We start from the raw sequence: 57,671 nt of genomic DNA, 5'->3' as shown, positions 1-57,671 counted from the left end.
GGCCATCCACCAAGACAACGGCGCTCTCGGAGAGAGAGCTGGCAAGCACGCCTGCCCAACGTTGATCGTCCGGGAGCCGCGTAACCTGCCGACCGGCGACGCGAGCCGTGGAGCCCCACGTATTGGAGTCGCCAAAGACCAAGATGCGCTTGCTCCTCGCTAACGCTTCCCCCGACGAAAATTGGACCACGATCAGAAGTGACGCCAAAATCGGGATAAACCGACGCATAACCATATACCCCCACGCTGTTGCGGCTGTTGTCGCAGCTCTCCCTAAGGAGATCTGTTATACGTATTACAGCTAGTCGGCAAGACGTAATTTTTGTTATATTTTGTGAAGCGAGCCAAAGTTTCTGAATATGTCCCAAGGGGATCGACAAGGAGCGACACTTTCCACTTCGCAGTTGTGTCGTGGGCTAACGATCTAGAGCTGCTCTTTGTAGATCGCTTCAATGGCGTCCTGGCTTTCCGGAACTCCAACCGAGGTCTGCTCGTGATTGATTTCGCCGATGCTCGGAAAACTAGAACGGTCAATGCGCGCTTCATTCGACCACAACCGGGATCGCATCGCGGCCTTGCCGCAATGGAAATAGACCTCGTTAACGTCGATGCACAAAACCGCCCGCGGCGGTCTGCCAAACTCCACCATGCTTGCCATCAATTCCGGTTCGGCGGTAACCGCGCCCTTGCCACCGACCCGCAACACCTCATCAATGCCGGGAACAAAGAAGAGTAGATGCACCAAGCCGTTTCCGCCGACGATATTCCTGAAACTGTCGAGGCGATTGTTACCCGCGCGGTCGGGCATCATCAGCCGGCTCGGCCGGTCGACACGCACGAAGCCGGGGTTGCCGCCGCGAGGCGACGCATCGACGCTGCCGTCCGCGCCCGAGGTCGCCAGCACGCAGAAAGGCGACATCGCGATGAACCGATGGGCGTGCCTGTCAATCGACGACCGCGATTTCGCGATCACGCGGGCGCTCGGCTTCGGGTAGATGGCCCCAAGATCGCTGGAGGTGAGATTACTCACGATGCTGCTCTGTTCAAACTCTGGGTTAAAGCGGTGATATTCTGGCTGTCCAGCGTCGGCACGACGCCGCAGTGCTGATCAATGGGCAAGACCCCGCAGAACATTCGATCGAAGTCGACCAGCGGACGCTTCCCGGACTCGAGCCTGGCCGACCGGACCTCACACAGGAACACCGAGTGCTGGCCGACCGAGAACTCGTTCACGATCTCGCAATCGAGCACAGCCAGTGCATCGATCAGAGCCGGGACGCCGCCCGCCGTAGTGGCCCACTGAGCCGAATCAAATCTTTGAGCGTCCTTGGTCTTGGCGGAAGAGAACTACTCGGCGAGTTGGACGTGATCGGCTGCCAGAAAATTGACGCTTACCCGCCTGGTTGCCCGCATCCCGTCGTGAGCGCCGGCCGCACGGTTGACGCAAACAATGAGCGTGGGCGGATCGATGCTGAGCGAGCAGACGGCCGTCACCGTGAGACCGAGCCGTTCGCCATCGACGGCGGTCGCCGCAATGCAAACGCCGCCGGCCAGGAGCCGCACGCTCTGATGGAAGGTGTCCAGAGAAATGGCCGCTTCTCTCGTCATCACATACCCTCATCTTGTGCCACCGGGCGACGGTGCCGGTCAGGCAAACGGGGCGGCGCGGGGATTTTCGTTGAGGCTTCCAAGCAAGATTGCGCGCCCCTGCATTTCGGACACAAGGTCAAAATCAACGACTGCATGATGACAGGCCGTGACGACGTCGCGGTAGGCGCGGAGCACCGGATTGCCTTCATAAAGTCCATGTGCTCCCGCCGAGGCGTATATACGTTCGATGGCCCGCCGGCTGAGTTCAGCGATATACGCCGCATCCCAGCGGAATTGGATTCGATCGCGATCCGACATCGGCGCCTGATCTGCCAGCATTGCCGCATCAAACCGCTGACAGACGTTCTCCAGCAACCTTCGCGCCTCGACCAACTCCGTACTTGATTCAGCAACGCGGCGTTGCATCGAAACGCTTTCGGCTTTCACCACCCCATAGGCGCTCTTGCGGACCATGGTCGTGTCGATGAAGGCCTTGAGCCCTCTTTCGGCGATGCCGAGCACCGATCCAGCCAACATGGACGCCAGCCCGGCATAGACCGGAAGGCGAAACGTCGGGCTTTGGGCGTGCGGGCTCAGGCCGAGGAACGTCGGAAAGGTAGGCATGATGCGGTGCTCGGGGATGAAGGCATCACGGACCACAAGATCCTTTGAGCCGGTGCCTGCATACCCAGCGTATGCCAGGTGTCGTCCAGTTCCACCTCGGCACGCGGAACCATGACGTGGTAGATCAAATAGTCGTCGGCCTTCGGATTGGTCGCCTTCGCGCCCAGGATGAACCAGGGCGAATGATCGCAACCGCTGCCAAATTGCCAGCGTCCGTCGAGGCGCCAACCCTGCGGTACGCTCTCCACCATGCCCTGCGGCTGCAAGCAACCGGCGAGCAAGTTGTTGGAATCGCCTTCGTAGACTTCCTTCTGGCATTGGTCGGGAAACCTGCCGACGATGTAGTCGTGGGCCACGCAAACCATCAGAACCCAGCTTGCGGAGGAACAAACCTGTCCAAGCTCCGCGCACGCCCAGATGTGACCGCTCGGCGAGAGCTCAAATCCGCCGAACTTCCGGGGCGTGAGAACGCGGGTCAACCCGGACTCGCGGAGTGCCGCAGCGGCATCGTCGTCGAGACGACGCATCTTTTCGCTGTTATCCGCGGTCGCAGCAAGTCTCGGCAGAATGGCGCGAGCCGCGCTCCTGTAATCGAATTCCGAAGTCTTTGAACCCAAGGGCAACATGTTCATCACACGCTCCTGCTTTGAGGGACGGACCTGTCCCGCTCTTTGCGCCCGGCAGGCCGTTCTGACCGACGACCAGGACAGTCAATCCGGGGGCGACAATCTGCCGGCGATTGAGCTCAGTCAAATTCATAGTTATGATCTGCTCCATGAATAGGATTAATGATTATCTCGACCTCAATCTCCTGCGTGTGTTCTTCGCGATCTGGGATCTGCGCAGCCTCACTGCCGCGGGCGAGCGTCTCGGCCTCACGCAACCGGCCATCAGCCATGCCCTGCGAAGATTGAGGGATCGGTTCGGCGATCCGCTGTTCGTGAGAGTGGCGAACCGCATGCTTCCGACGGATGCCGCCGTTCGCCTGCACGAGCCACTCGATCAGGCTTTCGAACTGCTCAATCGCACCTTGCAGAGCGGCATCGTATTTGATCCGCGGGTAACCGAACGAACCTTTCGGGTGGCGATGTCAGATATAGCGGAGGTCTACCTGATGCCGCGGCTGGTGACGGAGCTATCGCGTATCGCGCCGTTCATCCGCGTTCACATTGTCCCTCTGGTTCCTGACAGCGTGGCAAACTCGATGCGTTCCGGGGAGATCGATCTTGCGATCGGCGCCGTCAATGTGTCGGACAAGGACATTGCTAGTATAGATATCCTCAAGGACCGATACATCTGCATGGTCCGTGCAAACCACCCTGTCGCAAAGTCCAGACTTACCCGCTCGAGTTTTTCGAAGCTGCGCTTCTTCTTCACGCGCACGACGTCGACGGTCTACCAGTTGGCCGAGCAATGGCTCGCGAACGAAGCGATCCGGCCCCAGATCGCCGTTCGCGGACATTTCACCGCAGCACCGGAGATCGTTCGCCACTCGGATCTGGCCGCGATCTTCCCAAGGATGCTGGCTTTGGATTTGCACCGCGCCAGGGATTTCCAGCTGCTCGATCTTCCATTCGAACTGCCTCCGATGGAGGTCAAGGTGCATAGTCATACACGCTTTGCCAACGACACCGGGATCAGGTGGATGTGCCAGACAAGCGCAGCCATTTTAAGCAGGCCGGCGGATAGTCCGCGTGCGAAGACAGACGTTAGAAGGTGTTATTAAAATTCGGTCATCTTGCAAACAGGCCCAGATCTCGCTTTCAGGCTTGAGAAGCGCCGTCGAGTGCCTGTGCCGCTATGTTCGGGTAGCTGCACAACCGCGTCGGTTATCGAAGCCGCGACTTGGAAGACGTACGGCCGCACGCAGCGCGAGCAGTGTGACCGGGAGTCCCCCTGCAAAACCCGTCCTCCGAACCAACGGCCAAAGCCTACGGTTTGGGCAGCAATAGAAGACCGATCGCGGATTATCCGCAGCAGCCTTTATCGCTATCGCTCTACTCCTTTTCGCTGCCGATTCGAGCAATGGGACAGCGAGCAGAAGAGTGCAGCGGCGGAAGAACCGTCCTCCTAACCCACGGCGAAAAAACTACAGCTCTCGCGAAGAATTGGCGCAACATCGCGGAGTTCTTCGGTGATTTCGCGGTAGATTCGAACAATTGGATACTGGGGAGAGCTGTGGCGTAGAAATGGCGGAGAGAGTGTCAGTCAACCTCCATTGAAATATGTACCGTTTTTCAATTCAGCACAGAGCAACCTACGATCTTGGCTACGGTAGCGACGCCCCACTTCAAGCATCAGGGATAGATGACCCGTGAAGTCATCGACTACTTCTCTCAAGTCCCAGACGCCTCGCGAGAAAGTGTTCGACGGCGGCGCAAGCTGCCGACAATCGTAGTAATTCAGCATTGGTTTCTTCTGAATGACCCTCCAACGGCAGCCAATGCGGCACAAACGCGCAAAGATGGCCCGATGCCAATTGGGAGCTGAGCATGTCCCAGTCAGTACACGTTCGGGCCTTTCGCGACCTTGTCGGCGACGGAGGCGTCGTTGACGACCCGGAGCGGATGGCTACCTACACGACGGATCAACGCCAGCTCTCCACGGGCTCGACGTTTGCCGTGCTGAAGCCGGCGACGACGAAGCAAGTCGCCGACATCGTGCGGCTGGCGGCGCATCATGGTATCGGAATCGTTCCGCAGGGCGGCAATACCAGCTACTGCGGCGGTGCGACACCGGACGCTTCCGGACGCCAGATTATCGTGAGCCTCGAGCGGATGGACAGGATTCGCGAAGTCGATCCCGTCTCCATGAGCATCTCTGTGGACGCCGGCGCCATCCTGAAGAACGTACAGGACGCCGCGGCGGCCACCGGACTTCTGTTGCCGCTCAGCCTCGGCGCGGAAGGCAGTTGCCGGATCGGCGGTAACATCGGGACGAATGCCGGCGGGCTATCGGTCGTCAGGTACGGAATGACGCGTGATCTGCTGCTCGGAATTGAGGCGGTGCTGTCGGACGGCACGGTGGTCTCCGACATGCGCAAGCTGCGGAAGAACAATACCGGCTACGATGTCAAACAGTGCTTCGTCGGAAGCGAGGGGACTCTGGGCATCGTTACGGGCGCAGTGTTGCGTCTCGCGCCCCTGCCGACCCGCCGCGCGACTGCCTGGCTGAAGCTCGCGAGCGGCGCGCCGCTCGCCGAGCTTCTCGCTCTGGTCCGTCGCGAATCCGCGGACCTGCTGACCACTTTCGAATTCATGGCGGCCCGATCCATCGCGCTTGCGACCGACGCAATGACCGACCCGCGCTCCCTTGGAGCGGGCCCAGCTGGCGCCGTCCTCGTCGAGTTAGCCTCTTCCTCACGTCATCTCGATCTCGACGAACTGATGGAAGCCGTACTGGCCGAGGCGATCGAGTCCGGATGGATCGAGGACGCACTGCTGGCGCAGAGCGGATCGCAGCGGACCGCGATGTGGCGGCTCCGCGAGACCATCCCCGAGGGCGAGAAGCGCCGGAACGGGTCGGTCAAGCACGATATCTCGGTACCGCTTTCCTCCATTCAGCGCTTCCTAGATCTGGCCGGCTCACAGGTGCGAGCATATGACGCCGACCTTGAGCTCTCCGTGTACGGCCATGTCGGCGACGGCAATCTGCACTACAACGTGCTCGTTCCCGCCGGCGTCGACCGCATCGAGTTCACCAAGCGGATCGAAAGCAGCCTGTCTCTGCAACTCTACGATACAGCCGCAGCGCTCGGCGGCACGTTCAGCGCGGAGCATGGCGTCGGCCGATTCAAGAAGCATCTTCTGGAGCGGTACGGCGATCTCGGGCGCATCGCGGCGATGCGCCGGATCAAGACCGCCTTTGATCCGGCGGACATCATGAACGCTGGCGCGATCGTCTGCCCATTGGGAGAGAAGTCTGCCCGTTGAACCATCGGCCGGCGAGTTGGCGATCCTTTCCAAACGGTGGGTCTTCGGCCGATGCACCTCGATCAGCCAAATCGTCTTGTCCATAAAGAAAGAGCCACTCCGAAGGAGTGGCTCAAGTTGGGGAGGAAACGCCCCTTAGGGACTGCTAAATCGCGATCAGGTCCCGCACGCGGATAAGGATCTTCGAGCACAGCTCCGAGTCCTTTGCTCGCCACGGTACGTCGGGCCTGACGTCCGGCTCGATCTTCAGATGGCGGCGATGTCCAGCTTGGAACCATCGACCAGACGCGACAGCCGGAACGGCGTCGGATCGACGCAAGGCGTGTCGTTTACGACAAGCTCTGCGGCCAGATAGCCGAGCCCCGGGCCCAGACCGAAGCCGTGACCCGAGCAGCCCGCCGCGAGGACGAGGCCATCCACCCCGTCCACCTGCGATACCACGGGCACTGCGTCCGGCGTGCAATCGACGAAGCCGCCCCAGGCGCTATCGATCTCTATTTCGCCGAGTTGGGGGAAGGTTTTCCGGACACTCTCCACCACTTGGCTCTCCAGCCATTTCAAGGGCGGAGGGTCCAGCACGCGATTCTGTTCGAAGATCCGGTCGTCGTTGGTCAGCAGCGCCGGCAATGAATCCGGCCCCGAAACGAACGATTGGCCGATGCCGAGCCTGACGTTCTTCAGGCGACGCAAGAACTGCGGCATGAATTCCCGGCTATACCGGATGGCCTGGGGCGTGATTTCGAGGTTCGCCTTGCCGCTGATCGCAAGCGTGTAGCTGCCGTCCAGTCGGCGCGTAATCGTGCAATAGGGTGTCGAGACCGCCTCGCCTATGTTGATTGTCGGCGTGGAACGCAGCGCGGTCTGCCGGATGCTCGCTTGGGGGAAACTGATCCCGAGCGGCCGAAGGAAGCGCGAGGACCAGGCGCCGGCGGCGCACAGCACAGCACTGGTTCTGATGTAGCCCTTCTCCATGTGCACGCCCGCAATCCTGCCATTGGCCAAGTCGAGCGCCCGCGCGGCGCATCCCTGGTGGATCGTGGCGCCCAGAACTCTAGCCCCCTCAGCGATAGCCGGCGCGGCGAGCGCAGGTTCGGCCTTGCCGTCTCGCGCCGAATAGGTCCCGCCGACCCATTTGTCGCGCGCTTCGGGGACGCGCTCGGCCACCTCGGCCCGGCTCAGCACGCGGGTATCGACGCCGTACTCCCTGGCGACCTCGCGCCACTTTTCCCAGCCCGCGAGCACAGCCTCGTCATGGGTCGCATAGACGAGACCGCAGCGACGAAATCCAAGGTCCCGATTGATATCGCGCGTGAGCTCGTCCCACAGCCGCATGGAGAGCACCGATAGCGGCAGTTCGCGCCGGTCGCGGTTCTGCTGGCGGCACCAACCCCAGTTTCGGCTCGATTGTTCACAGGCGACGTGCCCCTTCTCGAGGAGCGCCACGGAGAGGCCACGCTTCGCCAGGTAATAGGCGGCCGTAGAGCCGAGGATGCCGCCGCCGACGATGACGACGTCGGCCTCGGCCGGGAGACGCTCATCGCTGTGAATGCGCTCGACGTGGGGCGACATGGTCCAACGAACCTCGGCTGCCAAGAATGCGGAAGCAACGTTTCCGATCAGCCCTTCATCGCATCGTGCGCTCGGTAGAATGTGCTGAAATCATCCAGGACTTCGCAAGATGTTCGGTTTTCTGGCCGTTTGAGCGATACGAGATGCTCAAGCGCGAGAGTGATAAAATCCGAGGACGGCCTTGGTCTCGAGATACTCCTCCATGCCCTCGATGCCGTATTCGCGACCGTTGCCGGAGCGCTTGTAGCCGCCGAAAGGTGCGTTGGGGTCCCAGTCAGGATAATTGAGATGGACTTGACCCGACTGGATCTGCCCGGCGACGGTTCGCGCCGTCTCCATATCAGTGCCCTGCACGTGGGCGCCGAGGCCGTAGACGGTGTCATTGGCGATCGCGATCGCTTCGTCCACGGTGTCGTAGGGAATGATCGACAGCACCGGGCCGAAGATCTCCTCCTGCGCGATCCTCATGTCGGGACGGACGTTCGAGAAGATGGTCGGCCGCGCATAGAAGCCAGTCCGGAGATCGTCGGGCCGCCCTCGCCCGCCGATGACGAGCTTGACGCCTTCTTCCAGTCCGACGCCGATCATGGTCTGGATGCGCTCGAACTGCGGCCGGTTGGCGATCGGACCATGGGTCGTGCTTTCCGCAAGGGGATCGCCGACCACCAGTTCAGAAGCGGCCGCCGCGGCCCAGGTCTCGACCTCCTCGATCCGTGAACGGGGCACGAGCATGCGCGTCGGCGCACTGCAGGATTGGCCGAGATTGCGGAAGGCGGCGGCGACGCCAAGCGGAACAGCACGGCTGAGATCGGCGTCCGGCAAGATGATATTTGGCGACTTGCCGCCGAGCTCCTGGGCAACGCGCTTGACGGTGGGCGCTGCCGCTTGCGCGACGAGAACGCCGGCGCGCGTCGAGCCGGTGATCGAGATCATGTCGACCAACGGATGCGACGCGAGAGCGGCGCCCACGATCGGACCTGTCCCATTGACGAGGTTGAAGACGCCGGGTGGGCAACCGGCATCGTCCATCAGTTCCGCGAATAGCAAAGCGCTCAGCGGCGATAATTCGCTCGGTTTCAACACCACCGTGCAACCGGCCGCAATCGCCGGGGCCACCTTCGCAGTAATCTGATAAAGTGGCCAGTTCCATGGCGTGATGAGGCCGCAGACGCCGATTGGCTCGCGCATGATCGCGGTGCTGCCGCGCACGGCGATGAACGGATAATTCGCGAGATTGTCGCGGGCGACGCGGATATGCTCGGCGGCCAACGGCACCTGAGCGCGGCGCGCATAGGTGATCGCAGCTCCCATCTCACACGTAAGCGCCTGCGCGAACAGCTCCAGCCGCTCAAGGAGCAAGGCGTGCATCCGGTCGAGCAGCGCCGCTCTCTGAGCAGGCGGTGTCATGGACCAGGCGGCGAAGGCTCCTCTGGCGGCTGCGATCGCGCAGTCCACATCATCGTCGTCGCCGAGCGCGACGTCGGCGATCGGCTGTTCCGTCGCCGGGTTGACGACAATTGCGGCTGCCGTGACTGATCCGATCGGCTTCCGCCAGTCTCCGTCGATGTAGAATTTTCCGAGAAAGCCGGCTTCCGTCAAATGTCGAAGGGGCGAGGTCATTGGAAGCGATCCTTGATCCGGGAATAGGCGCCGATCGGCGGCGGGAACCAGGGGCTGGGAATGGCCCGGCCAGTGCTACCAGCCGCGCATCCGGGGCCATCGGGCGTGAGTCGCGTCGCCGCCGGCGGAGACGACGTTGTACAACTCGTGTTGCGACGCCGTAGCACAGGCGTGATTGGGGAGAATCCTAACCTTCGCGCCGATCGGAAGATTGGGCAAAGCGTGCGCCGACCCGGGCCTGATGGCGAGGATCCCGTGCTCCTGGCTTGCTTGCGAAACGATCAGGTCCGGATAGACCTTGCCGGCCACGTCGCAGACCAGACCATATCCGTGGTCGACCCGCTGCGCCGCGGTGCCGCGGTCGCGCGACAGCGCCATCCATCCGGCATCGACCAAAATCCAGCCCTTCTCGGGCTTCGTGCCGATCACGGTGGCGAGCACCGAGATCGCGATGTCGTCCGTCGTGCAGACACCAACACCGTGCATGACCAAGTCGAAGAACATGTAGACGCCCGCCCGCATTTCCGTGACGCCGGTCAGGTCTTCGGCGAAATGCGCTGTCGGGGTCGAGCCGACGCTCACGATGGGGCATTGGTGCCCGGCCGCCCGCAAGGCCTCCGCCGCGGCAACCGCTACCGCTCTCTCATTCTCCGCAGCCGCGACGAGAGCCTCGGGCGTGAAGAGGCTGTAGGATTCGCCTGCATGGGTGAGAACGCCGGCAAGCTTGATGCCGGCCTCGCCCAGCGCGACCGCGACTGCAATGAGCTTTGGATCGTCCGCGGTCAGCCCGCCGCGGTGACCATCGCAGTCAATCTCGATGAACGCAGTGGGTGTCACACCAGCGGCACGACCGGCGGCGCCGAGCATCCTCGCCTGCTCCGGCGAATCGAGCAGTACCTTGAGGTCAACGCCTGCTTTGCGCAGACGCATCGCTCTTTCAGCTGTGTGGGGCGCCAGACCCACCGCATAAGTCATGTCGCGAAAACCGTGCCGCGCGAAATACTCGGCTTCCGCCAGGGTAGAAACAGTGATCGGCCCCGATCCGGACGGATAAGCCCGTCGCGCCACGTCGATGGATTTCGCGGTTTTCATGTGGGGACGCAGCACGACGCCCCGCTCCGCCATGCGCGAGGACAGGCGGGCGAGATTGCGATCGAGCCGATGCACGTCGAGCAGGAGAGCCGGCGTTGCCAGCGTGCCGAGCGTTGCGGCCGTCTCGGAGTTCTGGTGATCCGTTCCGCTCATCTCCTCGCGTCGCACGTCGATGTCTCCTAGCCGAACGACTGATTGGGAATCGCAAACACGCGCGCCGGCCCGCTTGATGGTGCCGGCGTGCCCAAGATCATTGTGGTGGCATCGCCGATCTGCTCCAGGCCGATGCCTTCAAGCCAATTCCCGAGCTGCGATGTGGCAGAGGTGTCGATGCGGACAAAACCACTGCCGAGCCGCGCGAGCGCAGCCTCGATCAGCGCCTGTGCATCGGTCTCGGTTTCGGCGACGACGGGACCGATGACATGCCCGCGGCCAAAAAGCCGGGAGATGGCGTAGCCGCGGGCCATGCCGTCACGCTGCAGGAGATAGCTATCACCGCTTTGGAGTAGCTTTTCGAGCATCTGTCGTCTCTCCAAGCCCGTAGCGTCGCGATCGAGTCGCATGATCACCTCGAAATCCGAGGCAGCCATTGGCCTGACGAGCCCCGGCGGCGACTCATGGCGTCCTCTGGGAATTCCCTGATGCTGGTGGATGACCCCGATGGGGACGAAACCGCGCCGCTGGTAAAGCGCTTGGCCTTCGGCGGTCGAATTCAGCGCAATGCTTCGTGGACGCGCGGACGTCAGCAACGCATCCATGAGCCGGGCCCCATAGCCACGGCCCTGAGCGGTCTTCGCGACGATGATCATACCAGCGGAAGCATGGGTTTCGCCATACGGCCACCATGCCGCGGTCCCGATCACCGTCCCAGCGTGTTCCAGAACAAAGCCTTTGCCCAGCTGCAGCGCGACATCCCAATCTTCGAGCCGATAGGGCCAGGACATCTCCTGCGAGAGCTTCAGGGCGCCTTCCAGGTGTGATCTGGCGAATGGAACCAGCACCGCGGCTCGATCGTCGCGATCTCCGGCCTGGTAAGCTGCGGGCTTCATCATTGGTCGACGTTTCTCTTGCTCGCGGTACTTGTCGCCAGTACCTGATTGACGGCGAGGTCCACCTGATCCTCGCATCGTCCGCACTGTACGTTTCACCAGACAGCATTACACAATTGGACTGGAGCAAAGTTCGGCATAGAATTTCATTGTTCGCGGCTCGACGCGGCCAATCTGCCGTCAGCGGCGGGCGCGCCAGGACGGCGCTCGAAAGCGGGCCGTCAGAGCTGACGCCTCACATGCGGCGGGAGCACCACTGCAAGCGCCAGACGGTGCGGATTGACGTCGGTTATCACGACGTGTCGCGCGCCGACGCGTCGGGCGCCGCGGCGCGGCCTTCGAGAGTCGGCGTCATAATTCCCTCCAATCTCCGCTAGGGCGCCATTTCGGCGATTATCATGGGGATCTCTCCACGCAGCACGCGCAACATGCGCTCGAAGTGACCCGGATCGTGTGGCTTTAGGAGCGTAGCTTTGCGGGGCAGATATACGTCCCACAGGCGCGACAGTAAAAACCGAAATGCCGCAGCGCGCTGCATCGCGGGAAGCAGCAAGCGCTCCGAAGGAGTCAACCTCCGGACGCTCTCATATGCGTCGAGGAAGGCGATGACTCGCTCCTCGTCGTAACGGCCGGCGGGACCATCGATGCACCAATCATTGACGCACACTGCAATGTCGAACAGAAGCGCGTCGCACCCGGCGAAATAGAAATCAAGAACGCCGGACAGTTGCCCCCGCTCAAACAAGGCGTTGTCGCGAAAGAGATCAGCGTGCACCGGTCCCCTGGGCAGTTGCCGGTAGGTCGAGGACAAAGCGACCTGGTTCTGAAACGCCAATTCACTCGCGAGCAGCGAGCGCTGTCCAGCAGATGCATAGCGGCTGACCACCGGCACAACCTCGTTCCACCACTGGAGGCCGCGCGGATTTATCTGTTGTCGCGGGTAATCGGCCCCAGCCAGGTGCACCTGCGCGAGGAATTTTCCGACGGCACCACAATGCGCGACCGTAGGCTCCATCTCGCTTGCACCGGGAAGCCTGGTAACGACGGCGGCAGGCCGCCCCTTCAGTGAGTGAAGGATTTCGCCGTCACGGTTGGCGACCGGATTGGGGACGGGCATGCCCCGCACCGCAAGATGCTTCATGAAGTGGAGGTAAAACGGCAACTGCTCGAAGGGGAGGCGCTCAAAAATGGTGAGCACGTACCCTTCCCGATCCGTATCGACGAAGTAGTTGGTATTCTCAATTCCGCTGGTGATCCCGCGAACGGAGCGAGGCGCGCCGAGACCCCGCGCTCGAAAGAACGCTGTGACTTGGTCGAATGACAGCTCCGTGAATACGGCCATGGGTTGACGCGACCTTCGTTCCGATATCTGCCGTTCAGCAGGCTTTATCGCGCACAATCTCGGTGATGTAGTTCTTGACAGCCTGGGCATTCGCGGGAAGGACTTTGACCCGCCTCGGCAACTTCTCAATGCCATCGTAGCTTTGCGGGCGATCGGGCTCACGGCCCAGAGCTTCCTTGATCGTCGCGGCGAATTTGATCGGCAGAGCAGTTTCGAGCACAATCATCGGCATCTCGGGACTCGCGTGCATGCGCCCGACCTTCACGCCATCTGCCGTATGTGGATCGATCACGGTGTTCCGACGCTTCCACGTGTCACGGATGGTCGCGAGCCGATCGGCATGTGTGCTCCTTCCGCTACGGAAGCCGAAACGGGCTGTAGCCTCTGCAAATCTGGATTCTCCACTCAGATCGAACGAGCCTCGCTCCCCGAGCTGATCAGCAAACAGCGATTTCGTTCGCTCTGCGTCCCGATCTAACAAGTCGAATACAAAGCGTTCGAGATTTGAAGCCTTGGAGATGTCCATGGACGGGCTTGAGGTTTCGAGCGTGTCTGCGCGACTTCGGACGCGATACACCCCGGTACGGAAAAACTCGTCGAGCACGTCGTTCTCGTTGGTCGCAAGGACCAGCCGGGATATTGGAAGCCCCATCATGCGCGCAACATGCCCCGCGCAGATGTTTCCGAAATTCCCCGAAGGCACTGCAAAGCTTACACTTGTCGCCCCCCGTTCGGACGCCTGCAGATAACCGGAGAAGTAATAGACGACCTGCGCAAGGAGCCTCGCCCAGTTGATCGAGTTCACCGCACCGATCTTGTATTTCTGCTTGAACTCCAGATCGCTCGCCACCCGCTTGACGATGTCCTGGCAATCGTCGAAGACGCCTTCTATCGCGATGTTGTGGATGTTGTGGTCCTGGAGGCTGAACATCTGAGCTTGTTGAAAGGCGCTCATTCGTCCGCGGGGCGAGAGCATGAACACCCGCACCCCTTTCTTGCCGCGCATGGCGTATTCTGCCGCGCTTCCGGTATCGCCACTGGTCGCACCAAGAATGTTCAAGTTCTCCTGCCGGCGCGCCAGCTCGTACTCGAGCAGATTGCCGAGCAACTGCATGGCCATGTCCTTGAACGCCAACGTGGGACCATTCGACAGTTCCTGGAGGTAAAGTCCCCTCTCCAGCTTTCGCAGCGGCGCGATGTCAGGCTTTCCGAATATCTCCGGCGTGTAGGTCTTTGCACAGATGGCTTTCAGGTCGGCGGAGGGAATATCGCCGACATAGAGCGACAGGATCTCGAAAGCCAGGTTGGCGTAGGACAGCGTACGCCACGCATCCAGCGTGGCGTGGTCCACACGAGGATAGGTTTCCGGGACGTACAGCCCGCCATCCGGGGCGAGGCCTTCAAGCAATGCCTCGCAGAATTGCTTGCGGCCTGAATGGCCGCGCGTGGACACGTACTGCATCGTCAATCTTCTTTAGAGAGGCGGAAGTGCCTCCGGAACTCAGACCTGGGTTGTAAGCTATGCTGCCGGCCATCAGCGGCTGGCGCGCCACATCGCGATCCGGTCACGCATCCGGTAGCCCTGAATGAAGGCAGGCATGAACCACGGATTGCCTCGATAGAACGGGATGAAGGCCGGAGGCCTGAAGTCGAACGCGGTGCGCGCCCTCTCCTCGTGTCCCATGAGCTTGTGGGCCGCATGCATACCGACCCATGGCGCCCAGACCACGCCCGATCCGCAGAAGCCGCTGGCATAGACGATACCTTCCTTCTCGAAAATGCGCGGAATCATGTCGCGGTTCATGGCCACATGGCCGAACCAGCTGTGTGAGAGGCGAACGGGCTCCAGCTCAGGGAACAGATTCACCAGGCCCTTGCGCAGAAGCAGCTTCGGGGCGACGGGGTCGCCGACACGAGAGCTGTCGCGGCCGCCCAGCAAGATGCGTTTGCCATCAGGCGAGGGCCGATAATAGAAGCCGACCTCCCGGCTCTCCGTGATCATCATGCGTTTCGGCATCAGCCGCGCCATGACTTCGGGCGCAAGCTCCTCCGTCGCAATGATCCGGCTGCGAACCGGGACCAGCCGACGGCGCAGGAAGGGCACGGCGCCATCGGTGTAACCGTTGGTACACACCAGCACCTGATGTGCCTGCACCGGACCGGCCGCGGTGACGACGCGGAAACCGGAGCCATCTCTGTCGATCGAGATCACGGGCGTCCGGGCGTGGACTGTCAAACCGGAAGCGAGCGCGACCCGCAGCAGTTCGGCGTGGAATTTCGCCGGGTGCAGCCCGCCGATGTCCATCCGAACCGTACCGCCGCGATAGACATCGGTGCCGATATACTGGTGCTGTTCGGCATAGGGAACTGCGTAGGCTTCGATCCCAAGCTTCTTTGCGAGCCGCTCGGCGGTGCGCGCGATGGCTTCATATTGCTCATAGCCGAAGGCGCCCTTGAACTGCCCCACCGGCTGGAAGTCGCAGGCGAGGCCCTCCGTCCTGATGAAATCGTACAGGAACTCGCGTGCGGCCTTACCTTCCGCCTCGATCGCCAGCGCCCTCTCCTCTCCGAACCGGCGCGTGAGCGTCGCGTAATCGGGCCGAATGGATCCGCTGGTGATACCGCCGTTGCGCGTCGAAGCTCCTTCACCAGGATCCATGGCGTCATAGGCCGCAACCGAGCGGCCCTCGCGCGCCAGCACCAGACCGGCCGAGAGCCCTGCATAGCCCGCGCCCACGATCAACACGTCGAGCTTCCTGGCTATTGGCTGCTGCGGCGGCGGCTTAAGCGGCGCGGCTTCCCACCAATAGGGCGTGGCCTTCTCGGCAACTCTCGGCGCGTGCATGGCTTTGGTTCTCGTATGGTCGCTGGTTTCAGCCGCGGCTCGGTTGAAATCGTTCAGATGTGGTCGTTTCGAACGTCGAGGGCATCTCGCAAGCCATCGCCGATGAAGTTGAAGCTCGTCACCGCCATCGTAATGGCGGCACCGGGAATGATGGCGAGCCAGGGAGCGCTCGCCAGATATTGCTGGGCGCCATTGAGCATGTTGCCCCAGCTGGGCAGCGGCGGCTGGATGCCGTAGCCGAGAAAGCTGATATAGGCCTCCAGAAGGATCGCGCGCGCGACGGCCAGACTTGCGGCGACGATGATGGGACCCATGGCATTGGGCAGGATCTCGCGGAACATGATGTGCGCCCTGCGAAGCCCGACCATGCGCGCAGCCTGGACGAACTCGCGCTCGCGCAGCGAACGGACCTCGGCCTCGACGATTCGCGCAGTCTCCATCCAGCTCGTGACGGCAATGATCACGGTGATCATCGCCGGGCTCGGCCGCAGCGTTGCGGCCAGCGCCAGCACGAGAAAGATCGAGGGATAGGACAGGAAGCCATCGACCGTCCGCATCAATGCCGCCCCGACCCAACCCCCGCGATAGCCGGCCGTCACGCCAATGAGCGTGCCGATCAACGTCGACAGCAACATGGCGGAGAACCCCACCGCCAGCGAGACGCGCCCGGCCATCAACAGCCGCACCGCGAGGTCTCGCCCTAAGGGATCCGTGCCCAAGTAATGGTTGCCTGTCAGCGGCGGAGCAAAGCGGGCGCGCAGATCGATGTGGAGCGAATCGTAGGGCAAGGCATAGGGACCGATGGCGCACGCCAGCACGAGCAGGGTGATCATCGCGATTCCCAAGAGCGCCAGGTGGTGACGCATGAAGCGGATAACGGCACGGCTGTGCCACCAGCGGGCCGGAGCTGCGTGCGCGACGATGGCGGTCATATCTACTCGCTCCTCTTATCTGTCGTGAGTCTGCAGGCTCAGGCCAGGCGAATGCGCGGATCGACGGTGGCGATCACGATGTCTGCGATCAGATTACCCAACAGGACCAGGATGGCCGAGAAGATCAACAGCCCCATCACGACCGGATAGTCGCTGTAACCAAGGCTGTCGAGAAACAGCCGCCCCATGCCCGGCCAGGTGAACACGGTCTCCGTGACCAGCGCGCCGGTGAGAACGCTGGGCAATTGCATCCCTGCCAGCGTGATCATCGGCAACAGCGCATTGCCGATGACATGTTTCAGCAAGATGCGGCGTTCGCTCACGCCCTTGGCCCGGGCCGTCTTGACGAAATCCTGACTGAGCGCATCGAGCGTTGCCGTCCGCATGTAACGGCTCCAGATAGCGACATGAACGAGGGACAGCACCAGGCTCGGCAAGATCAGGTGATGCAGATAGTCCAGTACCGAGCCGTCGCCAATTGTGTACATGTTGCCTGCGGGCACCCAACCCAGCTTCAGGGTGAAGATGTAGATGCCGATCAGGCCGAACCAGAACGTCGGAACGGACAGCGCCACCATGGCGCCGACAGTCGCGCAGTAGTCGAACAGCGAATAGCGGTGGGTGGCGCCGCGGATTCCGATCCAGGCACCGACCCCGATCGCAAATGCGGTGGACGTACCCATAAGCAGTAGCGTAGCCAGCAAGTGTCGACCAATCACCGTCAGCACCGAAGAGCCATCGCGGAACGAGTGTCCCCAATCGCCCTGGAGCAGCCGCCAGGCCCAATCGAGATACTGCATCCATAGCGGCCGGTTCAACCCGAGCTGCGCTGCGAGCCGCTCCACATCTTTCTGGGTCATCCCCGGATCGAGCCCGAACTGCGCCAGAGGACCACCCGGCATGAGGTTGAGAACCGTGAAGCCGATGATCGAGACGATCACCAGCAGCACAATGCTCTGCAAGAGACGATTCACCAGGAAGGCGGACATTCGAGTCCTCCATTAGCGTGACAACACCGTCCGACGCGGTCCGGCCGGCGAGACATCAGCTCGCCCAATACCAGGCGAGCGCGTTCCAGGACTCCGTGCGCGTGTTGCCATTCGGCACGAATCCATTGATCCCCTTCTTGAGACCTTCGACCGAGTTGCTCTGATACAGCGGTAGGAAAGGCAGATCGCGGCGCACGAGTTCCTGTACGCGAGAGTAGATCGCGCGCCGCGCTTCGGGATCGAAGGTGCGTGCGCCTTTGTCGAGGAGGGCATCGACCTCCGGATTTGCGTATTGGGCATTGTTCGAGCCGCGGCCGCCCTTCGCTGCGATCGAGCGCGAGTGGAGGCGATTGGTGACGTCCGGATCGGCGCCAATCAGATACGAGCTGCCTACGATCACGGAATCGAACTGCGATTGCACCCAGAAATCGCCCCACATCACGGCGGCGGGCAGGTTCGATATCTTCATCTCGACCCCCAGTTGCGCGAACGTCTGCTGCAGGAACTGCTGCACCTGTTCACGAAGGGGATCGCCCGACGTGGTCGAATTGGTAAAGGACAGGCGAACGCCGTTCTTGGCGCGAATGCCGTCCGCGCCCTTTGCCCAGCCGGCCTGATCGAGGATCTTGCCCGCGCGCTTTACATCAAATTGGTGCAGGGGCAGATTGGCGTGGAAGAAGAAGGACTGCCGCGGCATGAACGTCTCTGTCGGGGTAGGCACCCCGTAATAGAGCCCCTGAATGATCGCCTCCTTGTCGATCGCCGCGTAGAGCGCCTCGCGAACGGCCAGCTCCTTGAACTGCGGGCGCTCGAGGTTCAGGTAGAAGGATTCGAACGAGGTCCTTGGGACGAGCGTCACCACACGGTTTGGCAGCGTCTTGGCTTCCCCGTAATGATCGGGCGTGATGTAAGGCTGGCCCACGAGATCAATGTCGCCGCTCTTGAACTGGGTGTAGAGGACCGTGAGATCGGGAATGTATTTGAAGACCAGCCTCTCGATGTGAGGGCCATCACCGAAGTACTCGGTGTTCGCAACGAGTTCGAGATGGTCACCAGCAACCCTCTTGCTCCACTTGAAGGCGCCGGTGCCGACCGGTGCCTGGTTGAAGGCGGCGTTGTTCGGATTGGCCTCTTTCTCGAGGATGTGCTTGGGGACGATGAAGGTTTCGGTCAGGAACGACAGATACGGCGCAAAGGCCTCCTCCATTCGCCACGTGATCTCCGTCGGCGAGACCACCGTGATATCGCGCACGAGAGCATGGCCGGCCGTGCGCCAACTCCGGAAGTTCGGATTCGTAATCAGCTCGAGCGTGAACTTCACGTCCTCGGCGCTGAACGGTTTGCCGTCGTGCCAGCGGACATCGTCGCGCAAACGAATACGCCATTTGAGACCGTCTTCCGAAATGCCGCCATTCTTCTGGTTCGGCACTTCCATGGCCAGGTTGGGCTGGATAACGCCTTGAGGATCGATGCGGAACAGCGCGTCGAAGACCGAGAAGTGCACGCCATCATCGACTTCAATGTGTACCATCAGCGGATTGAAGACGGTGGGCTCTTGTCCAAGCCCGACGATCACGCGGCCGGTTGGCTTTGTCGGAGAGGTGCGCGCGTGGGCCGGCTTGCCCAATAGATTGGGCGCGATCAGGCCAGCAGCTCCGCCGATCGCCACCATTCGCAGAGCATCACGCCGCGAGTAGCTCGATGTCGTTGCAGAACCCTTGGTCATAACGTCTCTCCTCCCTTGTGCTGTCCGCCATACTCTGCATGTTCGGGCATGCTCTGGGGTTGCTCGCCCGGGATTGCTGCCACCAGTTCTCGCGTGTAGGTGGATTTCGGATCGAGGAATATCTGGGACGGCGGTCCGCGTTCCACGATTTGTCCTCGATGCATGACGGCGATTTCATCGCAGATTTGGCTTGCGACGCGCAGATCATGCGTGATGAAGATCATCGAGACGCCGGTCTCCCGCTGGATCTGGTCGAGCAGCTTCAAGATCTGGGCCTGGATCGATACGTCGAGCGCTGAGACCGCTTCGTCGGCAATCAGCAATTTTGGCTTGAACATCAGCGCCCGCGCGATGCCGACGCGCTGGCGCTGCCCGCCGGAGAACTCGTGCGGATAGCGCTCAAAGGCGCCTGCATCCAGGCCGACATGGGACAGAAGCTCCCGCGCACGCTCGCAAGCTTTGTCATAAGGCATGCCATGCGCGACCGGGCCGACAGTGAGAATTTGACCGACCGTCGATCGCGGATTGAGCGATGCGAAAGGATCCTGAAAGATCATCTGGATGTTCGGCCGTAGCGGCCGAAACTCGGCTTCGGAAAGCCCAGCGATGTCGCGGCCTTCGAACAGAATCGAGCCGCCGTCGCACTCCATGAGCTTGATCAGCAGCCGACCGAGCGACGACTTGCCGGAACCGCTTTCCCCAACGACGCCGAGCGTGCGACCCGACGTGAGGTCGAAGCTGACCCCATTGACCGCAGGCACGATGCGCTGTGTACGGAAAAGCGCGCTGCCGCTGCGATAAGTCTTTGCCAGGCATTCGACCTTCAGGATCGACGCTCGCTCCCCGGCTTCCGAGGGAACGCGGTCCTTGCCGGTCAGGTGGGGCACGGCTGCGATCAGGCGGCGTGTATAGAGATGATTGGGCGACTTCAGCACCTGCGCGGCACTGCCCTGCTCCACGCAATGGCCCTTCTCCATCACCACAACGTGGTCGGCAATCTCTGCGACGACGCCGAAATCGTGGGTGATGAACATGACGCTCATTCCCTTGCGGCGCTGAATGTCGCGGATCAATTGCAGGATCTGCGCCTGGGTCGTCACGTCGAGTGCGGTGGTCGGCTCGTCCGCGATCAGGATCGCAGGTTCGAGAGCCAGAGCCATGGCGATCATCACCCGCTGCCGCTGCCCGCCCGAAAGCCGGAAGGGATACTGGTGATACATGAGCTGCGGATCAGGCAGACCCACTTCAATCAACAAGTCTATGGCCCGGCTGCGACGCGAGGCCGGCGTACCAACGTCGTGCGCGGCCATCACCTCCTCGATCTGCGCGCCCACGGTCATCAGCGGGTTGAGCGCCGAGAGAGGATCTTGAAAGATCATCGAGACGACTCGGCCGCGCAGACTGCGGAGCTTTTCTGGCGCGAGGCCTACGATGTTCGTCCCATTCAGGTGGATCGCCCCCGAGGTGACCCTGATCACCTTCGGCAGAAGCCCCATGATCGCATTGGCGGTGACCGACTTGCCCGATCCAGATTCTCCGATGATGCAGAGAATCTGTCCACGTTTGAGATCGAAGGAGATGTTCTCGACGGCGTGGGCCCGCTCCATTCCTTCAGGCAGGCTCACGGTCAGTTCGCGCACCGACAGCGCGACATCGGCGGGGGCTGCAGCCGGCTCGCCAGAGGCCATCGGAACATCCTCCCTTTTTAGCTTCGTTCGGCCATCCTGCTGCGAGCCGCGCCTTCGGTTCTTTGCCTTGCCACGCTTCTTCGACAGGTCGACGATTTGACGTTCGACGTGCCATTCCTCCATTGGAGGCTGCGACATGATTCAGGCCTCCCCGCGCAAGAGGCAAGAACTCTTCTTCGCAGTGCGGCGCCGACCGAACAGGTCAGTTCGATCGAAGCGAAGCATGGATGGTGCCGAGCTCATAGCTTGATCGCTTCTGCCAAGATCTGCTCCTCGACAAGGCTCATGCGGGTTGCCTCTATGGACTTCGATCCTTCGATCCGTTCTGCCGATCTTGACGATTTGAATCACCCTGGAGTCGCCGAAAGCCGGCATCGAAGCAGCAGGAACTTCTGAAAACGAAGTCCGATTTGGCATTTCAGTCTGCGCCGCCAGCCCTGCCGCGGCGGCGCGCGACGGATCGCAGGAGCACGTGCATCAGTCTCGCAGCCTGCAAGCTGCGACCCAAGCAAAGTATTTTCGCAATAATAGCTCGTGTCAAAGGCAGTAAACCGCAGGATATTCGGTCTCATGGCCAAAGTCCGCGGGGCCTGCCGCAATTCCCCGGTTACGCTACGCAACCACCGGAGATCCCTGTCGGATGAGCGCGCCGCTCCTGCATATCGAATCCAGTCCATCCCTGCCTCGTGAGGCGGACGTCGTCGTCATCGGCGGCGGCGTCGCAGGCGTGTTCACAAGCTACTATCTCGCGCGTCGCGGCCTCAAGGTTGCCTTGCTCGAGAAGGGCCGCGTCGCCGCCGAGCAGTCCAGCCGCAACTGGGGATGGTGCCGCCAACAGAACCGCGACGCACGCGAGCTGCCGCTTGCGACCAAGAGCCTCGATCTCTGGGAACGAGTTGCCCAGGAAACGGGTGAAGACACGGGCTTTCGCCGCTGCGGCCTATTGTATTTGTCGAACGACGAGAATGAGCTGGCAGGCTGGGCCAAGTGGCGAGACTTCGCCAGGACCGTTGGCGTCACGACGCATCTGTTGAGCTCGGAAGAGGCGAGCGGTCGGGGCAAGGCGACGGGTCGCAAGTGGAAGGGCGGCGTCTTCTCGCCGACAGACGGGACGGCGGACACTTCAAAGGCCGTCCCCATCGCCGCGCGTGCGATCATGGCGGCGGGCGGCACGGTGCACCAGCTCTGCGCCGCGCGCGGCATCGAGCTCAGTGCCGGCCGGGTCAACGGCGTGGTGACCGAGGCGGGCACGATCCGGACGAAGACGGTGGTCATGGCAGGAGGCGCATGGGCATCTTCGTTCTGCAACCAGCTCGGAATTCGCTTCCCGCAGGCATCCGTGCGCGCTTCAATTCTCGCCCTGGCCCCGGGCGCGGCCGACCTGCCTGATGCCCTTTACGCAGGGCTCGTGTCGGCCACGCGACGCGGCAATGGCGGATACACGCTGGCCATCAGCGGGCGCGCGCGACTAGATCCGACGCCGCAGCAGGTCAGGTTCGGCCGCGAATTCCTCCCCATGTTCGCCCGCCGCTGGCGAAGCCTCAGCCCTGGGGCCTTCGAGGGCATGCGGCAAGGCCACGAATCCCTGGCGAAATGGAGGCTCGACGAGGTGACTCCGATGGAGCTGAACCGAACGCTCAATCCCCGCCCCGACATGAGGCAGATTCGGCTGACGCATCGACGCGCGTGCAAGCTGGTCCCCGAGCTGCGGCACCTCGCCATCTCAAACGTCTGGGCCGGCTACATCGACAGCACACCGGACGGCATTCCGGCAATCGGCGAAGTTGAATCCATTCCAGGCTTCATCCTTGCGGCGGGGTTCAGTGGCCACGGCTTCGGGATTGGGCCCGGCACCGGGCACATGATCGCCGACATCATCACCGGTCGAGCACCGATCGTCGACCCGCGTCCCTACAGGCCGGAACGGCTGAAAATGAGCGCCTGGGGCAAGGTCAGCGAGTTCTGAATTGCAGTTTCCGCCTCGTTGGGAAAAGCTGCTGGTTGATGCTATGACAATGCATATGACGCTGAAGACTCAAAGCCCTGACGCCGTTGTCGGCCCCATCTGATGGCATTGCTATGAAGCTCGATAAGATCGACATCAGGATTTTATGCGAACTGCAGAAGAACGGGCGCATTTCCAACGTCGAGCTCGCAGAGCTGATAAATCTTTCGCCGAGCCCGTGCCTGATGCGCGTCAAGAGGCTCCAGACGGAGGGCTTCATCACCGGCTATTCCGCCCAGATCGATGTTGCCAAGCTCGGGCAAACTCTGACGGTCTTCGCTGAAATCACCCTGAAGAATCATCGGCAGATCGATTTCGCTCGCTTTCTCACGACGATCGAAAAGATCGATTCGGTCGTCGAATGCCATCTGGTTTCGGGCGGGTACGACTATCTCGTCAAGTTCATCACCGCGGGGATCAGCGAATACCAGGCGGTCATGGAACGCCTGGTCGAGATGGATATCGGCATCGACAAGTACTTCAGTTTCGTCGTGCTGAAGTCCCCGATCGTGAAATCCCATCTGCCGCTCGAAAGCATCTTCGATAGCTAAGAACAATCTCCGACCGGCAGCGCGGTGATCATCCCTTCATCGCCGCGCGGGCGTCCTTGTCTTCGAGCGTCTGGTCGAGCGTAGTCTTTGTCCGCTCAATAATGCCGTCGATGTCGTCATCGGTGCAGCACAGCGGCGGCGCATAGCCCAGCACGCCTTGCGCGAAGGCGCGGATCACGAGACCATTGTCCCATGCGCGGTCGAAGATGCGGCGCGCCGCGTCGGCTTCAGCCGGCAGAGGCGTCTTGAGCTCCTTGTCAGTCACGAGCTCGATTGCAGCCAGCATGCCGCGACCGCGGACATCGCCGACAAGCGGATGATCGGCAAGCGCGCGAAGACCTTCCATTAGCCGGTGCCCGGCCTTCCGGCCGTTTTCCAGCAAGCCGTTCTCATAGAGATCAAGGCACGCCAGCCCAACGGCTGCGCTGACGGGATGAGCGGAATAGGTGTAGCCGTGGCCGACGGCCGCCTTGCCGGCGCCATCGGCAATCGTGTTGTAGACGGCGTCGGACATGAGTACGGCCCCCATCGGCACGTAGCCCGAGGTCAGCCCCTTTGCAGTGGTCATGAGATCCGGCACGACGTCATCCTCTTCACAGGCGAAGAGCGGACCGACACGGCCAAAGCCGGTGATGACCTCATCGGCAACGAACAGAATATCGTGCTCCTTGCAGACCGCATGCATGGCCTTCAGCCAGGACGGCGGCGGAACGAGGACGCCCCCTGATCCCTGTATCGGCTCGACATAGAAGGCGGCAACGCGATCGACGCCGAGCTCGGCGATCTTGGCCCGCAGAGCGGCGACCGACGCCGCAATGATAGCCTGGGGATGGGAACCGACGGGATTGCGATAGGCGTAGTGCGACGGAATTTTGTGCTGCCAGTTGTATGGCACTCCGAAACCCGCATGAAAGGCCGGCAGCGCGGTCAAGCCGGCCCCTGCCGTCGACGATCCATGGTAACCAGACTCGACGGAAATGAACTGATCCTTCTGTGGCGTCCCCTTGGCATGATAGTAGTAGCGAATGAATCGGATCGTACTGTCGACGGCATCGGAGCCGCCCAAGGTGAAATAGACGTGGTTCAGATCGCCAGGCGCCAATTCGGCCAGCCTGGCGGCCAGCCGGATAGCCGGCTCGGAGCCCAAACCGAAATAGCCCGTCGCATAGGGAAGTTCACGCAACTGCCTCATGGCCGCCTCGACGATGCTGTCCTGCCCGTAGCCGGCATTGACACACCACAGACCCGCGAACCCGTCGAGCAATTGACGTCCCGAGGCGTCGGTCAGGGTCGCGCCCTTCGCTGATTTCAGCACGCGCACACCCGACGCCTCATGGCTGCGGTAGGATGAGACCGGGTGTATCAGATGCGCGCGATCGAGTTCAATCAGCGAGTTGCTCAACATGTCGTCCTCCAGTCAGCCACAATGTTTGTGCGGCCATCCCGATGTTTTCGCACTCAACGTAGGATAACCAAGACAGCAGTTGCTCCCAGGCTGAACACGGACGAGGGGCATTTTGACTGTCATTAACGATCGGCGCCGCATCTTATGCCGGCATCGGCCCGCGCCAGGCATTGGCGCTCACGTCGGATGCGCCTATTTCGCACAACTCTCTGCCACAGCTCCGATCCGATACGACACAATCTGCTCCCGGTCACCGCGACAGCGGTGCTTTATCCGGTCGTCTGCCCGCTATGATCCCTGTCGTACCGGAGCGCGGTGCGTGAGGACCGAAAAGGATCGAGCCATGGCAACGTTTAGACCGAAATACATCACCTTCGACTGTTACGGCACGCTGACCAATTTCGACATGGCCGGCGCGGCAAGGAGAGCCTACGGATCTCAACTTTCTGCCACGACGATGGCTAATTTCATCAAGGATTTCGCCGCCTATCGCCTGGACGAGGTTCTTGGCGCGTGGAAGCCGTACTTCGAGGTCGTGCATAATTCAGTAGAGCGCGCTTGCAAGCGCAACGGTATCGTCTTTCAGCCGGAGGATGCCCAGCGCATCAATGAAGAGATCCACACGTGGGGTCCACATGCCGACGTCCCGGCTGGTCTGGCCAAGGTTGCCAAGGAGATCCCGCTGGTCATCTTGTCGAACTCCATGAAGAACCTCATCATGTCCAACGTGGAGAAGCTCGGCGCTCCCTTCCACATGGTCATCACGGCCGAGGAGACTGGCGCCTACAAGCCGCACATGAAAGGCTTCGAATACATGTTCGACAAGCTGGGCTGCGGCCCGGAAGATATCACCCACGTCTCCTCCTCGTTCCGCTACGATCTGATGACCGCCTACGATCTGGGTATCAAGAGCAAGGTATGGGTGAACCGCGGTCACGAGCCGGCGAACCCCTTCTATGAATACACCGAGGTCTCTGGCATCGGCGGCTTGGCTGCCGCAGTCGGCCTGGAGCCTCCTCGTAAAAGCGCCTGAGCGCAGTTCTTTCGGGATCGCTCGCGGCACTTCAGCAATAGAGATCTGCGCTGGTCAAAGAAAAGGGGGCGGTTCAACCGCCCCCTTTTCTTGTTTCAGATCCGATGGACGCTCAATCCAGGCCGCCGACATGAAGGGCCTTGCTCTCGAGATATTCTTCTATCCCGAGCTGAGATCCCTCGCGTCCCAGGCCCGACTGTTTGACACCGCCGAAAGGCGCGACCTCCGTCGAGATCAGGCCGGTGTTCAGGCCGACCATGCCGAACTCCAGCGCTTCGGCAACACGCCAGGAACGCTTCAGGTTTTCAGTGTAGAAATACGCCGCAAGACCGAAGGGCGTACCGTTTGCGATCGCTATCGCCTCGTCCTCCGTCTCGAACCGGAAAAGCGGCGCGACCGGCCCGAAGGTCTCCTCCGAAGCCAGGAGCATCTCGGTCGTCGCGCCACCGAGCACGAGAGGCCGGGCAAATTGCCGGCCCTCCGGCACCGCCTCACTCTCAGCGATGATCTTTGCCCCTTTATCCAGCGCGTCCATGACGTGCCGCTTGATCTTCTCGATCGCTGCGCCATTGATCATCGGCCCGATTGCGACCCCCTCTTCGGTGCCGGCGCCGACCTTCATTTTCGCGACCTTGCCGGCGAGCTTCTCTGCGAACGCATCGTAGACGCCCGATTGCACGAGAATGCGATTGCAGCAGACGCAGGTCTGTCCGCCATTGCGGAACTTCGACGCAATCGCGCCCTCGACGGCGCGGCCGATATCGGCATCGTCGAAAACGATGAACGGCGCATTGCCGCCGAGCTCGAGGCTGAGCCGCTTGATGTTGTCGGCGGCGCCTTTCATCAGCAGCGCGCCGACGCGGGTCGACCCCGTGAACGAGATCTTGCGGACGGTCTCATTGGCCATCAGCTCCTTGCCAATGTCGGCCGGCATGCCCGTCACGATGTTGATCACGCCAGGTGGAATTCCTGCCCGCTCCGCCAGCACACCGATCGCGAGGGCCGAAAACGGCGTGAATTCAGAGGGCTTGATGACGACGGTGCAGCCCCCGGCCAGCGCGGGCGCCACTTTCCGTGTAATCATCGCGTTGGGGAAATTCCAGGGCGTAATGATCCCGCAGACGCCGACAGGCTCTTTCAAAACCAGAATGCGGCGATCGACCGTGGGAGACGGGATCGTCGATCCGTTGATCCGGCGCGCCTCTTCCGCAAACCATTTGACGAAGGAGGCTCCATAGCGGATTTCGCCGAGCGATTCCGCCAGTGGCTTGCCCTGCTCCAGCGTGAGCAGAAGAGCCAAATCCTGCTCATGGTGTCGCATGAGCTCATACCAGCGCTCCAGCAGCGCGGCGCGCTCTGCATGGGCCTTGGTCTTCCAATGCTTGAACGCGTCGGCCGCAGCGCTGATGGCAGCCTTGGTCTCCTCGCACCCCATATCGGGGATGGTGCCAAGAACTTGCTGGCTGGCAGGATCGATGACATCAACCGTCGCCTTCGCACTCGCGTCGCGCCAGTGGCCGCCGATCAGTGCCTGCTGGCGAAACAGATCCTTGTCTTTCAATGCAACCATGTATTTGTTCCCTTACTCTTCGGGGTCAAACCGCCAACACTGCCGGATATGCGATTGGCGAGACAAGCCGTCTCATCTGAGCCATACAGCACCGCGCGCCGCATTTTTCATCGAGAAGGAAGCGTCTGACCGCGTTGAATCCGGTCAGACGGGCACTCGAAAGTCGATTGTTCTGGCCGTCGTTTAGTGAGGCCGCCGTCAGGCATCGTGCTCAGTCATAGTGGCAGACATAGATCTTCCGCACGGTCTCGATCGTGCGCCAGACGCCAACAAAGCCCGGCTTCATCACAAAGCTGTCGCCGGCGCGGAAAGTCTTCGTCTCACCACCTTTTTCCTCGATTTCGATAAGACCCGAGATGATGTGGCAGAACTCGAAGGTGGTGCCCTTGATCGAATGGGTCTCGCCGGGGGTTGCCTCCCAGACGCCCGTCAGCACTTTCTCACCCTTCGAGGCGTCCTGCGCCCAGGTCTTGAAGGACGGATTGCCCGAAATGAGCCGTTCCGGATCCGGCACGGCCTTCTTCGGTACAAAATCCGGATTGGTGTCGATGGCAATCAGAAGTGACATGGCATCTTTCCTGTTAGTAACCGAGCGCTCGATCGACGAGGCCGATCGGATTTCGTCCAGCGCGGTGGCGCCGGATGTTCTCTATGACGGATTGTGCTGCCGTATGCGGTTGCGTCACGGACGCGATATGCGGCGTGATGATCACCTTCGGATGCGACCAGAGCGCATGGGCTCCCGGCAGCGGCTCGGGATCGGTCACGTCGAGCATCGCTTCGGCGAGGCGCCCGCTATCGAGCGCTTCGATGAGTGCGCCCTGGTCAAGCTGCGGACCGCGGCCGACATGCAGCAGCCTTGCTCCCGCCGGCAGGAGGGAGAACAGCTGTGCGTTCAGGATGCCGCTTGTTTGCTCGGTCAGGGGCAGAAGACAGACGAGAATGTCCGTTCCTTTCAGGAAGCTGCCAAGCTGATCATCGCCGTGGAAGCAGGTGACGCCCTCAATCGTCTTGTTGCTGCGGCTCCACGCGGCAAGCGGAAATCCAAACGGCTTGAGGCGATCAATCGCAGCTTGCGCCAACATGCCGAGGCCCAGAAAGCCGACGCGCCGATCGGCCGCCTGGGGCGTTGCAAGAGCCTGCCATAGGCCTCTTCCCTGCTGCTCCCGATAGGCAAGCATCTCGCGATGGAGTGTCAGCACCCCAAGCACGACGTACTCCTGCATCATGCGTATGATGCCATCCTCGATCATGCGCACGAGCTTGACGTGGCCAGGTAGGGTCTCCGGCTTGAATTGATCGACCCCCGCACCGGTGGAAAAGAGCATTTCCAGATTTCGAAAACGCGAGAGATCGTCGGGCGCGTTCCAGGTTATCAGGTACCGTACCTTTTCCGGCTCGAAGCATTCGCTGGAATGATAGAATTCGAGATCAGGGAGCTCGCGCGCAAAGGCCTGCCGGAATATAGCCGCCCGAGCAGCATCGGAATTGAAAAGGAACGCCATCGACGTGGTCCTCTCAGGTCCTCGCCCGGGATGCGGCGCGTTGAGACCGGACTGGCCGGCCACCGAGGGCTGGAAAGGCGGCGAGCCCTACGAAGCCTTCAACGTTCACCGGGGTCACCCTGCCTGCTGTTGCCGGATATCGATAGGCCGCAACCAGTAGCTTTCCCTGCTGAATCGAGCTCCACTGGCGGCGAAACATTCCGAGTACCGCCCGCCAAACAGGCGAAACCTGCTGGCCTTCCGCGCTATGCTGCTGCAAAAGAGGGCTTGTGCGGCACGCAGCAGAAGGTCGGCGGGGGATAGGCCGCGGCCTTTGAGCCCGCAAAGGAATGGATGAGCTGAATGGGACGAACGGTACGCGTGAAGTCCTTTGAACTGGTGGCCAAGGACATAAACGACGTTGATGTGAAGCTGCTCCACGCGCTTTCGATCGGTGTCGGCTGGCCGCATCGCCCCAAGGATTGGGATTTCCTACGCCGCGCCGGCCACGGCATCGTCGCCGTTGACGGCATAGGCCGCGTTTTCGGCAGCGCGATGTGGTTCCCTTATAGCCAGGAATTCGCGACGATTGGCCTGGTGATCACATCGCCCCGAACCCAGGCACAAGGTACTGGCCGCTGGCTCATGGAGCAGGTTTTCGAGCGGTGTGGCGACCGGAATTTGACCCTCAATTCAACCCATGCCGCCTATCATCTGTATCTGTCGCTGGGGTTCACGAAGGAAGCCACCGTGCATCTGTGGCAAGGAGAGATCGTCTCACCACCCCCGCCGGTGCCGGGTCTGGCCGGTGAGTTGAGCTCGCTGTCCACGGCTAACATCGGAGAGATCGCGGCACTGGACGAACGCGCGTTCGGAACTAACCGGCAGAAGCTGCTCGCGTTGCTTTCTGAAGGTGCGTCAATCTCCGTCCTGCGCCGCGGCGGAGAGACCGTCGGTTATTCCATGAAGCGCGAATTCGGGCGCGGTCATGTGATCGGCCCGATCATCGCCAGCAATGATTGTGACGCGATCCATCTCACGGCCGTGCATCTCAGAGATCTCGCGAGACAATTCGTCCGCGTCGATACGCGGGAGCAGACGGGTCTGTTTGCCGACTTCCTTCAACAGAGCCGCCTCGGGATGACCGACACCGTCACGACGATGTCTAAGGGCCGGCGATTCCTGAACCGAAAGGAAAATGAGCCGTGGGTGTACGGGCTAGCTGGTCACGCGTTGAGCTGAAGCTATGAAGCGAAGCTCCGTGGGGACTGGTGCCAACGGCCGATCGCGACCCTACAGAGACGGGCCGTGGCTAGGGCGACCAGCAGAGGGACGAGTCGCTCGCGAAGCGGCCCCAAGCGCACGAAATCGTAGTTTGGCGCACACAATCGCGCAATTGGTGGAGAGAGTGGGAGTCAAACCCACGATTTTCGACTATCCCGCCTCGAACAGCCGAGACTGCCGTAAGCAATCGCCGCCTCCTGGCCTCGTAGATTCAGATCATGCGCATGCGCAACAAGCCAGCTTACGTTGGCCGTGGTGAGATTTTTCTTGATCTTCCGGTGCACACGACGCGCACACGCTGCCCCCTAACCAATTGAAAAATTTGAACTCTCGCTCCAATCCATCATGGGCGCCACGGAAAAGCGATAGCTCTGCAATTTCAATCTCTTATCAAGTCCTCTTCCCGTCCACTCCCGTTATACTATTTCCGCGAGAATAGTATAGCCGCCGGGCGCAAGTGATCGCCAAGCAGTCGCAACTGCGACAATGCGCCCGAGAGGAATTCCCAGTCACCGCTCGCAATCGAATTAGAAGCAACAGAGGGCCCGATCGCTGCGCACTCTGCTTGGCAGTCTCGAAATACTGCAATGTCTTGAACGGCCGTTCTGACATTTGGCTTTCTTGGCCAGTTCAGATCATCGCATCTTCCTGTCAGAATGGCCGTTACGAATCGCGCGCGTAAACGACGCAACCGTTAGAGAGTTTCCCCTGGCGGCATGTGGCAGTCAGAACCGAATTCGGCGAGGTTCTGATTCATTTTCTCGCCAACACCCTTGTCATGCGGCACGTATCGTCTTGAGAAACCGACTCACTTCGTCTTTGAGACGATTGCTCTCGCTCGACAACGACCGAGCAGCCGACAAGACCAGCGAGGACGCCGAACCAGTCTCGGAGGCCTCGCGCTGCACATCTATGATGTTGGTGGAGACGCGTTGGGTGCCGCTTGCGGCCTGTTGAACGTTGCGCGCAATCTCCTGCGTCGCCGCACCTTGCTCCTCTACGGCTGCCGCGATGGTCGACGAAATCTCCGACAGCTTCCTTATCGTACCAGTGATCTCGCCAATTGTGCTCACCGATTCCTGCGTCGCAGTCTGGATTGCACCGATTTGCTGACCAATTTCTCCCGTCGCTTTGGCTGTCTGCTCCGCCAGGGCCTTTACCTCAGAGGCGACAACCGCGAACCCCCGACCGGCGTCCCCGGCGCGCGCCGCCTCAATCGTAGCGTTCAGTGCCAACAGGTTGGTCTGACCCGCGATCGCATTGATAAGCTCGACCACGTCCCCGATTCGCGCGGCCGCCTTGGACAATTCACTGACACGCTCGTTGGTTTTCTGCGCTTGGCTAACTGCCTCGTTGGCGATCTTGGCGGCCTGCTGCACCTGTCGGCTGATTTCCCTGACGGATGAAGATAGCTGTTCGGCCGCAGAAGCAACCGACTGGACGTTGCTAGACGCCGCCTCGGAGGCCGCAGCGGCGACAGTGGTTGATTTTTGCGAGCGTTCGGCCGTGGTGCTTAGACTGCTCGCAGAGCTCTCGAGTTCATTCGAAGCTGAAGAAACGGTATCAACGATTTCTCCGATCGCGCTTTCAAAGTCGACTGCCAATCGACGGACCATCCCGCTCTTCTCTTCCTCCGCCTTCATGAGCTCATCGATATCGACCAACGATCCGCAGGCGCGCCGCGGCCGGCCTTTCTCGTCCAACACAACTCCACCTGTTGCTCGGAACCAACGATAGGTTCCGTCTCTAACCTTCAAGCGGTACTTCACATCGTAGCCGACGCCGGTCTGGCAAGTCGAACCGAACGCGGCGAATGTCGCTGCAGCGTCATCCGGGTGGAGGCGATCAGACCAAGATTGCACGACGTTGGGAAATTCGGCTTCCGTCTTGTACCCGCACAAGCGCCGGAATTCGCTCGACCAGGTCCACCGCGCCTTGGCGTGCATCGCATCCCCCTCATATAGGATCGCATCCCACAATCCGATGCCACAATGCAGTGACAGCGTCTCGAGCCACTCGGCCTTGTGGACGAGTTCGTTGTCCCGAATAAGCCCCTTCAACATGCTGCCCCCTTGACCCTTCGATTAGATTTCGCGTGCAGTTAGATGACCTGTCACTGCGTTGTTGCGCTACTCTCGAAGGGCTTGTTTTCGGCGATGAACCTCGCCGCCAACACCAAGGCTCCCATCGAAAACTCCTTTCCGTGCGCGGCAATCATGCGCTCGGAGAGCTCCGCCAGTTCCTTGAAGAAGTGATCCTTGCTTGTGGCTTCGCTTCGCGCTTCGGTTGCTGTCATGAACTTGCTCCTGGAGCTCGCGGCAAGGCTCGTCGCCCAGCTCGCCGTTACTTGAAGATCTGCGGCGGGAACGTCACGATCGCCGCCTCGCCGCCGTGTGTCCCGATGGCAAGATGCTGGCCGTCGTCGGACCAGCGGACGGTTTGGACCGGGCTCCGGCCCGGCGGTTTGACGACCAGTTCGTCGGGTTCGCCGATCCTGGCAACGACGACCCTGCCGTCGCTGTATCCTGCCGCAACCAACGGACGTCCCGGATGCACGTCCACTGCCTCGACAAGGACGAAGCCACCGCGGCCGGTGCCAACGCTCTTCGGCTGTTCGCCACCGTCGTCGAGACTGGAAACGTCCCATGCGATCATGCGGTAGGCTCCGCTCGTCACAAGAACGCGGGAGTCTGCATTCCACGAAAGAGACCGGACGCTTGCAGGATAGCTCGGAATCCGAACGGCGCGCGCATCGGAAAGGCGCAGCAATACGATACCTCCTTCTGCGACGGACATTGCCAGCCAGCTTCCATCGGGACTCCATGCCAAGCTGGAGATGAAGCCGAAAGCCATTGTAGCGGTGGGCTCAGGTCGGGGTCCGAAGGCACGCACAAGCAGACAACCGTCAGCTCCTGTCGCGAAGCTCCGACCGTCTGGCGAGACGGCGATCGCGGATGAACGCCCTCCCGCACGCTCCTGAAGCCATCCGACGTCGCCGTTGGAATCGCAGTATATGACCGACCCATCGGAAGCCGCCAGAATACCGCCGGCATGCACCGGGGCTACCAGATCGATCGGGGCCGCTAGTTTTGCGGCCTGTCGCGTGACGCCGGATGCCGACACGTGCAGCAACTGACTGCCATCGCTTGCGATGAAGCCCTCCGGCTCGATCGAGGCGAGATGAAGCGAAGCATCGCTGATGACGACTTTCGTCAACGGCGGGACCGGATTCCGCCGCGGTGAGATCGTCGATCGGCCGCCGTCCAAGGCCATACGATAGCGATCCTTCGGCGGTTCGCTGTCGGCCAGCGGAGCGATGGCCAGAGAGCCATCGGCAAGCGCGAACGCCACTGCTTGTCCCGCAGCGTCGAACGCCGCGTTCGTAACCGGCGCCCCCATGGTCCAATGCCGACCAAGTAAGTCATAGAGCGTAGCGGTCTCAGCTTCCATCGTGTCCATCGGTCGTCTCACCTGCCGGTCGCAATACACCTGTCGAGTTCTTCAAGGCGTCGTTCCAGCGCGGCGCATTGGGCGTCGCATGTTGCCATTCCGGCCCTTGCTTCCTTCAAGCGCTCGTGCGCTTCCTCGATCACGTGGCCGAATGCATGCGAATCGCCCGTCGCCGCGATCTCCTGCTCAATCCTCTGAATCTCGAATTCTGCTCCACCGGCAAGCTGACGGTTCAGAAGGTTCCACGATTGAGCGGCCGACATCTGCTGAACGACGAGCAACCGCTCCTTCAGCATCTCGACAAGAACCTCCGGATCGACACTCATGCGCTCGGCTCGATTTGATCAAGGATCCGCTGGAGACCCCGGGCATCGGATACGAAGTGTTGCTGCGCGTCGTTGACGTAAGATTGGAGCGAGTCCCACAGGTCGACCCTCAGCAACCGCGCCGGATCGCCCCTCATCGTCTCGATGGCCTGAAGACCGAACTGATGCCGCAAACCGATCCCTTGCAATACGAAATCCGACAGCTCGCGTGCATGCGTTTCGACGAACGGCCGCAGCAGCGGATGTACGCCGTAGCTCATGCCGCGCTTTGCGAGCTCGGTCTCGATGAACAAGATGAAATGCCGCACCAGCAAACTCTGGCTTTCGCCAACCAGGTGCACCACGAAAGTGACGTCGCGGTCGGCGCGCGCAAGGATCTGCGAGGCCAGCGTCGCCGCGGGGGCCGGACCTTTCCCGCCCTTTTGCCCATCCCAGACAGCCGCCATGAAAGGCTCTCCGATCGCTAGGTCCGGGAACGGTATTGGTGCAATTTGCGGTACAGCGTAGCGCGCGAAAGCCCCAGCTTTTCCGCGGCAGCCGCAATATTGCCGCCGGCGTTTGCGACGGCCCTCTCGATGGCGCGCCGCTCCATCTCGTCAAAGCGCGCGATCTCGTCGCCCTCCGATCCCGTCGCGCTGTTCTCCGACTGCACCGACATCGAGGGAGGTTGAGCCGGCGTGACCTCCACGAAATCCTCTGGCAGGTCCCTGGGCGTGACGATGCCGGTTATCGTCATCAGCACCAGGTTCTCAATCAGATTGCGCAGCTCGCGAACGTTTCCCGGCCAGGAATAGCGGCGCAGCAACTCCATCGTGGCCGCCTCGAAGCGCAGCGGCTGGGTGCTGTAGATCGTGGCGAATTGCCTGTTGAAGTGATCGATCAGGATCTCGACATCGCCCAGCCGGTCGCGGAGCGGCGGAATGGTGAACTTGACGACGCCAATCCGGAAGTACAGATCTTTCCGGAAACGTCCCTCGGCCACTTCCTGCTTCAGGTTCCGATTGGTCGACGCCACCAGCCTGACGTCCACCGGGCGCGCCTTGCTGTCACCCAGTCTGTACACCGCGCGCTCTTCCAGCACACGGAGCAGGTAAGGTTGCAGGTCCATCGGCATCTCGCCGATCTCGTCCAAGCTGAGCACGCCGCCATTGGCAAATTCGAATCGCCCGGGCCTTCCCTCGCGCGTAGCGCCGGTATAAGCGCCCGGCGCATGCCCGAACAATTCGCCGCCGAGCAACTCTTTTGAAACCGCACCGCAATTGAAGGCAACGAAAGGTTCCTTGCCGGTCTTCTGACTGGCGGCATGAACCAAGCGGGCGAAGAGTTCCTTGCCGACGCCCGTCTCGCCCTCGAGCAGGATTGCTGTCCGGCCAAGCGCCGCCCGCTCAATTTTCTGCACCACCTCAAGCAATGCCTCGCTACATCCGACGATTGCTTCCTTTGCCGACATCAGGGCGGCGCGGGTTGTCGGCGACATCTCGGCTGCAGCAGGATTTGTCCGCGGCTTCGAAGCAAGCACGAGCATTGCGCCCTTCACGACCCCGTCGACGATTAGTGGCTCGATCCGCTGCTCACGCAGCTCCTCGGGCAACCCCTCGGCCAGGTCTTTTCCCAGCAGGCCTTCGCGACTTGGAAGAATCTGTGACCCAATGCTCAACTCACGAGACTGCGCGAGCCGACGCCAGCGAGCCGACGCCATGTCGTTGTGATGGACGACCCGACCAAAGCGATCCAGGATCACCACGCCGTCGGCACTGCCCATCCCCGGCATTCGAGAGATGCTCGCCTCGAGGAGCAGTATTCTCTCGAGCCGGATCTTTTCCGAAAGGGCAAGCTCGATATGGTTGGCCGCGATCACCGCCAGCGCGACATTGTGACGATGGAAGATTGCCTGGGGGCCGGAAAAATCGATGATGCCGATGATGCTGCCGTCGATCGGGCTGCGAATGGGGCTGCCGACGCAGGTCCAGGCCTTGATGCCTTCGGAGAAGTGCTCCGCCGCGTGGACATGGACCGGCTTGCCCGTGACGAGCGCCGTGCCAATGCCGTTGGTGCCGGTCACCGTCTCGCCCCAGTCGGCGCCGACTTCGAGGCGAATATCGTGCCCCGCATCGATCGTCCGCTGGTCGCCCCCGACATCGAGCACGACGCCATTCCTGTCGGTGATGACCAACATCGTGGCCGCATCGCCGAGGACATCCGCCACCCGGCGAAAGGTCTGAGCGCTGGAGCCGAGCAGATCGTCGTTCTTCAGACGCAGCTCATAGAGATCGTCCGGCGAGGCGATGAGGCCGCTGCCCTTGCAACGGGCATCGACGCCCGATTGGATGCTGCGCTGCCATGACTCCTCGATGACGCCTCGCACCAGCGCGTTCTCGCGCTTCGCGTCTCCGAACGTCAGGAAGTTTTCCCACGCTCTGTTGGTCTCTCGTTCATCGTAGGGCCGCCCCTGCTCTGCATCAGTCGCGTCCGGAACTTTGTAGCCTTCCAGGGAAAACGGCGGCTTAGCCATGAACGTTTCCGTCAGCATTGGGGCACCAAATCTGAATGGGCAAACAGCAGCTTGATCGGCAGAAACGACATGAGCCGGACCCGATCGAGATCGATATCCAGCAAGGTCCAGGTCGTGGAGACTATTCGATGCTTCTGGCGATCGCGTCCAAGCCGAGACGATTTGAGATGACCTGCTCCAGCTGCGCCTCCGACGTCTCATCGGGGACGCTCACGCCTTCCAGGTCGATCAGGACCTTGTACAACTCGTCGTCCAGCGGATCGAAGATCCCGTTCTCGCGCGTCGCCAGCGCGAAGCGGCGCGATCGGCCGCTGCCGCGCAGCTCGCCGACAAAATGGAGTTGCCGGCCCGAAGCGAGATCGGCGATCACGACGCGGCCATTAAGGCTGATCCGCACATAGGGCTCGAGCTCCTTTGGCCGCGCCGGAGACGTGGACCAGAGCTTGCCGGATGGCTCAGGCTGTGAAGGAGGCTTCGGATTGCGCAACGCCTGCCAACGCCCGAGCGTCAGATGATTGGCGAGCGAGTTGATGGTGCTGCGGTTCTTCTGAAGGAAGTCCTTCGCCGCCACCTCTTCGCGGTGCGGACCGTCGCGTTTGGAGATGATGTAGGCCATGTCCCGCTTCCTCCTGCCCGGCTAGTCGGATGTCCGTGGAGGCTTGTTACACGCCTCCTTCGGCTCATGCCGGAGCTTCCAAGATTGTACCGCGTTCCGGATCGTTGTCACCTAAGATATCCCGACCGCTCGAGTCTGAAGCGGTGCGGCGGAACACGAGGTGCGTGCACACGCCTCATGCGCGGCCAAGCTTCTCTGCTCCGCCGCCGAGCGCCGGTCCCTGCGTCGGATCGGTGTATTGCGGCACGTCCGCAACCAGCGTGTGGGTGGTCAGGACCAGCGTGGCGACGGAGGCTGCGTTTCGAAGCGCGGTATACGTCACCCTGACGGGGTCGACGATGCCGGCCGAAACCATGTCGATGAAAACGCCGTTTGCGGCGTCGAATCCGACACCCGTCCGCGAGCTTTGCAGCTCGGCCACGACTTTCTGCGCATCATGCCCCGCATTCCGCGCGATGAAGGCGGCAGGACGCGACAAGGTTTCACGTACCAGCCTGATGCCTTCACCCAGATCGCCATTGATGTTGCCGAGCGTGCGCGCCACCACCGGCGCGCACTGCGCCAATGCCGTGCCACCACCGGGCACGATACCCTCCTCGGCCGCGGCCCGCGCCGCGCTCAGCGCATCGTCGATCAGCTGGATCGTACGCTTCTGCTCGACCGGCGTGACGCCTCCCGCAAAGATAACCGCGGTTCCGCCCGACAATTTGGCGAGGCGCTCCTTGAGCTTGTCCTGCTCGATGTTAGGCGGTGCCAGATCGTGCTGCTTGGCCACCTGCTGGCGCCGCGCCGCAATCGCCGCATCGTCGCCACCGCCGCGTATGATGACCGTTTCACGCGCACTTGCCCGCACCTGCCGCGCGGTGCCGAGATCGCCGATGCCGATCTCCTCCAGCCTGCCGCCGAGCTCGCGAGCAATGACCCGCCCGCCGGTGATGATGGCGAGGTCGTCCATCATCGCCTTGCGCCAGTGGCCGTAGTCTGGCGGATTGACCACCAGCACCTTGCCGCGGTTGCCATCACCCAGCAGCGTGACGACGACCTCCGGCGCGATCTCCTCAGCGACGATGACGAGCGGCCGTCCGGTCGCGGCCACCATCGCGCGGACCGGTGACAGTTCGCTCGGCGTCCTGATCTTCAGGTCGGTCAGGAGAATGTAGGGCTGGTCCAGCACCACTTCCATCTTCTCGACGTCCGTCACCATATGGTGGGAAATGTAACCGCGGTCGAACGACATGCCTTCGACGACCTCAAGCGTCGTGCTCGTCGTCAGCCCGTATTCGGAACTGATGATGCCGTCCTTGCCAACGCGCTCGACCGCCTCGGCGATCAGGCCGCCCAGGTGAGCGTCGGTCGATGCGATCGTCGCCACCGCCTGCAGGGTCTTGCGATCCGTTACGGCGACCGCCGCACCCTTCAGGGTCTCGACCACGACCTCGACGGCCCGGTCGATCCCCTTGCAGAGATCGACGGCCTTGGCGCCTCGCTCCAGGGCCACAACGCCGCCTTGAATGAGGCCGTTCGCGAGCACCATCGCCGTCGTCGTACCGTCGCCGGCGACTTCGTTGGTCTGCATCGAGACCTCCCGCACCACCTGTGCCCCCATGTTCTCGAACCGGTCCGGCAGTTCGATCTCGGAGGCGATGGTCACGCCGTCTCGCGATACGATGGGCGTGCCGATCGGCCTATCCACCATCGCGTTCATGCCCTTCGGACCGAGCGTCGATTCGACCGCGGCGGCGAGCTTCTGGACCCCGCGCGCGAGAGCACGGCGAGCTTCGATGTCATGCAGCAGAACTTTTGGCATTGCGCTTCACTCCCACGTGGTCGTCTCTTGGTTATCGGCTCGGGCGGGCTTGCTGTCCGCTCCGTCTATTGGCGCTCGCAGGCGCTTCGTGTAGCGGCCCAGCCTCACACAAGCGCGGCAGAATGTGTCTTTGTGACCGTCGGCCCGACTGACTGTGCGGCACAACCACTGCCGCAGCCGCCGCATGGCCCGGGCGTCTGGCTCGGCCGATCCCCATCGACCTCGCGATAGCGGACCGCAAGAAGCCCTCTGCACAAGGAGCTGTTGAACTCCATGTTGATACGCACGCCTCGCAACCGCTGCAGATACGGAACCATTTCGTGTCGCTTGATGGTGCATCCATCGTAGGTGACAAAGGCGCGATCGCCGGCGAGATTGGCGAGGTTCCGCTCGACCAGAAGCTCTCGATAACGCGGCTTCTGGCGGGCAATTTCCTCCGAGTCGAAGTTGATCGCGTCAAACGTGCTCAGATCCATCCGGCAGATCGCCGGATCCTCATAACCCAGCCCTCGCAATGCCAGTATCATGGTCTCCTGGCGCCGCTCGAATGCCTTGCGGCGAAATTTCTCCCGCAGCTCGTCAAGCGACCCGCCGGCCGCGAAGTCCTTGAGTGCATCACCAAACGACATGCCCTCGCGGACACCCTTGTTGATCTCCTCGGCGACCATGTGATCCCGAAGCTGCGGACGGGCCTCGCGAACCCACGGCAGCGAGGATACCGCCCGGCGCATGTCATCGGCCATCAGGAAGGCGAAGTTCGCCGAACACCAATAGGTCGGCAGACGAAAGACGATCTCGACGCCGTCGTCATGATCGACGGAGACTTGCTCGACAAATCCGAGCTCGGTAACCGACTCGTCCAGCTCGGGATCCGTCACCATCGCAAGGCGCTCCCACACCTCGCCGGTCTTACGATCATGCTGATGTTGGAGCGCGCTCATGATGTCTACTCCGCCGCAGTCGCGTGAACCTGCTGCGCAAGCTTCGCCTTCTGTGCCTCGACGTCGACGCCATAGAGGCGCGCCGCATTGAGGCCCAGAATCTTCCGCTTCGCCTGGGGAGTGAGGTCGACGCCGTGCTCCTGCTTCAGGTCTTCCGGCAGCTCGAAGTTCCAGAACTTCTCGACCAGCCAGCGAGGCGTCCAGATCGCGTAGTCGCTGCCGAAGAGAATCTTGTCCTCACCGACCCAGAACAGCAATTCGCTGATCACCTCGGCGAAATAGCGCGGACGGCCGTGGATGAACGGCAGCGCCACCGCCAGGCCGCCATAGACGTTGGTCTCCTGCACGGCGATCCAGCAGAAATCGTCGAGTCGCGGCAGGCCGCAATGCTCGATGATGAAATTCAGCCCCTGGAAATCGGTCGCGGCATGGTCGACGTCGTGAACATCGAAGGCATCCTTGTCCAACGGAATGATCGTCGGCCCCTTGTGGACGTGGATGTTGGTGATCCCCAGCTTCTGGCAAAGCTCGAAGCAGCGATAGGCGTTGGGATCCGTAAGCTTCCACCCGCGCGAGTCGCCCTTCCACTCGGCCGTATAGAGCTTGACGCCCTTGATGCCGAACGTCTCCTTCATGTAGTGGATGTACTCGAGAGCCTTCTCGCCATCCCGCGGGTCGAAGGCGCCGTTGACGATGAAGCGGTCCTTGTACCTCTTCGCCATCTCGGCATTGCGATCGATGGTGTTGAACCCGTTCTTGTAGAACTCGGTCAGGTAGGTCGACTGAACGACGGCCATGTCGTCCGGACCATCGACGAACAGATCGTGGTACATCTGATCGGCACTGTATTTCTCGAACTGCTCCTTCGGCCAGAGCTTGTCCTTCGGACTGAGCGAGGTGTGATAAGCGTAGAAGCAGTCGATGAACTGCTTGCCGTGGATGTTGAGCTGGTTTGCCGGACTACCGTCCCAGAAATGGGTGTGGCCGTCGATAACGAAAACTTCCTCGCCGCTGGGAGTGATAAACATGGTGATCTCCAGGAATCCTTGGTTAGCTGTATTCGATCAATCGATGCGCAGTCGTCGCGCTGGAACGGTTCGAGAAGAGGTGGGGCCACGAAGCGGCCCCATCCAGTCAGGGAGAATGGAGCTCACTCGATGTACTCGAAGACCTCGTCCATGTTGCCGAACAGCGTCACCGTATTGTCGTCGATGCGCACCATCCGGCCGTAGTGGGTCGAGGTATTTACCTCGAAGATCTCGGCCGTCATTTCCTTCCCTAGGATTTCGCTGATCTCGTCCATCTTGAAGATCAGCTTGCCCTCGCCGTCGATGCGGATCAGCGCGGGCTGGTAGGTCACGGTAACGTTCGGCTTCTTTCCCATGAACTCGGCAATGGCTCGCGCCTCGACGCTGTCGTTCATGGTGACGCCGCACTGATGGGAAATCGTTTGCTCGAAACGAAGATCTCCCATCTTCTGGAAGATATTCTGGTTGGTCGCAGACCTGGAGACGACGGACATTGCAATTTACTCCTTGGGAAGGGTGAGGCCGAGCTCGCCGAGAATCTTCTTGATGCGTTCGACCGACTGCGCACGGGCATCGGCGTATTGCACCGGCTTCGAGTGCGGTTGCGACCAGATCGGCTGAAGGCCGGCCGCCGCCTTGTTTGCCAGCGCCACATGCTTGTTCACCCACCCCTGGAACAGCTTCTTGTTGTGGGCGGCATGCTGATTGTCGGTCACCAGGAGGTGCATCAGATCGATCGTGTTGGCGAGATTGCGCTCGTAATCCGCCTCCGCAGACGAAATCACCGGCGGCGTGATGAAATCGCCGTTCGACGAGGCCACCTGCATCAGGAAACCGCTGCGGAACAATTCGCCGACGAGTGGCTCGAACACGATGTTCGTGGCGAAGTACTGCTCGAGATAGTCGGGCGAGCCCATGATCGATTCGATCGCTTCCCGGGTACCTTGCCAGCCCTTGTCTTCGAGCCAGGCGCGCTTGCCTGCCGCGTCGTCGAAGCCCGGAATGTCCATTCCGATTTCGGCCAGATAGAGCGTGATGTCCTGGGAAAGGCGGAGCTTGTACGACGAGTTGGTCAGCGTCGCGTTGTTGATCATCTGGGTGTAGCCGTAGCGCTGAGCCTGCATCAGCGACGTGCCGAGACCGAACTCGGCATGCTTCCAGGCGCCCAGATGGTTTTGCAGGATCTTGATCCAGGCCTTGTCGAAGCTCTTCGGTGCGCCGGACTTGCGGCCGTTGGCGATCACCGCCTGGACCATCGCCTCGATCCTGGACTGCCGCTGGTAGTGAGTGCGCTCCCACTCCTGGTCGGGGGCGCGGAAGGCGTGCCAGTTCGAGCTGAGCGCCGCCGTGTTGTCCTTGGTGTAGGCACCCTTGCCGTTCGGAAAGGCGATGATCCAGTCCTGCAACAGGTAGCGTTCCGGGTCGGGTTGGACGTCGACCGTCACGTCCTCGTAGTGCGTGGCTCGCTTGCTGCGCGGCTCGAAATACCGATATTTTCGGCTATCCGAGTCCGGGAACACCGCAGAGCCTGCTGCACCGGATTTGGCTGATTCAGTTTGAACGGCAGTCATGGTCGTCTTCCTCCTCCTGTTGTCGGGCCTTAAGATGGTTCGCTCGGCGGTCAAAGCCGCCCTAGTTGTTGGCTGGCGTAAACTTGTCGAAGAAGGTTCGGTCTGACTCGACGTCGTTCATCTGCAGTACCGGCGTCAACGCCTCGATCATCGGCGATGGTCCGCAAGCGTAAACGTCGACGTCTTCGCCATATCCGGCGCTGCGAAGGTGCGATCCGACCGCTTCGTGCACGAAGCCCTTCGCTCCACTCCAGGCCGTATCGTCCGCTGCATGGGAAAGAACGGGGACGAAGGTGAACTCCGGATGGTTGGCTGCGAGCTCGGCGAAGCGATCGAGATAGAAAAGGTCGCCCTGCGTCCTGGCTCCGTAGAAGAAGCGCACCGGACGAACTTCCCCGGAGCTGATGTGATCATGCAGGATGGACCACAGCGGCGACATTCCGGATCCACCGCCGACCAGGATCATGGCTCCCGTTTTGTTTTCTCGTCGGAAGCAGGTCCCGTAGGGTCCTTTGATTCCGACTTCGGTTCCGACGGCGAGATCTCCGTCAAGTCGTGAGGAGAAGCGCCCGTTGGGGTACTTCTTGATGATGAACGCGAGTTTTTGGCTTTCGCCCGGCGAATTTGCCATGGAAAACGAGCGCGTAATCGTCTCTGGTCCCGGGAGCGTGATGTCGACATATTGACCCGCCCAGAACTTCAGAGGTTGCTCCAGTGTGATTTCGAGGCGGCGGATGTCATGGGTCAGCGCAGAGACGTTCGTAACGGTGCCCGTGAAATCCTTGACGGGAATCGACTTCGACAGCACTTCCTCGTCATAGTTGAGGAGCTCCACCTCCAGATCCGAGTACGCCAAGGTCCGACAGAGCAAAATGTAGTCCTGGCCACGCTCCATCTCGTTCAGGGCAAACGTCGAGTATTTCTTCAGCTCCACGTCCCCACCAGTAAGAACGCACTTGCACGCCGAGCACTGCCCCTCCTTGCAACCATGCGGCAGCGCGATCCCTTGACGAAACGCAGCGTCGAGAACCGTTTCGTTCTCCTCGACCTCGAACTCTATGCCTACCGGTTGCAGGCGAACGACATTAGCGGGCGCGCCCATAGGGGCCTCCTCAAACGAACGCTTTCATTTCTTCCGGGGAGCGATCTGGAAGGAGCCGGCCGCAGCCGGCCCCTTCCGTCTCACTTAGTTGCAGGGATTGATCGTGAATCCCTTGCGATACTCGGCGAGATGCTTCTCGCGGTCGGCCGGGCTCATCTCCCGTAGCGTCTGCAGCGGGCTCTTGAGGATGTGGCCGCGGACATCGTCGAGCGTCCACATTTCCTTCTGGTCGAACCGCAGATGCGGCTGGGCGACCAGCGTCTTGCCGTCTGTGCGCACGAAGCCGAGATCCTTGATGGCGTCGGCGATATCCACGTTGTGGTAGACGCTCTCCCACTCACGACGGCCGCTGAACCGCCCCATCGCCGGGGTCGGACGACCCTGGTACTCGCCGGCGAAGGCTTCGACGGCCGTCCAGCGGTCGAGCTCATGGGCGAAGGTGTGCAGCTTGCCGTCGATCTCGTCGGTGACGATGTCCTCACGGATCAGGCATGGAACGAGGCACGACCAGCAACGATGCGGATAGACGTAACCGACATCGCTGTTGAACAGGATGTTGGTCTGGCCGCGATGCGACAGCTTCTCGTACCATTTCCAAAACTCGCCGAACTGCGCGTACCAGCCCGGATATTTGTGCTCGAACCACTCGAAGTCCTTGTCGGTCTGGGCCTCGATACGCCAGAAGTTCGCCGACCAGCCGACCGCAAAGAATTGCGCGACCTTGTGGACGTAGTGCTTCTCGGTCAGCCGCTTCCAGGCGGTCTGCACGTCGTCATGATGGATCTTGATGCCGTACTTCTCGAGGGGCAGCATATAGGTCCGGTAATAGTCCTCGAAGATCCAGCGGTGCCACATCTCCGCATAGGACTCCTTGTTCTTGTCGCGGTTCGTGGTGCCGTATTCGATGAACGTCCCGATCGCCGCGTCGACGATGGCATGGTTCTGCCAGAAGGCATACCGCATGTCGCGTTCGAGCAGCAGGTGGTTCTCCGGCTCCTTCAGCATGGACATCAACATCGAGTGGCCGTTGCCGATATGGCGGCTCTCGTCCGACTGAACCGAAAGGAACACGGTTGGCAGCGCATAGTCGCCGTTGCGCGCCGCCTCCGACGGCATGGCGACGAACAGCGTGTTGGTGAACGCCGTCTCGGCGACGACGGTCAGGTAGACGTTCGCCGACGTGATGGCGTCACCGGTGATGAAGCCCTCGCCGAACTGCCGGCCGATCGTGGTGGCGTAGCACTTGCCGAACGCCTCCTCCGTGATATCGAAGCCGGCCGGGTCGATGTAATTCTCCATGTACCATTTCTTCAGGTTCATCTGGATGGTCGAGTGACGGAATTCGTCGACCATCTGCATGGTGAAGCCAGTACGGAGATCTTCGCCGGGTGCAAGGCGCCCGACCATCGCCATGGACCGCGCGGCGGAGATTTCCGGGAACGGGATGATCGCCAGGAACAGCTTCATCCACTCGACCCAACGTGGCTCGACATTGCGGAACATGTCGCCGCGAAGCGCGGCATCGAGGGCGCCGTAGACGCGGTTGTCCTTTTCCTCCTGCATCGGAAAATAGGAGCGAAGGACCTGCTTCATCGGATCCTTCGGCGCCTTCGTGATCTTGTAGTCGGTGGGGAAGGTCATCGCTTCCTGGACGTAGGACGGATTCCATCCGAGATCTGCAATCTTCTTTGCAGCCTCACCGACAGAAATGCCGCGCTGGGCGGTGATCTTGTTGAGTGTTAGCGTTCCAGACATCTCGTCTTTCCTCCTGATCGGGTCAGAAACCACATCGATATTCCGCCTGCCTGGACCTTCGCGGACCGAGCAGTGCTTACCCGTGCGTTACGGGCCACCTCGCGACCGTTTGCACGGCCGGACGTTTGATATCGGCAAGGGTCTCAGGATGACTGTGGAACGCCTCAGGGATGATCAGGAGCGATCTTCGGACCCAGCCGTCTTCCGATCGCAATTGAGTCAGCCCGCGCGAGGTTCGCCCTCAGCTTGACATCCCCTTCCCTCGTTCTTTTCGCGGCTCGCCCCGGACGGAGCAGTCAGCGTTGTTGTGCCAAACAGCTTTGCAATGGGCGTGCCAGCGCTCTCTTGCCCCGCCAAATCGATTTCTGACTGCCGGAGGTGAGGATCAGCACTGACGGAGACGTCGCGGCTCCCGGTTGGCGAGCCGCGGAAATGCAAACTGCGACAAGAGTTGCAAAATGAGAATCGGAGCAACGCGGAGACCGCCACTTCGCGGCAATGTTTGCGCTGCAGCAGCGCCAGAATTTCCCCGGGCAATACGTTGGGCGCTTTGGGAATTGAACACAGCTCCTCGATGCGACAGACTCTTTCGCGTTGAAGGCCGCGCATTGCCGAGACCGATACGTTGCCTGCCCACTCGGACTAGCGATAGCCCTCGAAACCGGCCGCCTGGTTTGATTGCCGGACCTTCTCGATCCAGCGTTCCGTATACTGGGCGTAGCAGTCATGATCGCAGAAAGGGAGCCCGGTGCTGAATTCTCTCAGATAGTGAGCGTGAATGGGCTCTGAGCAAGACATGCAGAACGTCTTCAGCCACGGTGTTCTGCCATTGACGAGGACGAACCTCATACGGCGTTCCTAAGCGATCATATCGATATGAGATTGACAACGATGCAAATTGAGACGATGGCGCACAATGAGACTCCGGAGATCAGACCACTGTCCACCTTTGCGGTGTTTGCACTGCGATATGAGCTTGCGTGAGCCCGATCTGATTGGACTGCTGCTTCAGCGCGTGACGCGGTCGGGGCTCCGGTGATGGCGTCAGACGACACCACGCGAGCATGACGATGGCCGCTCGATCCATCGCGAGGAAATGCATGCTCGCGATGGATGATGCAGCTATCCTTCAAGGGATTAACACGGCCCGTCCATGAATTTTGCCGGCATTGAGATCGTGCAAGGCCTTATTGGCGTCCGCAAGGCGATACTCGGCCGTGGCAAGCTCAACCAGACCTCGGTCCGCAAGGGCCATCAGCTCGGTTAGTTCGGCCCATGTGCCGACCAGATTGCCGATAATGTTTTTCTCGGTTATCACCATGTCGACTGTCGGCACTCGAATGTCCTCGCCGTAACCGACGACGTAGTAGCTGCCCATCGGACGGGTCATTGCCAAGCCCTTCGACGTCGTGCCCTTCTCGCCGACGAAGTCGATCACTGCTTCCGCACCGTTTCCACCGGTCAGGCCCAGAACGGCTTCCACTTCGTTGCCGTCAGCTTTCACGAGATGATCGGCGCCCGATTTTTCGGCCAGTTTCAGCGATGCTTCGGACTTGTCGACGACAATAATGTCGGCCGCACACATCGCTTTGAGGCACTGGATTCCGATGTGGCCCAACCCTCCCGCACCGATAACAACGCAAGATTCGCCTGGCAAAAGGTGACGCGTGGCCTTCTTGACAGCGCGATAGGCGGTGAGGCCTGCATCAGCGTATGGCGCGACATCCTTTGGCGCCAAAGTCCGTGGCAGCGGGACGATGTTGCGTTCTGAGGTGCAAAGGAACTCTGCATAGCCGCCGTTGCAATCGAGGCCTGGGAACGTTCCAGGACCGTGCATGTCGAATCCTCGGCGACAGGCGAGACACGTCCCGCCGCTGATCTTCGGATGGACGATGACAGGATCGCCCTTCTTTAGTCCCTCGACTTCCTTGCCAACCTCTTCGATCCAGCCTGCATTTTCGTGCCCCATAATGAGGGGAAGCAGCTTGTCACCGCTCGGATCCATGTGCGGCTTCCACACGCCTTCGACGATGTGAAGGTCGGTTCGGCATACGCCCGCACCACCGATGCGGACGATGACGTCCGTTGATTTTGTCAGCTTCGGATCAGGCACCTTCTCTTCCCCGACCCAAAGGTCGTTGGACAGTTTCTCGTCGTAGGCTCTCAATACTTGGGCTCTCATTTTCTCCTCCGTGCCCCCGGCGAACTTCGGCGCGCCGTCGGGTCATTCGAGCCTCAGCATTTTTTGTGCCAGTAGATTTATGTCGCGGCGCCAACGGCCATTGTCCGAGCCGCGGGTGGACTTTGCTGCGCGGTTGTTTCATCATGGATGAACAGTGACGTCCGCGCTGCAACGCAGAACGGCTGTTGGCGCGCGGCCGATGGTTACACCCTCCTGTTCGGGACGTCGGGCCGGCTCGTCATCAATGTGAGCCTGATTGCCTGCGCATCGGAAGGCGGCATTGAGCTTCGCGATGACGTAGACGTCGAAAACGTTATTGCCACTGCAATAGACGCCGATGATGGTGAAGAGGATGATGAGGGGGAGCAGGATGCGCCATCGCGGGCATGGACAACGCAATGGTCGACGCAAGAACGGATCGGCGGAGGCGTTCGGTGCGACGGCGACTTCATTAACACGGCGCTGGTGGAAGCGGCTCTGATCAAATCGGGCCTCCTCTCCGACGTTTTCGTCTACGGCGTCGCGACACCACGAAGTGTTGCGGGCGAGAAGACCCCTGGTCGCAGCGGTTGTCCCGCGCCCCCGAGATTTTTCAGATTGTCGTGGACCGCCTCGGTGAGCTTTCGCGCGAGAAGGCCGGAACCTACTCCCAAGCCACACGATCGAGATCGATGCTCCGCTCGATGCCATCCACCCCCGCGGGACTGTGACTGTACGCCTCCATCGCGGCGAAACCGAGCTCGACAGCTTCCAGACGACCGCCGCAATCGAAACAGGCCTTGAGTGCGAGATCCTCCGTGCCGGCGGCCTACTGCCTCTGATCCTACAAGGCACTCTAGGCTCGTGAATATTTGCAGGCCATGGCGTCAAGCATCGTGGCGTTTGGACGCTGGCCGACTATGGTTCGCCTTGGCCCTTGGTTGCATGCACACGGAAAGGTCGGCACACCGCCATCGTCGGCAATCATTGCATGCGGCTGGTGTTCTCGGCGGGTAAGCCGGCGCGGCAATGCCCTTTTGGGCGCACGTTTTGGCGTTCAGGCGGCGCTGATGCTGCAGGCTCGGTTTGTCGACGATGTTCAGGGCACTAAAGACATAGCCACGTTTGTCGAGGACAGATTTTCTTTGATCTCCCGGTGCACACGTGGCGCACACGGCGCCATCTAACCAATTGAAAAACCTGGCCTCTCGCTCCAGTCCATCATGAGCCCATTTGAGCTAGCTAAAGCCAAAGCAATTCAAGCCGATCAAACGCGGTCCTTCGTTCACCTAGCTTGCGCTACGAGCATCTGCCTCAATGAATCTGGAACTATGCTGCAGCGCGAGGGCGCCTTGTTTTCGTGAAGACGGCAGCCTATTCCGACAGATATACATGTCGATCGGCGCTGGGTTCGTTCCACATTCCAGAATCGCGCAAGAACCCATCGAGGTATTAGGACTTGCCGAACATCAATCTCAAGCTGCTCCACACCTTCCTCCTCGCCGCCGAGCACGAGAGCTTCCGCAAGGCTGCAGAAGAGTCCAACCGGTCTCCTTCTGCGGTGAGCATGCAGGTCCGCGACCTGGAGGAGCAGATCGGCGTTCTTCTGTTTCGCAGAACGCCGCAAAAGGTGCTGCTCACCGCCGAGGGTCGAATCCTGTTTGAACAGGCAAAGCGCGCACTTCAGGAAGTCCAGTCTGGGCTCGATCAGCTGACGGAATCAGCTCAGTCTCGCAGCCGTCATATTCGAATGGCCTGCGTTCCGACGCTGGCGTCCGGATGGCTTCCTAACATCCTTGCAACGTTCAAGGTCCGTCATCCGCGAAGCCAGGTGCAGCTCATGGAGATCTCCACCGCGCCCATGCTTGAGCTGCTGAAGCGGCAGGATGTCGAGTTCGGTATTGGTCCGGAGGTCCCCGACATGGGAGACTATGAGTTCGAGCCAATCCTTGAGGATCCCCTTGTTGCCTGCGTACCAGCAGTGTTCGACGAGGGCCAATCGAGCACCAGCTTCGCCGATCTGGTCGAAAAGCCGGTCATCCTGTTGTCGAAAACGACCGCGGTTCGAGGATTGATCGACGAGACGCTGGAGACGCTTGGCGTCCGCCTCGACGTGCAGTTCGAAGTCCAGGCCGCCACGACGGCACTCGCCCTCGCAGCGTCCGGCCTCGGCATCGCAATCGTACCGCGGGTCGCGCTGGTTCAGGCCGGCGTTCAGCAATTTCGGGTAGTCCCGATCTCCGATTACGTCAAGCTTCGCCGGATCGGCTTGATCACCACGCGCGGCCCAGCTCGGCGTCCGAACACCGAGCAACTGATATCATTGATCCGTTCGAGTCTGGCTCAGCTTCGCTGACCGCACTCAGAGCAACTTCAGAAGTGCATCGACAACTTGATTGGTCGTCGCATTGCCGCCGATGTCGCGCGTCCTCAGCGTAGCGTCTTCCAACCCGGCGCGTACGGCAGCTTCGATCCTGTCGGCCCCAAGCCGCAGCCGGCTGTCCCGATAGCGCTGATCCAGACGCCTCAGCATCAGAATCGACGCCAGGATGGTCCCATAGGGATTGGCAAGTCCCTTCCCGGCGATGTCCGGCGCCGAGCCATGCGAGGCCTGAAAGAAACCGATCCCGTCCCCAACCTCTTCCGATGGCGCCATGCCCATGCCGCCGACAGTCGCCGCACCGAGATCCGAAATGATGTCGCCGAACATGTTCTCGGTGACGATCACGTCGAAGTGCGACGGCTTGTTGACGAGATGAACCGTCATCGCATCGACGAGGACGTGCTCGGATTCGATGTCGGGATAGTCCTTGGCGACTTCGTCGAAGACGGCGCGGAAGAACGCATAGGTGCGCAACACGTTGGCCTTGTCGCAGCACGTTACGCGGCGCCGTCCGTCCTTCGGCGAACCGTTTCGCGTCCTGGCAAGCTCGAAAGCGAACCGGACGATTCGCTCGATACCTTTTCGGGTCTGGACCAGCGTATCGACCGCAACTTCCTCTCGCAGCAGCGCACCCGCACCGCGCGCAGCGTACAGTCCCTCGCTGTTCTCCCTGACGATGACGTAGTCGATCGACCCTGGACGCCCGAGCGGAGACGGTACCCCGTTGTAGAGCTTGATGGGCCGCACGTTGGCAAACAGATCCAGCTTGAAGCGGAGCGTCAACGTGAAATCCAGCCCGGCTTCGGTGCCGTCCCGGTGAACCACACCGGGAATGCCGGCCGCCCCGTGGAGAATGGCGTCCGCCGCGCGACAGCCCTCGAACGAGGCCAACGGAAAGGAGTCTCCCGTTTCGAGAAAGTGAGTGGCGCCCGCCGGGTATTCCACGAACTCGAGCGTACCGGTCTGGACACCGGTTTGCAGCACCGCAACCGCCGCACGACCAACCTCGGGTCCAATTCCGTCGCCATGCACGACGGCAATCTTATATGTGTCCTTCATGATACTCGCTCGATAGATTTAATCTTGTGGTGGTAGCGTCACTTCCCTCGCCGCACCCCGCCGGCACAGCAATTGCCACGACCGGCCGCGAGCTGGACGAATGTCCGGCTCAGTCCAGCTTGATCCAGACCCCCTTCGTGTTCAGGTATTCATCAAGCTGCTCGGTACCGCCCTCACGGCCATAGCCGCTCATCTTGTAGCCGCCGAACGGCAACGCGGGATCGATGGCGTGATAGGTGTTCACCCAAACCGATCCAGCACGCAGGCTCCGCGAGAGGACGTGCGCCTTGCTGACGTCGCGCGTGAAGACGCCCGCCGCAAGCCCGTACGGCGTCGCATTGGCTCGGTCCACGGCCTCATCCAGCGTATCGAACGGCAGGGCGGAGATGACGGGACCAAAGATCTCGTCGCGGGCAATCTGCATGTTGTCGGAGACGCCGGCGAAGACAGTCGGCTCGACGAAGTTACCCTTCGCGAAACTCCCCTCTCTCAGTCTCCGGCCTCCGGTCACGACCTTGGCGCCTTCATCGCGTCCGCTGTTCAGGAAGCCTTCGACCTTGTCGAGCTGCCGCTCGGAAACGAGAGGTCCGATCTCCGTCGTGGGATCAGCTCCATCACCGATTTTCAGGGCCGAGGCAAATTTCCCCAGCCGCTCGACCAACTCGTCATGGATCTTCCGCTCGACGAACAGCCGGGAGCCCGCGATGCAGATCTGGCCCGAATTGGCAAAGGCGGCCATCGCGGCGATCGGCACGGCCTTGTCGAGGTCGGCATCGGCGCAGACGATGACCGGCGACTTTCCGCCAAGCTCGAGCGACACCCGCTTGAGGTTGCCGGCCGACGCGCGAATGATCGCCTGGCCGGTGGCCGTGGATCCGGTGAAGACAATCTTGTCGACACCGGGATGTTCGGCCAGAGGCGCACCGGCCTCCGAGCCGGTCCCGGTTACGACGTTGACGACGCCGGGAGGTACACCTGCCTCATTCATCAGATCTGCGATCAAGAGCGGCGTCAGCGGTGCCTCTTCGGAAGGCTTGAGCACGATGGTGCATCCGGTCGCGAGCGCAGGCCCGATCTTCCAGACCGACGCAGCCGTTGGGGCGTTCCAGGGAATGATCGCGCCGACGACGCCGACGGGCTCCTTCCGTGTGAACGAGACGATGTCGCCCGGAAGCGAATTGTCGATCGTCTGCCCATGAATCGCGGTCGCCATGCCGGCGTAGTACCTGAGCATGCCGAGCACGCGAAGCTTGTTCGCCCGCGTCCTGACGATCGGCATGCCCATGTCGGCCGTGTCGGACCGGCTGATCTCCTCCCAGTGCTTCTCGAACAGATCGGCAATACGCAGAAGCAGAGCCTGTCGCTCGAACGGCTTGAAGCGGCTCCATGGTCCCACGAAGGCGCGACGGGCAGCGGCGACGGCGATGTCGATGTCGCCGGCATCTCCACGCGGGACACGACCGATCACCTCACCGGTCGCAGGGTTGCGCGTCTCGAAGACCTGCCCCGAGCGGGCCTCGACCCACGCGCCATCGACGAACATCTTGCGAGTTCGACCGTCTACGGGAAATCGGATATCAGTCTTTGTCATTGGGTCAGTCTTCCCTGTCTCAACACTCATTCTCTCTAGGCCGCTGGTTTCGTCTTCCGAAGGAGCCGAGCCAGGTCGGAAATGTAGGCTTGACCGTGGCCGCTCTCGACCACGGCCGCAATGGCAGTGCCGACACCGTCTGCGATCGCTTTGGATGCTCCGGAATTGCTCGCCATCGTCTGGTAGTAGGAGATATCCTTTAGCGCATTATCGATAAAGAACGGGACCGCGCCGGCGTCGGCCATCGCAATTGCCGGGGCCATGCGCTGAAGCGCAACGCCGGCCCCTCCGCCCTTGGCGAGAACATCGACGAAGATTGCCGGATCGATGCCCGCATCGGCAGCGTGTGCGGCAGCTTCGCCGAGCAGCGCCATGAATCCGATCGACACGTAATTATGGAGCAGCTTGAGCCGATGGCCAAAACCCACCGGGCCGACATGCTCCACACCCTCTGTGAAAGAGGCAAGAACTGCGCGGACGCTGCGAAGATCGGCTTCCTCGCCGCCAACCAGAAGGTTCAGCGTTCCCTCTTCCGCGTGCCTGGCGGTGCGCGTCATGGGCGCATCGAGGAAGTGTCCACCCGCGGCCCGGACGGCGGCAGCCATTTGCACCGTCGATTCCGGCAGCGCCGTCGAACAGTCGACAATGATGGTCCCTTTGCGGAGGCGAGATAGAACGCCCGTCGTGCCGGTGAGGATCGCTTCGACCTGGGGGGAACCCGTCACACAGAGGATGATGACATCCGAAGCGTCCGCGACGTCGCCGGGAGACTTGCAGGCCGACGCCCCGAGCCCGATGAGATCGGCCACCGGCTGATTGCCCGGATGGTCGAGGAAGGCCAGAGGAAAGCCGCCCCGCACCAGGACGTTCTTCGCGATTCCATGGCCCATCAGGCCGACGCCGATAATTCCGACTCTCAGCATGGTCATCTCATTCATCGCACATGCAGGCCTCTGGTGAACGGCGGCGTGCATGATCTGCTGCTCGGTCGCCTGGATCTCCTCGGCGGTCTTCCCGCACTTGGCGACAGCGATCCGATCCGAGAGCGCGAGCACTTCCGGCAGATAAGAGCGCGGATCACGGCGACAACAGCCGAGCCCGCATCCGCAGATGCTCCGCACGGCTCATTGTTCGGCGCAACGTTGCGGGCACCGCCCCATGGCGCGTTACCGGATCTGAAGACCGGTGCGAGCCGTGCTCTTGCGCTGGATGGGCCGCTTGCAACCATCGTTTCCTCGCTTGCGACAGGCTTCCTTTTTGGTGGCGCAAGATGAGCGGCGTCTCCCGGTGCCATGCAAGGCGCTTTTTCTGACCCCCCGTTTGGTTTTTCTGATCTGCCGGCGTTACCCCTGGGGCCAGAAAACCCCACGGGATTACTTCCGTCATGCCGACGGGCGTCGACGATCCAACGAGGGCCGCAGTGTCATCCGGACATCGGCCCGTGAGAAAAACTGACACCCCGTTCAGAATTACTGTGCTACGCCGGCATTGCTTCAGCACTCCGCCGAGAATTAGATCCACACGTAGCAATCATAACGAAGCCAAGTCGACTTGGCGGACAGACGGGGAAACTACGATGAGTCAGACCACCACCTATGCCGGTGCCGCCCGCGCCGCCAAGTCGGAGATCGAGACCTCGACCATTCGCGCCATCTCTTGGCGTTTGATCCCGTTCCTGGTGCTGGCCTACTTCTTCTCCTATCTCGACCGCGTCAATCTCGGCTTTGCCGCGCTGACCATGAATGCGGATCTGAAATTCTCGCCGCTGGTGTTCGCTTGGGGCGCCGGCATCTTCTTCATCGGCTATTTCATCTTCGAGGTGCCGAGCAATCTCGCGCTGGAGAAGTTCGGCGCCAGCCGCTGGATCGCCCGTATCATGGTGACCTGGGGCATCATCTCGGCGCTGATGGCGACGGTCAGCGGCGAGACCAGCTTCTATGTTCTGCGCTTTCTGCTCGGGGTCGCCGAGGCCGGTTTCTTCCCGGGCATCATCCTCTATCTCACCTATTGGTACCCGGCCGAGTACCGCGGCCGCTTCATCGCAGCTTTTGCCATCGCAGTCCCCGTGTCCACCGTGATCGGCGCGCCGATCTCAGGCCTGCTGCTCGGGCTCGACGGCCTCATGGGATTGAAGGGCTGGCATTGGCTCTTCATCATCGAGGGCCTTCCATCGGTGCTGCTCGGCATCGTCACCTGGTTCTATCTCACCGACCGGCCGGAGAAGGCGGATTGGCTCTCGGTCGAACAGAGGGCTTGGCTCAAGGCCAAGCTCGATTCTGAGGTTGCGGCCAAGAAGGCGGTCAAGCACCTGTCGCTCGGCGAAGCGCTGTCCTCGCCAAAGGTGATCGCGCTGAGCGCGATCTATTTCGGCTTCGTCGGCGCTCTCTACGGCATGCAGTTCTGGCTGCCGCAGATCGTCAAGGCGTTCGGGTTGACCAACGCCCAGACCGGCTTCGTCACCGCGATCCCGTATCTGTTCGGCACCATCGCGATGATCCTGTGGGCGCGGCATTCGGATGCCACCCGTGAGCGCGTGATGCATGTCGGCGCGCCGCTGATCCTGACCGCAATTGCGCTCGCCGTTTCCTCCTATCTCACCGATCCCACCATGACGATGGTGGCGCTGACGGTGGCTGCTGTCGGCGTATTCTGCTGCTTTGGAGTGTTCTGGACCCTGCCGACAGCCTGGCTTTCGGGAACGGCGGCGGCCGGCGCGATCGCACTGATCAACTCGATCGGCAATCTCGCCGGCTTTGGCGGTCCTTATCTGATCGGCTGGGTCAAGGAAGCGACAGGGCAAACCTCGACAGGGCTGCTCGTGCTCGCGATTCTGCCCTTGATCGCCGGCATCCTGGTCTTCGTCGGCGGGCACGAGAGCAAGCACGAGTTCGCCGAGCCGGGGCGGTAAGCCTTTCCAGCATCGCCGGAGCAAATGCGAGGCCCATGCCCCAACTTGGGGTATGGGGGGACTCAACGTCAGAAGCGATTAGGCGCGACGGAGTGCCTGATCCCTTACTAGACCTGGACCGAGGTCAGCTTCTTCAGGCAGCGCAGCGCAAACGACGACCGGCTGTGGCGGATGCCAGGGATGCGATAGAGCTTTTCGCGCAGGAAGCGTTCATAGCCGGCGGTGCTTTCGACCGCGACCTTCACGATGTAATCGTAATCGCCGGTGGTGAGATAGGCCTCGATCACCTCCGGCAAATTCGTAAGCAATTGGCCAAAGCGCTCGAGCATCTCCTCGTCGTGGCGGTCGAGCGTCAGCTCTATGATGACCGTTTCGGGCAGGCCAAGCTTGTCCTGATTGAGCAGCGCGACGTAGCCATCGATATAGCCCTGCGTCTCCAAACGCTTCAGCCTGTTCCAGCATGGCGTGGTGGAGAGCCCGATTCTGTCGGCGAGTTGCGCCGTCGTCAGGCGCGCATCCTGCTGCAAGGCACGCAGGATCTTGCGGTCGACCTCGTCGAGCCGAAGTGCATCCTTGCGCGGAGCTTTGACGGGTCCTCTGGCACGTCCGGTCGATGCCATACCAAGAATCCTATTCTCGCTTTGCTATTCATATTTGGAAAATTCTTACCGCATTTGTAGACTATACCCAGTTCAAAAGAACGACAATCCTGGCTTTTGCCAGTACGATGTGCTTACCAAAATGAGACGCATGCGGTGTTTGTTCTCGAACTGCAGACCAGCAATATGCACGCCGCACTCGGCCGCCTGCTCGACCAGACCCGTGTCGCAGGGCTGCCGCTTGCTGCTCTCAGTGCGCGGGCGGATGCGAATGCCTGCCGCATCTCGGCTTCCATAGACATCAATGACCGCGACGTCATCGACCGGCTCGTTCGGCGCGTTGGTGCGTTATTCTGCGTCGATGCAATCGAGGTGAGAGGTGAAAGCCAATGCCCGACCCCAACCTCATCCGTGACATGATCCCGCAAGACGGCGCGGCTCCATCCGCCGAGCATCCGCCACTGAGGCTGCACGTGCCGGAGCCCGCGGTTCGCCCGGGTGGCACGCCCGATTTCTCCAACATCCGCATTCCGCGCGCAGGCCATGTCAATCGTCCCGACGTCGACGTGGATGCCGAGACGATTCGTGATCTCGCCTTCTCGGTTATCCGCGTGCTCAATCGCGACGGCGAGGCCGTCGGTCCCTGGGCAGGTGCGCTCTCCGACAACGAACTGCTCGAGGGCCTGCGTCACATGATGACGCTGCGTGCGTTCGATGCGCGCATGCAGATGGCGCAGCGTCAGGGCAAGACCTCGTTCTATATGCAGCACATGGGCGAAGAGGCCGTGAGCTGCGCCTTCCGCAAGGCGCTCAATCCGGGGGACATGAATTTTCCGACCTATCGCCAGGCCGGGCTTTTGATCGCCGGCGGCTACTCCCTGGTCGAGATGGCCTGCCAGATCTATTCCAACACACACGATCCCCTGAAGGGGCGCCAGCTGCCCGTGATGTATTCCTCAAGGGAGCACGGCTTCTTCACGATCTCGGGAAATCTTGCCACCCAATACATTCAGGCGGTCGGCTGGGCGATGGCCTCGGCAATCAAGAACGACACGAAGATCGCGGTCGCCTGGATCGGCGATGGCGCAACGGCCGAATCCGACTTCCACGCGGCCCTCGTGTTCGCTTCGACCTATCGCGCGCCGGTCGTACTCAACATCGTCAACAATCAATGGGCCATCTCGACCTTCCAGGGCATCGCGCGAGGTGGCTCCGGCACGTTCGCGGCGCGCGGCCTCGGCTTCGGCATTCCGGCTCTACGCGTCGACGGCAACGACTACCTCGCCGTCCACGCGGTTGCGAAATGGGCGTGCGAGCGTGCACGCCGCAATCTTGGCCCGACCCTGATCGAGCACGTGACCTATCGCGTCGGCGCCCACTCCACCTCGGACGATCCCGCGGGCTATCGGCCGAAGACGGAGTCCGAAGCGTGGCCCCTCGGAGATCCCGTGATCAGACTGAAAAATCATTTGATCGTGCGCGGGGCCTGGTCGGAGGAACGGCACAAGCAGGCCGAGGCGGAGATCATGGAC

49 protein-coding genes and 1 pseudogene (2 of these 50 cut by a window edge) are annotated in these 57,671 nt (G+C 61.3%); 11 read left to right on the top strand and 39 right to left on the bottom strand.

Going from position 1 to position 57,671, the window contains the following annotated elements; genetic code table 11:
• The 5 genes and pseudogenes from BM190_RS03990 to BM190_RS03965 all read right to left on the bottom strand — a co-directional run.
• A protein-coding gene (locus BM190_RS03990; RefSeq protein ID WP_177236897.1) for a GDSL-type esterase/lipase family protein crosses the window boundary here: on the bottom strand, positions 1-229 show its 5' portion. It extends 527 nt beyond the left edge of the window; only the first 229 of its 756 coding nucleotides appear in the window; it begins with the start codon at positions 227-229; its stop codon lies off the left edge, out of view.
• Between the two features lie 195 nt (positions 230-424).
• Positions 425-1,030 (bottom strand): MSMEG_1061 family FMN-dependent PPOX-type flavoprotein, encoded by a 606-nt coding sequence (locus BM190_RS03985; RefSeq protein ID WP_092252144.1) that lies wholly within the window; start codon positions 1,028-1,030, stop codon positions 425-427.
• Positions 1,027-1,608 (bottom strand): annotated as a pseudogene (locus BM190_RS41015) (flavin reductase family protein). Before BM190_RS41015 ends, BM190_RS03985 begins: the two are co-directional and overlap by 4 nt.
• 39 nt (positions 1,609-1,647) lie before the next feature.
• Positions 1,648-2,214: an acyl-CoA dehydrogenase family protein gene (locus BM190_RS40230; RefSeq protein WP_177236896.1), complete on the bottom strand. Its 567-nt coding sequence runs from the start codon at positions 2,212-2,214 to the stop codon at positions 1,648-1,650.
• Positions 2,184-2,846 carry an acyl-CoA dehydrogenase family protein gene (locus tag BM190_RS03965; RefSeq protein ID WP_092252138.1) on the bottom strand — a complete coding sequence of 221 codons (663 nt, stop codon included), beginning with the start codon at positions 2,844-2,846 and terminating at the stop codon, positions 2,184-2,186. Before BM190_RS03965 ends, BM190_RS40230 begins: the two co-directional genes overlap by 31 nt.
• 143 nt (positions 2,847-2,989) lie before the next feature.
• On the opposite strand from BM190_RS03965, the gene BM190_RS03960 reads away from it, so the two are divergent.
• Positions 2,990-3,940 (top strand): LysR family transcriptional regulator, encoded by a 951-nt coding sequence (locus BM190_RS03960; protein ID WP_092253003.1) that lies wholly within the window; start codon positions 2,990-2,992, stop codon positions 3,938-3,940.
• A 766-nt stretch (positions 3,941-4,706) separates the two neighbouring features.
• Positions 4,707-6,146 carry an FAD-binding oxidoreductase gene (locus tag BM190_RS03955; protein WP_244550582.1) on the top strand — a complete coding sequence of 480 codons (1,440 nt, stop codon included), beginning with the start codon at positions 4,707-4,709 and terminating at the stop codon, positions 6,144-6,146.
• Positions 6,147-6,392: 246 nt separating this feature from the next.
• On the opposite strand, the gene BM190_RS03950 is transcribed toward BM190_RS03955, so the two are convergent.
• The 11 genes from BM190_RS03950 to BM190_RS03895 all read right to left on the bottom strand — a co-directional run bounded on the left by BM190_RS03950 (position 6,393) and on the right by BM190_RS03895 (position 20,998).
• Positions 6,393-7,715: an NAD(P)/FAD-dependent oxidoreductase gene (locus BM190_RS03950; protein WP_092252135.1), complete on the bottom strand. Its 1,323-nt coding sequence runs from the start codon at positions 7,713-7,715 to the stop codon at positions 6,393-6,395.
• Between the two features lie 147 nt (positions 7,716-7,862).
• On the bottom strand, positions 7,863-9,335 hold the full coding sequence (locus BM190_RS03945) for an aldehyde dehydrogenase family protein (RefSeq protein WP_092252134.1): 1,473 nt from the start codon (positions 9,333-9,335) through the stop codon (positions 7,863-7,865).
• 75 nt (positions 9,336-9,410) lie between these two features.
• The gene (locus BM190_RS03940; RefSeq protein WP_092253001.1) at positions 9,411-10,580 is read right to left on the bottom strand and encodes an alanine racemase; all 1,170 of its coding nucleotides are present in this window, start codon (positions 10,578-10,580) and stop codon (positions 9,411-9,413) included.
• 26 nt (positions 10,581-10,606) lie between these two features.
• Positions 10,607-11,479 (bottom strand): GNAT family N-acetyltransferase, encoded by an 873-nt coding sequence (locus BM190_RS03935; protein ID WP_092252133.1) that lies wholly within the window; start codon positions 11,477-11,479, stop codon positions 10,607-10,609.
• Between the two features lie 370 nt (positions 11,480-11,849).
• Positions 11,850-12,818 carry a homoserine kinase gene (locus BM190_RS03925; RefSeq protein ID WP_092252131.1) on the bottom strand — a complete coding sequence of 323 codons (969 nt, stop codon included), beginning with the start codon at positions 12,816-12,818 and terminating at the stop codon, positions 11,850-11,852.
• A 34-nt stretch (positions 12,819-12,852) separates the two neighbouring features.
• Complete coding sequence (gene thrC / locus BM190_RS03920; RefSeq protein WP_092252129.1) at positions 12,853-14,280, bottom strand: threonine synthase; 1,428 nt, start codon at positions 14,278-14,280, stop codon at positions 12,853-12,855.
• A gap of 72 nt (positions 14,281-14,352) precedes the next feature.
• On the bottom strand, positions 14,353-15,663 hold the full coding sequence (locus BM190_RS03915) for an NAD(P)/FAD-dependent oxidoreductase (protein ID WP_092252127.1): 1,311 nt from the start codon (positions 15,661-15,663) through the stop codon (positions 14,353-14,355).
• A 53-nt stretch (positions 15,664-15,716) separates the two neighbouring features.
• Positions 15,717-16,595 (bottom strand): ABC transporter permease, encoded by an 879-nt coding sequence (locus BM190_RS03910; protein WP_018321788.1) that lies wholly within the window; start codon positions 16,593-16,595, stop codon positions 15,717-15,719.
• Positions 16,596-16,633: 38 nt separating this feature from the next.
• Positions 16,634-17,584: an ABC transporter permease gene (locus tag BM190_RS03905; RefSeq protein WP_092252125.1), complete on the bottom strand. Its 951-nt coding sequence runs from the start codon at positions 17,582-17,584 to the stop codon at positions 16,634-16,636.
• A gap of 55 nt (positions 17,585-17,639) precedes the next feature.
• The gene (locus tag BM190_RS03900) at positions 17,640-19,310 is read right to left on the bottom strand and encodes a peptide ABC transporter substrate-binding protein (RefSeq protein WP_092252123.1); all 1,671 of its coding nucleotides are present in this window, start codon (positions 19,308-19,310) and stop codon (positions 17,640-17,642) included.
• Positions 19,307-20,998, bottom strand: coding sequence for an ABC transporter ATP-binding protein (locus BM190_RS03895; protein ID WP_092252999.1), 1,692 nt, complete (start codon positions 20,996-20,998; stop codon positions 19,307-19,309). The genes BM190_RS03900 and BM190_RS03895 overlap by 4 nt, the downstream gene beginning before the upstream one ends.
• A gap of 640 nt (positions 20,999-21,638) precedes the next feature.
• Here BM190_RS03895 and BM190_RS03890 point away from each other — a divergent pair.
• Both BM190_RS03890 and BM190_RS03885 read left to right on the top strand, forming a co-directional pair.
• Positions 21,639-22,964, top strand: a complete 1,326-nt coding sequence (locus BM190_RS03890) for an NAD(P)/FAD-dependent oxidoreductase (RefSeq protein ID WP_092252121.1) — start codon at positions 21,639-21,641, stop codon at positions 22,962-22,964.
• 113 nt (positions 22,965-23,077) lie between these two features.
• Positions 23,078-23,554 (top strand): Lrp/AsnC family transcriptional regulator, encoded by a 477-nt coding sequence (locus BM190_RS03885; protein WP_018321783.1) that lies wholly within the window; start codon positions 23,078-23,080, stop codon positions 23,552-23,554.
• A gap of 28 nt (positions 23,555-23,582) precedes the next feature.
• On the opposite strand, the gene BM190_RS03880 is transcribed toward BM190_RS03885, so the two are convergent.
• Entirely contained in the window at positions 23,583-24,959 is a 1,377-nt protein-coding gene (locus BM190_RS03880; protein ID WP_092252119.1) for an aspartate aminotransferase family protein, read from the bottom strand.
• A gap of 343 nt (positions 24,960-25,302) precedes the next feature.
• On the opposite strand from BM190_RS03880, the gene BM190_RS03875 reads away from it, so the two are divergent.
• Entirely contained in the window at positions 25,303-25,992 is a 690-nt protein-coding gene (locus BM190_RS03875) for a haloacid dehalogenase type II (RefSeq protein ID WP_092252117.1), read from the top strand.
• Between the two features lie 112 nt (positions 25,993-26,104).
• On the opposite strand, the gene BM190_RS03870 is transcribed toward BM190_RS03875, so the two are convergent.
• The 3 genes from BM190_RS03870 to BM190_RS03860 all read right to left on the bottom strand — a co-directional run bounded on the left by BM190_RS03870 (position 26,105) and on the right by BM190_RS03860 (position 29,067).
• A complete protein-coding gene (locus BM190_RS03870) occupies positions 26,105-27,562 on the bottom strand; it encodes an NAD-dependent succinate-semialdehyde dehydrogenase (protein WP_092252115.1) in 1,458 nt (485 codons plus the stop codon).
• Between the two features lie 211 nt (positions 27,563-27,773).
• Positions 27,774-28,130 carry a cupin domain-containing protein gene (locus BM190_RS03865; protein WP_092252113.1) on the bottom strand — a complete coding sequence of 119 codons (357 nt, stop codon included), beginning with the start codon at positions 28,128-28,130 and terminating at the stop codon, positions 27,774-27,776.
• Positions 28,131-28,143: 13 nt separating this feature from the next.
• Positions 28,144-29,067, bottom strand: coding sequence for a 2-hydroxyacid dehydrogenase (locus tag BM190_RS03860; RefSeq protein WP_092252111.1), 924 nt, complete (start codon positions 29,065-29,067; stop codon positions 28,144-28,146).
• A gap of 342 nt (positions 29,068-29,409) precedes the next feature.
• Between BM190_RS03860 and BM190_RS03855 the strand changes: the two genes are divergently transcribed.
• Complete coding sequence (locus tag BM190_RS03855) at positions 29,410-30,288, top strand: GNAT family N-acetyltransferase (RefSeq protein ID WP_092252109.1); 879 nt, start codon at positions 29,410-29,412, stop codon at positions 30,286-30,288.
• Between the two features lie 818 nt (positions 30,289-31,106).
• On the opposite strand, the gene BM190_RS41730 is transcribed toward BM190_RS03855, so the two are convergent.
• The 15 genes from BM190_RS41730 to BM190_RS03775 form a co-directional block, all read right to left on the bottom strand.
• The gene (locus BM190_RS41730; RefSeq protein WP_092252107.1) at positions 31,107-32,393 is read right to left on the bottom strand and encodes a methyl-accepting chemotaxis protein; all 1,287 of its coding nucleotides are present in this window, start codon (positions 32,391-32,393) and stop codon (positions 31,107-31,109) included.
• 50 nt (positions 32,394-32,443) lie between these two features.
• Positions 32,444-32,626: a hypothetical protein gene (locus tag BM190_RS40225; protein ID WP_092252105.1), complete on the bottom strand. Its 183-nt coding sequence runs from the start codon at positions 32,624-32,626 to the stop codon at positions 32,444-32,446.
• Positions 32,627-32,673: 47 nt separating this feature from the next.
• Positions 32,674-33,789, bottom strand: coding sequence for a WD40 repeat domain-containing protein (locus BM190_RS03840; protein WP_244550581.1), 1,116 nt, complete (start codon positions 33,787-33,789; stop codon positions 32,674-32,676).
• An 8-nt stretch (positions 33,790-33,797) separates the two neighbouring features.
• Positions 33,798-34,106 carry a hypothetical protein gene (locus BM190_RS40220; protein WP_018319964.1) on the bottom strand — a complete coding sequence of 103 codons (309 nt, stop codon included), beginning with the start codon at positions 34,104-34,106 and terminating at the stop codon, positions 33,798-33,800.
• Positions 34,103-34,552 carry a hypothetical protein gene (locus BM190_RS03830; RefSeq protein WP_092252101.1) on the bottom strand — a complete coding sequence of 150 codons (450 nt, stop codon included), beginning with the start codon at positions 34,550-34,552 and terminating at the stop codon, positions 34,103-34,105. The genes BM190_RS40220 and BM190_RS03830 overlap by 4 nt, the downstream gene beginning before the upstream one ends.
• Before the next feature lie 17 nt (positions 34,553-34,569).
• Positions 34,570-36,636, bottom strand: coding sequence for a sigma-54-dependent Fis family transcriptional regulator (locus tag BM190_RS03825; protein WP_092252099.1), 2,067 nt, complete (start codon positions 36,634-36,636; stop codon positions 34,570-34,572).
• Positions 36,637-36,739: 103 nt separating this feature from the next.
• Positions 36,740-37,234, bottom strand: a complete 495-nt coding sequence (locus BM190_RS03820) for a hypothetical protein (protein ID WP_092252097.1) — start codon at positions 37,232-37,234, stop codon at positions 36,740-36,742.
• Between the two features lie 175 nt (positions 37,235-37,409).
• The gene (locus BM190_RS03815; RefSeq protein ID WP_092252095.1) at positions 37,410-39,041 is read right to left on the bottom strand and encodes a molecular chaperone GroEL; all 1,632 of its coding nucleotides are present in this window, start codon (positions 39,039-39,041) and stop codon (positions 37,410-37,412) included.
• Between the two features lie 104 nt (positions 39,042-39,145).
• Positions 39,146-39,982, bottom strand: a complete 837-nt coding sequence (locus BM190_RS03810; RefSeq protein ID WP_092252093.1) for a metal-sulfur cluster assembly factor — start codon at positions 39,980-39,982, stop codon at positions 39,146-39,148.
• A gap of 5 nt (positions 39,983-39,987) precedes the next feature.
• Positions 39,988-41,010: an amidohydrolase family protein gene (locus BM190_RS03805; protein ID WP_092252091.1), complete on the bottom strand. Its 1,023-nt coding sequence runs from the start codon at positions 41,008-41,010 to the stop codon at positions 39,988-39,990.
• Between the two features lie 122 nt (positions 41,011-41,132).
• Positions 41,133-41,504 (bottom strand): MmoB/DmpM family protein, encoded by a 372-nt coding sequence (locus BM190_RS03800; RefSeq protein ID WP_018319956.1) that lies wholly within the window; start codon positions 41,502-41,504, stop codon positions 41,133-41,135.
• Between the two features lie 6 nt (positions 41,505-41,510).
• Complete coding sequence (locus tag BM190_RS03795) at positions 41,511-42,581, bottom strand: aromatic/alkene monooxygenase hydroxylase subunit beta (protein WP_092252089.1); 1,071 nt, start codon at positions 42,579-42,581, stop codon at positions 41,511-41,513.
• Between the two features lie 61 nt (positions 42,582-42,642).
• Positions 42,643-43,683: a 2Fe-2S iron-sulfur cluster-binding protein gene (locus tag BM190_RS03790; protein ID WP_092252087.1), complete on the bottom strand. Its 1,041-nt coding sequence runs from the start codon at positions 43,681-43,683 to the stop codon at positions 42,643-42,645.
• 84 nt (positions 43,684-43,767) lie between these two features.
• Complete coding sequence (locus BM190_RS03785; RefSeq protein WP_177236895.1) at positions 43,768-45,438, bottom strand: aromatic/alkene/methane monooxygenase hydroxylase/oxygenase subunit alpha; 1,671 nt, start codon at positions 45,436-45,438, stop codon at positions 43,768-43,770.
• Positions 45,439-46,567: 1,129 nt separating this feature from the next.
• A complete protein-coding gene (locus BM190_RS03775) occupies positions 46,568-47,620 on the bottom strand; it encodes an NAD(P)-dependent alcohol dehydrogenase (protein WP_092252083.1) in 1,053 nt (350 codons plus the stop codon).
• 1,438 nt (positions 47,621-49,058) lie between these two features.
• Here BM190_RS03775 and BM190_RS03770 point away from each other — a divergent pair.
• Positions 49,059-49,955 carry a LysR family transcriptional regulator gene (locus BM190_RS03770; RefSeq protein WP_092252081.1) on the top strand — a complete coding sequence of 299 codons (897 nt, stop codon included), beginning with the start codon at positions 49,059-49,061 and terminating at the stop codon, positions 49,953-49,955.
• Between the two features lie 6 nt (positions 49,956-49,961).
• Here the strand turns inward: BM190_RS03770 and BM190_RS03765 are convergent, their stop codons facing one another.
• From BM190_RS03765 to BM190_RS03755, 3 genes are all read right to left on the bottom strand, one after another.
• The gene (locus BM190_RS03765; RefSeq protein ID WP_092252079.1) at positions 49,962-51,041 is read right to left on the bottom strand and encodes an isocitrate/isopropylmalate dehydrogenase family protein; all 1,080 of its coding nucleotides are present in this window, start codon (positions 51,039-51,041) and stop codon (positions 49,962-49,964) included.
• 109 nt (positions 51,042-51,150) lie between these two features.
• On the bottom strand, positions 51,151-52,632 hold the full coding sequence (locus tag BM190_RS03760; RefSeq protein ID WP_092252077.1) for an aldehyde dehydrogenase family protein: 1,482 nt from the start codon (positions 52,630-52,632) through the stop codon (positions 51,151-51,153).
• A gap of 35 nt (positions 52,633-52,667) precedes the next feature.
• The gene (locus BM190_RS03755) at positions 52,668-53,606 is read right to left on the bottom strand and encodes an NAD(P)-dependent oxidoreductase (protein WP_092252997.1); all 939 of its coding nucleotides are present in this window, start codon (positions 53,604-53,606) and stop codon (positions 52,668-52,670) included.
• Here BM190_RS03755 and BM190_RS39415 point away from each other — a divergent pair.
• Positions 53,589-53,906 (top strand): hypothetical protein, encoded by a 318-nt coding sequence (locus BM190_RS39415; protein WP_177236892.1) that lies wholly within the window; start codon positions 53,589-53,591, stop codon positions 53,904-53,906. The two genes, BM190_RS03755 and BM190_RS39415, sit on opposite strands and share 18 nt — an antisense overlap.
• 302 nt (positions 53,907-54,208) lie before the next feature.
• Positions 54,209-55,540, top strand: a complete 1,332-nt coding sequence (locus BM190_RS03750; protein WP_092252075.1) for an MFS transporter — start codon at positions 54,209-54,211, stop codon at positions 55,538-55,540.
• A 107-nt stretch (positions 55,541-55,647) separates the two neighbouring features.
• On the opposite strand, the gene BM190_RS03745 is transcribed toward BM190_RS03750, so the two are convergent.
• Positions 55,648-56,160: an Lrp/AsnC family transcriptional regulator gene (locus BM190_RS03745; RefSeq protein WP_092252073.1), complete on the bottom strand. Its 513-nt coding sequence runs from the start codon at positions 56,158-56,160 to the stop codon at positions 55,648-55,650.
• A 135-nt stretch (positions 56,161-56,295) separates the two neighbouring features.
• On the opposite strand from BM190_RS03745, the gene BM190_RS39410 reads away from it, so the two are divergent.
• Together BM190_RS39410 and BM190_RS03740 are read left to right on the top strand one after the other, a co-directional pair.
• A complete protein-coding gene (locus BM190_RS39410; protein ID WP_143109001.1) occupies positions 56,296-56,559 on the top strand; it encodes a hypothetical protein in 264 nt (87 codons plus the stop codon).
• A protein-coding gene (locus tag BM190_RS03740) for a 3-methyl-2-oxobutanoate dehydrogenase (2-methylpropanoyl-transferring) subunit alpha (RefSeq protein WP_092252995.1) crosses the window boundary here: on the top strand, positions 56,556-57,671 show its 5' portion. Its footprint extends 144 nt past the window's final position; 1,116 of the gene's 1,260 nt are visible here — the first part of the coding sequence; its start codon is at positions 56,556-56,558; its stop codon lies beyond the right edge, outside the window. Before BM190_RS39410 ends, BM190_RS03740 begins: the two co-directional genes overlap by 4 nt.

The sequence above is a fragment of the Bradyrhizobium sp. Rc3b genome (genome assembly GCF_900114915.1).
GTDB lineage: Bacteria > Pseudomonadota > Alphaproteobacteria > Rhizobiales > Xanthobacteraceae > Bradyrhizobium.
The sequence above is the reverse complement of the archived record's forward strand: the minus strand, read 5'-3'. Positions and strand labels throughout refer to the sequence as shown.

Coding starts and splice junctions, on each gene's coding strand:
- BM190_RS40230 (WP_177236896.1), bottom strand. CDS start 2,214: ATGCCTACCTTTCCGACGTTCCTCGGCCTGAGCCCGCACGCCCAAAGC.
- BM190_RS03965 (WP_092252138.1), bottom strand. CDS start 2,846: ATGAACATGTTGCCCTTGGGTTCAAAGACTTCGGAATTCGATTACAGG.
- BM190_RS03960 (WP_092253003.1), top strand. CDS start 2,990: ATGAATAGGATTAATGATTATCTCGACCTCAATCTCCTGCGTGTGTTC.
- BM190_RS03955 (WP_244550582.1), top strand. CDS start 4,707: ATGTCCCAGTCAGTACACGTTCGGGCCTTTCGCGACCTTGTCGGCGAC.
- BM190_RS03950 (WP_092252135.1), bottom strand. CDS start 7,715: ATGTCGCCCCACGTCGAGCGCATTCACAGCGATGAGCGTCTCCCGGCC.
- BM190_RS03945 (WP_092252134.1), bottom strand. CDS start 9,335: ATGACCTCGCCCCTTCGACATTTGACGGAAGCCGGCTTTCTCGGAAAA.
- BM190_RS03940 (WP_092253001.1), bottom strand. CDS start 10,580: ATGAGCGGAACGGATCACCAGAACTCCGAGACGGCCGCAACGCTCGGC.
- BM190_RS03935 (WP_092252133.1), bottom strand. CDS start 11,479: ATGATGAAGCCCGCAGCTTACCAGGCCGGAGATCGCGACGATCGAGCC.
- BM190_RS03925 (WP_092252131.1), bottom strand. CDS start 12,818: ATGGCCGTATTCACGGAGCTGTCATTCGACCAAGTCACAGCGTTCTTT.
- thrC (WP_092252129.1), bottom strand. CDS start 14,280: ATGCAGTACGTGTCCACGCGCGGCCATTCAGGCCGCAAGCAATTCTGC.
- BM190_RS03915 (WP_092252127.1), bottom strand. CDS start 15,663: ATGCACGCGCCGAGAGTTGCCGAGAAGGCCACGCCCTATTGGTGGGAA.
- BM190_RS03910 (WP_018321788.1), bottom strand. CDS start 16,595: ATGACCGCCATCGTCGCGCACGCAGCTCCGGCCCGCTGGTGGCACAGC.
- BM190_RS03905 (WP_092252125.1), bottom strand. CDS start 17,584: ATGTCCGCCTTCCTGGTGAATCGTCTCTTGCAGAGCATTGTGCTGCTG.
- BM190_RS03900 (WP_092252123.1), bottom strand. CDS start 19,310: ATGACCAAGGGTTCTGCAACGACATCGAGCTACTCGCGGCGTGATGCT.
- BM190_RS03895 (WP_092252999.1), bottom strand. CDS start 20,998: ATGGCCTCTGGCGAGCCGGCTGCAGCCCCCGCCGATGTCGCGCTGTCG.
- BM190_RS03890 (WP_092252121.1), top strand. CDS start 21,639: ATGAGCGCGCCGCTCCTGCATATCGAATCCAGTCCATCCCTGCCTCGT.
- BM190_RS03885 (WP_018321783.1), top strand. CDS start 23,078: ATGAAGCTCGATAAGATCGACATCAGGATTTTATGCGAACTGCAGAAG.
- BM190_RS03880 (WP_092252119.1), bottom strand. CDS start 24,959: ATGTTGAGCAACTCGCTGATTGAACTCGATCGCGCGCATCTGATACAC.
- BM190_RS03875 (WP_092252117.1), top strand. CDS start 25,303: ATGGCAACGTTTAGACCGAAATACATCACCTTCGACTGTTACGGCACG.
- BM190_RS03870 (WP_092252115.1), bottom strand. CDS start 27,562: ATGGTTGCATTGAAAGACAAGGATCTGTTTCGCCAGCAGGCACTGATC.
- BM190_RS03865 (WP_092252113.1), bottom strand. CDS start 28,130: ATGTCACTTCTGATTGCCATCGACACCAATCCGGATTTTGTACCGAAG.
- BM190_RS03860 (WP_092252111.1), bottom strand. CDS start 29,067: ATGGCGTTCCTTTTCAATTCCGATGCTGCTCGGGCGGCTATATTCCGG.
- BM190_RS03855 (WP_092252109.1), top strand. CDS start 29,410: ATGGGACGAACGGTACGCGTGAAGTCCTTTGAACTGGTGGCCAAGGAC.
- BM190_RS41730 (WP_092252107.1), bottom strand. CDS start 32,393: ATGTTGAAGGGGCTTATTCGGGACAACGAACTCGTCCACAAGGCCGAG.
- BM190_RS40225 (WP_092252105.1), bottom strand. CDS start 32,626: ATGACAGCAACCGAAGCGCGAAGCGAAGCCACAAGCAAGGATCACTTC.
- BM190_RS03840 (WP_244550581.1), bottom strand. CDS start 33,789: ATGGACACGATGGAAGCTGAGACCGCTACGCTCTATGACTTACTTGGT.
- BM190_RS40220 (WP_018319964.1), bottom strand. CDS start 34,106: ATGAGTGTCGATCCGGAGGTTCTTGTCGAGATGCTGAAGGAGCGGTTG.
- BM190_RS03830 (WP_092252101.1), bottom strand. CDS start 34,552: ATGGCGGCTGTCTGGGATGGGCAAAAGGGCGGGAAAGGTCCGGCCCCC.
- BM190_RS03825 (WP_092252099.1), bottom strand. CDS start 36,636: ATGCTGACGGAAACGTTCATGGCTAAGCCGCCGTTTTCCCTGGAAGGC.
- BM190_RS03820 (WP_092252097.1), bottom strand. CDS start 37,234: ATGGCCTACATCATCTCCAAACGCGACGGTCCGCACCGCGAAGAGGTG.
- BM190_RS03815 (WP_092252095.1), bottom strand. CDS start 39,041: ATGCCAAAAGTTCTGCTGCATGACATCGAAGCTCGCCGTGCTCTCGCG.
- BM190_RS03810 (WP_092252093.1), bottom strand. CDS start 39,982: ATGAGCGCGCTCCAACATCAGCATGATCGTAAGACCGGCGAGGTGTGG.
- BM190_RS03805 (WP_092252091.1), bottom strand. CDS start 41,010: ATGTTTATCACTCCCAGCGGCGAGGAAGTTTTCGTTATCGACGGCCAC.
- BM190_RS03800 (WP_018319956.1), bottom strand. CDS start 41,504: ATGTCCGTCGTCTCCAGGTCTGCGACCAACCAGAATATCTTCCAGAAG.
- BM190_RS03795 (WP_092252089.1), bottom strand. CDS start 42,581: ATGACTGCCGTTCAAACTGAATCAGCCAAATCCGGTGCAGCAGGCTCT.
- BM190_RS03790 (WP_092252087.1), bottom strand. CDS start 43,683: ATGGGCGCGCCCGCTAATGTCGTTCGCCTGCAACCGGTAGGCATAGAG.
- BM190_RS03785 (WP_177236895.1), bottom strand. CDS start 45,438: ATGTCTGGAACGCTAACACTCAACAAGATCACCGCCCAGCGCGGCATT.
- BM190_RS03775 (WP_092252083.1), bottom strand. CDS start 47,620: ATGAGAGCCCAAGTATTGAGAGCCTACGACGAGAAACTGTCCAACGAC.
- BM190_RS03765 (WP_092252079.1), bottom strand. CDS start 51,041: ATGAAGGACACATATAAGATTGCCGTCGTGCATGGCGACGGAATTGGA.
- BM190_RS03760 (WP_092252077.1), bottom strand. CDS start 52,632: ATGACAAAGACTGATATCCGATTTCCCGTAGACGGTCGAACTCGCAAG.
- BM190_RS03755 (WP_092252997.1), bottom strand. CDS start 53,606: ATGCACGCCGCCGTTCACCAGAGGCCTGCATGTGCGATGAATGAGATG.
- BM190_RS03750 (WP_092252075.1), top strand. CDS start 54,209: ATGAGTCAGACCACCACCTATGCCGGTGCCGCCCGCGCCGCCAAGTCG.
- BM190_RS03745 (WP_092252073.1), bottom strand. CDS start 56,160: ATGGCATCGACCGGACGTGCCAGAGGACCCGTCAAAGCTCCGCGCAAG.